Origin of the sequence: Roseobacter insulae, assembly GCF_019375555.1 — a bacterium.
In the GTDB taxonomy this organism is placed as follows: domain Bacteria; phylum Pseudomonadota; class Alphaproteobacteria; order Rhodobacterales; family Rhodobacteraceae; genus Roseobacter; species Roseobacter insulae.
The window spans coordinates 55966-110445 of the sequence record NZ_JAHXDN010000007.1; the positions used below are offsets into that span (position 1 = coordinate 55966).

62 protein-coding genes and 1 riboswitch (2 of these 63 cut by a window edge) are annotated in these 54480 nt (G+C 60.8%); of the genes, 29 read left to right on the forward strand and 33 right to left on the reverse strand.

The window, feature by feature from the left end; genetic code table 11:
* The 3 genes in view from bufB to KX928_RS21085 are tightly spaced (each overlapping or abutting the next) and all read left to right on the forward strand, a layout consistent with a single transcriptional unit that may run on beyond the window.
* Positions 1-166: the end of an MNIO family bufferin maturase gene (gene bufB, locus KX928_RS21075; protein WP_219506670.1), read on the forward strand. Its footprint begins 689 nt before the window's first position; the window shows 166 of its 855 coding nt (coding positions 690-855); its start codon lies beyond the left edge, outside the window; it ends in the stop codon at positions 164-166.
* Complete coding sequence (locus KX928_RS21080) at positions 163-918, forward strand: HvfC/BufC N-terminal domain-containing protein (protein ID WP_219506672.1); 756 nt, start codon at positions 163-165, stop codon at positions 916-918. Before bufB ends, KX928_RS21080 begins: the two co-directional genes overlap by 4 nt.
* Positions 919-1482: a DoxX family protein gene (locus KX928_RS21085; RefSeq protein ID WP_219506673.1), complete on the forward strand. Its 564-nt coding sequence runs from the start codon at positions 919-921 to the stop codon at positions 1480-1482.
* Here the strand turns inward: KX928_RS21085 and KX928_RS21090 are convergent.
* Positions 1468-1785 (reverse strand): arsenate reductase family protein, encoded by a 318-nt coding sequence (locus tag KX928_RS21090; protein ID WP_219506675.1) that lies wholly within the window; start codon positions 1783-1785, stop codon positions 1468-1470. The genes KX928_RS21085 and KX928_RS21090 overlap by 15 nt on opposite strands.
* Before the next feature lie 186 nt (positions 1786-1971).
* Here KX928_RS21090 and KX928_RS21095 point away from each other — a divergent pair, with 186 nt between their 5' ends.
* Together KX928_RS21095 and KX928_RS21100 are read left to right on the forward strand one after the other, a co-directional pair.
* The gene (locus KX928_RS21095; protein ID WP_195820234.1) at positions 1972-2178 is read left to right on the forward strand and encodes a cold-shock protein; all 207 of its coding nucleotides are present in this window, start codon (positions 1972-1974) and stop codon (positions 2176-2178) included.
* Between the two features lie 115 nt (positions 2179-2293).
* Positions 2294-2539: a hypothetical protein gene (locus KX928_RS21100; RefSeq protein WP_219506685.1), complete on the forward strand. Its 246-nt coding sequence runs from the start codon at positions 2294-2296 to the stop codon at positions 2537-2539.
* Here the strand turns inward: KX928_RS21100 and KX928_RS24155 are convergent.
* The 5 genes from KX928_RS24155 to thyX all read right to left on the reverse strand — a co-directional run bounded on the left by KX928_RS24155 (position 2536) and on the right by thyX (position 6849).
* The gene (locus tag KX928_RS24155; RefSeq protein ID WP_257884011.1) at positions 2536-2718 is read right to left on the reverse strand and encodes a hypothetical protein; all 183 of its coding nucleotides are present in this window, start codon (positions 2716-2718) and stop codon (positions 2536-2538) included. The two genes, KX928_RS21100 and KX928_RS24155, sit on opposite strands and share 4 nt — an antisense overlap.
* A gap of 167 nt (positions 2719-2885) precedes the next feature.
* A complete protein-coding gene (locus KX928_RS21110) occupies positions 2886-4070 on the reverse strand; it encodes a cytochrome P450 (RefSeq protein ID WP_219506689.1) in 1185 nt (394 codons plus the stop codon).
* Positions 4071-4314: 244 nt separating this feature from the next.
* A complete protein-coding gene (locus KX928_RS21115) occupies positions 4315-4641 on the reverse strand; it encodes a TraR/DksA family transcriptional regulator (RefSeq protein ID WP_219506691.1) in 327 nt (108 codons plus the stop codon).
* A gap of 369 nt (positions 4642-5010) precedes the next feature.
* Positions 5011-5925 carry a DUF4238 domain-containing protein gene (locus tag KX928_RS21120; protein ID WP_219506693.1) on the reverse strand — a complete coding sequence of 305 codons (915 nt, stop codon included), beginning with the start codon at positions 5923-5925 and terminating at the stop codon, positions 5011-5013.
* A gap of 9 nt (positions 5926-5934) precedes the next feature.
* Positions 5935-6849 (reverse strand): FAD-dependent thymidylate synthase, encoded by a 915-nt coding sequence (gene thyX, locus KX928_RS21125; protein ID WP_219506695.1) that lies wholly within the window; start codon positions 6847-6849, stop codon positions 5935-5937.
* Positions 6850-7035: 186 nt separating this feature from the next.
* Here thyX and KX928_RS21130 point away from each other — a divergent pair, with 186 nt between their 5' ends.
* Genes KX928_RS21130 through KX928_RS21140 form a run of 3 tightly spaced genes read left to right on the forward strand, consistent with a single transcriptional unit; the run spans position 7036 to position 8903 of the window.
* The gene (locus tag KX928_RS21130; RefSeq protein WP_219506697.1) at positions 7036-7464 is read left to right on the forward strand and encodes a VOC family protein; all 429 of its coding nucleotides are present in this window, start codon (positions 7036-7038) and stop codon (positions 7462-7464) included.
* 10 nt (positions 7465-7474) lie between these two features.
* Positions 7475-8185 (forward strand): DUF1194 domain-containing protein, encoded by a 711-nt coding sequence (locus KX928_RS21135; RefSeq protein ID WP_308342422.1) that lies wholly within the window; start codon positions 7475-7477, stop codon positions 8183-8185.
* Between the two features lie 4 nt (positions 8186-8189).
* The gene (locus KX928_RS21140) at positions 8190-8903 is read left to right on the forward strand and encodes a DUF1194 domain-containing protein (RefSeq protein WP_219506699.1); all 714 of its coding nucleotides are present in this window, start codon (positions 8190-8192) and stop codon (positions 8901-8903) included.
* Here KX928_RS21140 and KX928_RS21145 read toward each other — a convergent pair.
* The 3 genes from KX928_RS21145 to KX928_RS21155 form a co-directional block, all read right to left on the reverse strand.
* Entirely contained in the window at positions 8897-9409 is a 513-nt protein-coding gene (locus KX928_RS21145) for a MarR family winged helix-turn-helix transcriptional regulator (RefSeq protein WP_219506701.1), read from the reverse strand. The two genes, KX928_RS21140 and KX928_RS21145, sit on opposite strands and share 7 nt — an antisense overlap.
* Before the next feature lie 94 nt (positions 9410-9503).
* Positions 9504-9770: a succinate dehydrogenase assembly factor 2 gene (locus tag KX928_RS21150; RefSeq protein ID WP_219506703.1), complete on the reverse strand. Its 267-nt coding sequence runs from the start codon at positions 9768-9770 to the stop codon at positions 9504-9506.
* Positions 9754-10161: a helix-turn-helix domain-containing protein gene (locus KX928_RS21155; RefSeq protein ID WP_219506704.1), complete on the reverse strand. Its 408-nt coding sequence runs from the start codon at positions 10159-10161 to the stop codon at positions 9754-9756. Before KX928_RS21155 ends, KX928_RS21150 begins: the two co-directional genes overlap by 17 nt.
* Positions 10162-10249: 88 nt before the next feature.
* Between KX928_RS21155 and KX928_RS21160 the strand changes: the two genes are divergently transcribed.
* The 4 genes from KX928_RS21160 (at position 10250) to KX928_RS21175 (ending at position 16203) form a co-directional block, all read left to right on the forward strand.
* Positions 10250-11452, forward strand: coding sequence for a pyridoxal phosphate-dependent aminotransferase (locus KX928_RS21160; protein ID WP_219506705.1), 1203 nt, complete (start codon positions 10250-10252; stop codon positions 11450-11452).
* Between the two features lie 15 nt (positions 11453-11467).
* Complete coding sequence (locus tag KX928_RS21165; protein WP_219506706.1) at positions 11468-11875, forward strand: hypothetical protein; 408 nt, start codon at positions 11468-11470, stop codon at positions 11873-11875.
* A 307-nt stretch (positions 11876-12182) separates the two neighbouring features.
* Positions 12183-13337, forward strand: coding sequence for an ABC transporter substrate-binding protein (locus KX928_RS21170; RefSeq protein ID WP_219506707.1), 1155 nt, complete (start codon positions 12183-12185; stop codon positions 13335-13337).
* Between the two features lie 97 nt (positions 13338-13434).
* Entirely contained in the window at positions 13435-16203 is a 2769-nt protein-coding gene (locus KX928_RS21175; protein WP_219506708.1) for a methyl-accepting chemotaxis protein, read from the forward strand.
* A gap of 329 nt (positions 16204-16532) precedes the next feature.
* On the opposite strand, the gene ychF is transcribed toward KX928_RS21175, so the two are convergent.
* Together ychF and KX928_RS21185 are read right to left on the reverse strand one after the other, a co-directional pair.
* Complete coding sequence (gene ychF / locus KX928_RS21180; protein ID WP_219506710.1) at positions 16533-17630, reverse strand: redox-regulated ATPase YchF; 1098 nt, start codon at positions 17628-17630, stop codon at positions 16533-16535.
* Positions 17631-17676: 46 nt separating this feature from the next.
* Positions 17677-17880, reverse strand: a complete 204-nt coding sequence (locus KX928_RS21185; RefSeq protein WP_219506711.1) for a hypothetical protein — start codon at positions 17878-17880, stop codon at positions 17677-17679.
* Between the two features lie 161 nt (positions 17881-18041).
* On the opposite strand from KX928_RS21185, the gene trpA reads away from it, so the two are divergent.
* On the forward strand, positions 18042-18833 hold the full coding sequence (gene trpA / locus KX928_RS21190) for a tryptophan synthase subunit alpha (RefSeq protein WP_219506713.1): 792 nt from the start codon (positions 18042-18044) through the stop codon (positions 18831-18833).
* On the opposite strand, the gene KX928_RS21195 is transcribed toward trpA, so the two are convergent.
* Together KX928_RS21195 and KX928_RS21200 are read right to left on the reverse strand one after the other, a co-directional pair.
* The gene (locus KX928_RS21195) at positions 18821-19300 is read right to left on the reverse strand and encodes a MarR family winged helix-turn-helix transcriptional regulator (protein WP_219506714.1); all 480 of its coding nucleotides are present in this window, start codon (positions 19298-19300) and stop codon (positions 18821-18823) included. The two genes, trpA and KX928_RS21195, sit on opposite strands and share 13 nt — an antisense overlap.
* The gene (locus tag KX928_RS21200; RefSeq protein WP_219506715.1) at positions 19293-20438 is read right to left on the reverse strand and encodes an Acg family FMN-binding oxidoreductase; all 1146 of its coding nucleotides are present in this window, start codon (positions 20436-20438) and stop codon (positions 19293-19295) included. Before KX928_RS21200 ends, KX928_RS21195 begins: the two co-directional genes overlap by 8 nt.
* Before the next feature lie 140 nt (positions 20439-20578).
* Between KX928_RS21200 and KX928_RS21205 the strand changes: the two genes are divergently transcribed.
* The 8 genes from KX928_RS21205 to KX928_RS21240 all read left to right on the forward strand — a co-directional run bounded on the left by KX928_RS21205 (position 20579) and on the right by KX928_RS21240 (position 27349).
* Positions 20579-21745 carry an alpha-hydroxy acid oxidase gene (locus KX928_RS21205; RefSeq protein WP_219506716.1) on the forward strand — a complete coding sequence of 389 codons (1167 nt, stop codon included), beginning with the start codon at positions 20579-20581 and terminating at the stop codon, positions 21743-21745.
* 22 nt (positions 21746-21767) lie between these two features.
* Complete coding sequence (locus KX928_RS21210; protein WP_219506717.1) at positions 21768-22391, forward strand: hypothetical protein; 624 nt, start codon at positions 21768-21770, stop codon at positions 22389-22391.
* A gap of 198 nt (positions 22392-22589) precedes the next feature.
* Positions 22590-23252 (forward strand): 50S ribosomal protein L25/general stress protein Ctc, encoded by a 663-nt coding sequence (locus KX928_RS21215; RefSeq protein ID WP_219506718.1) that lies wholly within the window; start codon positions 22590-22592, stop codon positions 23250-23252.
* Positions 23253-23356: 104 nt separating this feature from the next.
* Positions 23357-24055: an aminoacyl-tRNA hydrolase gene (pth, locus tag KX928_RS21220; RefSeq protein WP_219506719.1), complete on the forward strand. Its 699-nt coding sequence runs from the start codon at positions 23357-23359 to the stop codon at positions 24053-24055.
* Entirely contained in the window at positions 24052-25095 is a 1044-nt protein-coding gene (locus KX928_RS21225; RefSeq protein WP_219506720.1) for a DUF2332 domain-containing protein, read from the forward strand. Before pth ends, KX928_RS21225 begins: the two co-directional genes overlap by 4 nt.
* Before the next feature lie 14 nt (positions 25096-25109).
* Positions 25110-26273 carry a serine hydrolase domain-containing protein gene (locus tag KX928_RS21230; RefSeq protein WP_219506722.1) on the forward strand — a complete coding sequence of 388 codons (1164 nt, stop codon included), beginning with the start codon at positions 25110-25112 and terminating at the stop codon, positions 26271-26273.
* Between the two features lie 10 nt (positions 26274-26283).
* Entirely contained in the window at positions 26284-26658 is a 375-nt protein-coding gene (locus KX928_RS21235) for a DUF2237 family protein (RefSeq protein ID WP_219506724.1), read from the forward strand.
* 76 nt (positions 26659-26734) lie between these two features.
* Positions 26735-27349 carry a LysE family translocator gene (locus KX928_RS21240; RefSeq protein ID WP_219506726.1) on the forward strand — a complete coding sequence of 205 codons (615 nt, stop codon included), beginning with the start codon at positions 26735-26737 and terminating at the stop codon, positions 27347-27349.
* A 33-nt stretch (positions 27350-27382) separates the two neighbouring features.
* Here the strand turns inward: KX928_RS21240 and trpB are convergent, their stop codons facing one another.
* Genes trpB through ihfB form a run of 5 tightly spaced genes read right to left on the reverse strand, consistent with a single transcriptional unit; the run spans position 27383 to position 30400 of the window.
* A complete protein-coding gene (gene trpB / locus KX928_RS21245; RefSeq protein ID WP_219506728.1) occupies positions 27383-28615 on the reverse strand; it encodes a tryptophan synthase subunit beta in 1233 nt (410 codons plus the stop codon).
* 14 nt (positions 28616-28629) lie between these two features.
* Entirely contained in the window at positions 28630-29079 is a 450-nt protein-coding gene (locus tag KX928_RS21250; protein ID WP_219506729.1) for a GNAT family N-acetyltransferase, read from the reverse strand.
* On the reverse strand, positions 29076-29720 hold the full coding sequence (locus KX928_RS21255) for a phosphoribosylanthranilate isomerase (protein WP_219506731.1): 645 nt from the start codon (positions 29718-29720) through the stop codon (positions 29076-29078). Before KX928_RS21255 ends, KX928_RS21250 begins: the two co-directional genes overlap by 4 nt.
* A 45-nt stretch (positions 29721-29765) precedes the next feature.
* The gene (locus tag KX928_RS21260; protein ID WP_219506736.1) at positions 29766-30116 is read right to left on the reverse strand and encodes a lipopolysaccharide assembly protein LapA domain-containing protein; all 351 of its coding nucleotides are present in this window, start codon (positions 30114-30116) and stop codon (positions 29766-29768) included.
* Positions 30116-30400: an integration host factor subunit beta gene (gene ihfB / locus KX928_RS21265; protein WP_219506738.1), complete on the reverse strand. Its 285-nt coding sequence runs from the start codon at positions 30398-30400 to the stop codon at positions 30116-30118. Before ihfB ends, KX928_RS21260 begins: the two co-directional genes overlap by 1 nt.
* A gap of 512 nt (positions 30401-30912) precedes the next feature.
* Between ihfB and KX928_RS21270 the strand changes: the two genes are divergently transcribed.
* Positions 30913-31212, forward strand: coding sequence for a hypothetical protein (locus KX928_RS21270; protein WP_219506740.1), 300 nt, complete (start codon positions 30913-30915; stop codon positions 31210-31212).
* Positions 31209-33065 carry a methyl-accepting chemotaxis protein gene (locus tag KX928_RS21275; RefSeq protein ID WP_219506742.1) on the forward strand — a complete coding sequence of 619 codons (1857 nt, stop codon included), beginning with the start codon at positions 31209-31211 and terminating at the stop codon, positions 33063-33065. The genes KX928_RS21270 and KX928_RS21275 overlap by 4 nt, the downstream gene beginning before the upstream one ends.
* Positions 33066-34280: 1215 nt before the next feature.
* Here the strand turns inward: KX928_RS21275 and rpsA are convergent.
* Both rpsA and KX928_RS21285 read right to left on the reverse strand, forming a co-directional pair.
* Positions 34281-35960 carry a 30S ribosomal protein S1 gene (gene rpsA, locus KX928_RS21280; RefSeq protein WP_219506744.1) on the reverse strand — a complete coding sequence of 560 codons (1680 nt, stop codon included), beginning with the start codon at positions 35958-35960 and terminating at the stop codon, positions 34281-34283.
* A 270-nt stretch (positions 35961-36230) separates the two neighbouring features.
* The gene (locus KX928_RS21285) at positions 36231-36956 is read right to left on the reverse strand and encodes a cupin domain-containing protein (RefSeq protein ID WP_219506746.1); all 726 of its coding nucleotides are present in this window, start codon (positions 36954-36956) and stop codon (positions 36231-36233) included.
* Positions 36957-37098: 142 nt separating this feature from the next.
* On the opposite strand from KX928_RS21285, the gene KX928_RS21290 reads away from it, so the two are divergent.
* Entirely contained in the window at positions 37099-37509 is a 411-nt protein-coding gene (locus KX928_RS21290; RefSeq protein WP_219506748.1) for a winged helix-turn-helix transcriptional regulator, read from the forward strand.
* Positions 37510-37534: 25 nt separating this feature from the next.
* On the opposite strand, the gene KX928_RS21295 is transcribed toward KX928_RS21290, so the two are convergent.
* The 4 genes from KX928_RS21295 to trmB form a co-directional block, all read right to left on the reverse strand.
* Positions 37535-38080, reverse strand: coding sequence for a polysaccharide deacetylase family protein (locus tag KX928_RS21295; protein WP_219506750.1), 546 nt, complete (start codon positions 38078-38080; stop codon positions 37535-37537).
* A 178-nt stretch (positions 38081-38258) separates the two neighbouring features.
* Positions 38259-38882: a (d)CMP kinase gene (locus tag KX928_RS21300; protein ID WP_219506751.1), complete on the reverse strand. Its 624-nt coding sequence runs from the start codon at positions 38880-38882 to the stop codon at positions 38259-38261.
* Between the two features lie 112 nt (positions 38883-38994).
* Positions 38995-40347: a 3-phosphoshikimate 1-carboxyvinyltransferase gene (aroA, locus tag KX928_RS21305; protein ID WP_219506752.1), complete on the reverse strand. Its 1353-nt coding sequence runs from the start codon at positions 40345-40347 to the stop codon at positions 38995-38997.
* 83 nt (positions 40348-40430) lie between these two features.
* On the reverse strand, positions 40431-41132 hold the full coding sequence (trmB, locus tag KX928_RS21310) for a tRNA (guanosine(46)-N7)-methyltransferase TrmB (RefSeq protein WP_219506753.1): 702 nt from the start codon (positions 41130-41132) through the stop codon (positions 40431-40433).
* Positions 41133-41265: 133 nt separating this feature from the next.
* Between trmB and KX928_RS21315 the strand changes: the two genes are divergently transcribed.
* On the forward strand, positions 41266-42174 hold the full coding sequence (locus KX928_RS21315) for a response regulator (protein WP_219506754.1): 909 nt from the start codon (positions 41266-41268) through the stop codon (positions 42172-42174).
* 77 nt (positions 42175-42251) lie between these two features.
* Here KX928_RS21315 and metK read toward each other — a convergent pair whose 3' ends face one another.
* The 8 genes from metK to miaB all read right to left on the reverse strand — a co-directional run bounded on the left by metK (position 42252) and on the right by miaB (position 50134).
* A complete protein-coding gene (gene metK / locus KX928_RS21320) occupies positions 42252-43436 on the reverse strand; it encodes a methionine adenosyltransferase (protein ID WP_219506755.1) in 1185 nt (394 codons plus the stop codon).
* 4 nt (positions 43437-43440) lie between these two features.
* A riboswitch (SAM-SAH riboswitch) is annotated at positions 43441-43492 on the reverse strand.
* Positions 43493-43529: 37 nt separating this feature from the next.
* Positions 43530-45077 (reverse strand): apolipoprotein N-acyltransferase, encoded by a 1548-nt coding sequence (gene lnt, locus KX928_RS21325; protein ID WP_219506756.1) that lies wholly within the window; start codon positions 45075-45077, stop codon positions 43530-43532.
* Positions 45077-45973, reverse strand: coding sequence for a hemolysin family protein (locus KX928_RS21330; RefSeq protein ID WP_219506758.1), 897 nt, complete (start codon positions 45971-45973; stop codon positions 45077-45079). The genes lnt and KX928_RS21330 overlap by 1 nt, the downstream gene beginning before the upstream one ends.
* Positions 45974-46010: 37 nt before the next feature.
* Complete coding sequence (ybeY, locus tag KX928_RS21335) at positions 46011-46508, reverse strand: rRNA maturation RNase YbeY (RefSeq protein ID WP_219506761.1); 498 nt, start codon at positions 46506-46508, stop codon at positions 46011-46013.
* Positions 46509-46546: 38 nt separating this feature from the next.
* Complete coding sequence (locus tag KX928_RS21340; protein WP_219506763.1) at positions 46547-47563, reverse strand: PhoH family protein; 1017 nt, start codon at positions 47561-47563, stop codon at positions 46547-46549.
* Positions 47564-47722: 159 nt separating this feature from the next.
* Entirely contained in the window at positions 47723-48010 is a 288-nt protein-coding gene (locus tag KX928_RS21345) for a hypothetical protein (protein ID WP_257884024.1), read from the reverse strand.
* A 34-nt stretch (positions 48011-48044) separates the two neighbouring features.
* Complete coding sequence (locus KX928_RS21350; protein ID WP_257884014.1) at positions 48045-48620, reverse strand: OmpA family protein; 576 nt, start codon at positions 48618-48620, stop codon at positions 48045-48047.
* A 188-nt stretch (positions 48621-48808) separates the two neighbouring features.
* Positions 48809-50134 carry a tRNA (N6-isopentenyl adenosine(37)-C2)-methylthiotransferase MiaB gene (gene miaB / locus KX928_RS21355; RefSeq protein WP_219506769.1) on the reverse strand — a complete coding sequence of 442 codons (1326 nt, stop codon included), beginning with the start codon at positions 50132-50134 and terminating at the stop codon, positions 48809-48811.
* Positions 50135-50246: 112 nt separating this feature from the next.
* On the opposite strand from miaB, the gene KX928_RS21360 reads away from it, so the two are divergent.
* A complete protein-coding gene (locus KX928_RS21360) occupies positions 50247-51116 on the forward strand; it encodes a hypothetical protein (RefSeq protein ID WP_219506777.1) in 870 nt (289 codons plus the stop codon).
* 269 nt (positions 51117-51385) lie between these two features.
* Here the strand turns inward: KX928_RS21360 and irrA are convergent, their stop codons facing one another.
* Positions 51386-51805 carry an iron response transcriptional regulator IrrA gene (irrA, locus tag KX928_RS21365; RefSeq protein WP_219506779.1) on the reverse strand — a complete coding sequence of 140 codons (420 nt, stop codon included), beginning with the start codon at positions 51803-51805 and terminating at the stop codon, positions 51386-51388.
* Between the two features lie 207 nt (positions 51806-52012).
* Between irrA and fabA the strand changes: the two genes are divergently transcribed.
* The 3 genes in view from fabA to KX928_RS21380 are tightly spaced (at most 37 nt apart) and all read left to right on the forward strand, a layout consistent with a single transcriptional unit that may run on beyond the window.
* On the forward strand, positions 52013-52522 hold the full coding sequence (gene fabA, locus KX928_RS21370) for a bifunctional 3-hydroxydecanoyl-ACP dehydratase/trans-2-decenoyl-ACP isomerase (RefSeq protein WP_219506781.1): 510 nt from the start codon (positions 52013-52015) through the stop codon (positions 52520-52522).
* Between the two features lie 37 nt (positions 52523-52559).
* Positions 52560-53789 carry a beta-ketoacyl-ACP synthase I gene (fabB, locus tag KX928_RS21375; protein WP_219506783.1) on the forward strand — a complete coding sequence of 410 codons (1230 nt, stop codon included), beginning with the start codon at positions 52560-52562 and terminating at the stop codon, positions 53787-53789.
* An 8-nt stretch (positions 53790-53797) separates the two neighbouring features.
* On the forward strand, positions 53798-54480 hold the 5' portion of the coding sequence (locus KX928_RS21380) for an enoyl-ACP reductase FabI (protein ID WP_219506785.1). The gene runs 109 nt beyond the window's last position; 683 of the gene's 792 nt are visible here — the first part of the coding sequence; it begins with the start codon at positions 53798-53800; the stop codon falls past the right edge of the window.

The following is a 54480-nucleotide window of genomic DNA, read 5'->3' on the forward strand; positions in this document are numbered from 1 at the left end:
CCATGGCAAACCGGTGGACGATCCGGTGTGGGCCTTGCTCGACAAGACATTGGCCAAAACCGGGCTCAGACCTGTCTTGGTCGAGTGGGACAATGACGTCCCCGACTGGACAACCTTGCGCAGCGAGGCTGATCGTGCGGCGCAGGCGCTCGCACTAGTGGCATGAACCCCGTGCAACGCAGATTTCGCGAGGCCCTGCTTGATGCGGAGCGCGCGGTACCGCCAGATCTTCAGGATGGCGCGGGCGCGCCTGCGGGCCGCCGCTTTTCAGTCTATCGCAACAATGTCGTTGTCTCCCTGACACAGGCCCTGCATGATGCGTTTCCCCTGACCCGCAAGCTGATCGGGGCGCAAAGCTTCGATGCGCTTGCCGCGCACTTCGTGCGCAAACATCCTCCGACGTCACCTTTGATGATGTATTACGGCGATGCCCTGCCCGAATTCCTCGGCAGCTTCGAGCCGCTGACGCATATCGGCTATCTGCCTGACTGCGCGCGCCTCGATATCGCGATGCGCCGCTCCTACCATGCGGCGGATACGCCAGCTGTCGACCCGTCCGCGTTTCAATGCGCACCGGAAACGCTTATTGCCCTGCGCCTCGCGTTGACACCTGCCGCCATCATTCTGCGGTCTGCGTGGCCGGTGTTTGACATCTGGCGCATGAACTCCGCGGAGGGCGGAGCAAAACCCCGCGTGATGGCGCAAGACGTTCTGATCGCTCGGCCGGACTTCGACCCGGCGCCCTACCTGCTCCCTCCCGGGGCGGCGGATTGGCTGGAAGCACTTGATGCGGGCCGCTCATTTCGCGACGCTCATGATCACGCCCTGCAAACCACTCCGAAATTCGATCTTGCACAGGCCCTGACCATCGCGTTGCAATCGGGTGCCCTGACAGACTCCAAAACAAAGGACAGATAAATGAGTTCATTCTTTTCTGCGGTATCAGATCGTTTATCTCGCGCGGACTGGCTGGTACCGACCCTCGCGCGCCTCGTTTTCGCGGGCACGTTGCTCACCTATTTTTGGGTGTCCGGTCTGACGAAACTGGGCGAGGGTTTCGCGGGCCTTTTCCAACCCTCTGTCGGGGCATATGCTCAGATTTTCCCCAAGGCGATGGAAGCCGTGACCTATGACACGTCGCAGCTGTCACAATGGCACTGGGCTGTTGCGGTGGCCGGGACCTGGGCCGAATTCATCCTGCCGGCCCTGATCGTCATCGGGCTGTTTACCCGGTTTGCCGCACTTGGCATGGTCGGCTTCATCGTGGTTCAATCGCTGACCGATCTCTACGGCCACGGCGGGTTGGAGCACAAGGAAACATTCGGCGCATGGTTCGACCGCTTTTCAGATAGCCTGATCATGGATCAACGCAGTTTCTGGGTGTTCGTGCTGCTGGTTCTGGTGATCAAGGGCGCGGGCCCGATCTCGCTGGACGCAGCGCTGCGCCGCAACACGCCCGCTGTCCAATCAAACCACGCCTAAGGCTTCCTGCACGGGCTTTGTCCATCCCAGATGCATGTCCCGGTCACTGACGATCAAGGGGCGTTTCATCAGGGTTGGATGCGCCTTCAGCAGCACGATGGGATCTTGCGCACGCGTCGCGTCGTCCAGACCGCGCCAGGTTGTCGACCGGGTGTTGACCAGCGCATCGCCAAATGCCCCAAGGGCTTTTTTCAGCACGTCCTCCGGCACCCCTTCGGATCGCACATCGACCAGCTTAGCCTCCGGCAGCGCCTTGAGGGCCTTGCGGCAGGTGTCGCAGTTCTTGAGTCCAAATAATTGCATATTTTGCCTGCTTTTATGCCAATAAACGCCGAATTGACCGAGATTTTCGCCGTTTAGCTTGATTTTTACATCGAATGATCAATCTCTTAAAGTGTGATTGGTCATTTTATTGCGTTTCCGATCGCAAGAACAAGCTGTCCCGGAATCGCTGGGGCGGTAAGTAGTACAAAAGGAGGCACGGGACTAATGCCAAATGGCACCGTGAAATGGTTCAATACCACCAAAGGCTATGGCTTCATCGCCCCGGAGGGCGGTGGCTCTGATGTGTTCGTTCACATTTCGGCGGTCGAAAGATCTGGCCTGACGGGTCTGGCTGATGATCAGAAAGTCAGCTTTGAGTTATCAGAAGGACGTGATGGCCGGCAGATGGCCAGCGATCTGAAGTTGCTCTGACATATCCCACTGACAATGAATGATTTGCGGGCGGTCTCTGATCGGCCGTATTGCGCTGTCAGTTAACGCTATTTTTCAGATGTTGCGGTAGGTTTCTTCGCTGAAGCGAGGACCCATGCCCGAATTTCTCACCGTGCTGGCGCTCTATTATGCGTGCGCCACGACAGCGACCACCCTGCCCATGAGCCATGCAGACGTCATGGCCTGCATGGATCACTACGAGGCTGTCAAAACGCACTTCGCGCCAGAGGGTGAACCTACGGGGCCGCAAAGATCCCGGACAGCCTATCTCAATTTCAAAGACTGGGAGCAGGCCAATCAGGACCTTGTCGACAGCCTGCGACCCCTCCGCCGTAACTAGGCTGGATCATCGGGGTCGAACTCGGTCCAATGCTCCCCCATGGCCACGATGCACGATGTCCCGGACGCGTAGCGCACAACCATGGTCCAGTCCCCCTGCGGATCGGTCCAGACTTCCATCACCTGCTCGCGGCCGCGCAGTCCGCTGGCCTGCATCTCGCTGCCATACTGTCGTTCCATCCGTGTCTGCATATCCGCAGAGGGGCTACACACCACCTCCCCAATCGGAGAAGCGGCCCACGCCGGGGATGCCAGACAGGCGCATGCGATTAAGAAACGGCGGCTCATCCTTTATTGTAACAGTTTCATGACGCCCTGTGGATAAAATTCGTCGCCCACAAGGAACTTTATGAGGTCAGCCGGGCGGTGAGCGCGGCGTATCCCCTGAAGCGGATACGCCCTCCCAGTTGCCGATCTGTGATGTCGTAGTTTGGATACCGGGCAAGAAAGCGTTGCAGCGCAATCCGCCCCTCCATACGGGCAAGCGTCAGGCCGACACAGACATGTGGACCGCCGGCAAATGCAAGATGTCGGTTTGGGTGGCGGGTGATATCAAACACTGTCGGATGGTCAAACACGTCCGGATCACGGTTCGCGGCCCCGATGCACAGATGCAGGTTTGTCCCCGCGGGGATACGGTACCCGCCCAGCACCGTGTCCCGGGCCGTTTCACGGTTGCCAAACTGGTTGGGAGAGCGAAAGCGCAGGACCTCCTCAACCGCGCTGTCGATGAGCGCAGCGTCTCCCCGCAAAAGCGCCTTCTGATCCGGGTGATCGTGCAGCAGCGCAAGCCCGTTTCCGATCAGGTTGGTCGTCGTCTCATGCCCCGCGTTCAGGATGAAGATACAGTTATGAATAAGCTCGGTTTCCGACAGGTTCCCCCGGTCGTCCCCCTGGATCAGACGGGTCAGGACATCGGTTTCAGGGTCACCGGGACACCGCCGACGTTGCGCAATAAGGCCCTGTAAGTATTGTCTGAATTCCGTTACGGCCTGATGCCCGCGGGCCAGTTGCGTATCGGTCAGCGTGGGTTCCAGCGCGCCCAGTATGGCCAGCGACCAGTCCCGCAGCGGGCCACGCTCCGCCATCGGGACATCAAGCAGGTTGCCGATGACCTGAATGGGAATGGTCGCGGCGAAATCCTCAATGAGGTCCGGTGCCCGCGACATCCCTGCCAACAGCTCATCCACGGTTGCCACCAGCCCCGGTTCCATCCGCTTCAGCGCCTTCGGTGTCAGTGCCGAGGTCATGATCCGCCGCACCCGCGTGTGCAGCGGCGGATCGTTGAAAACGAGGCTGGTGGTGTGATGCTCAAAAAGCGGAGACCCCGCCCCGAACTTCGGCGCAAAGGCCGCTTTCTTGTCTGATTTATAGAGGCTTACGTCCCGGTAGATCGCACTTAGGTCCGCATGACGCGCCAACAGATATGACCCGTCCGGCTGCGGGCAGACCGGCGCTTTGCGCACCAAGTCATCATAGTGGGGAAACGGGTTTTCAACAAAGTCGGCAGGTGGATTGGCAAGGTCAAACATGCGCGCAGTGTGCGGTTGGCTTTGTAACTGTCAAACCCTTTACGAAGCGTACGCGCAACGGGGCGGCGGCAGAATCCGTACCGGCCCATGACGGGCCGAAGAAGTCGGGAAAGACCGGCAGATCCGGCCGGTGATAGGCGTGCACAGCCTGTGCACCGCCCGTGCACCGGACGTGCACCGGACGTGCGGCAGAAGGCGGCCCAATCCCGCGCGCGGCGGACTTTGTTACTGAAACCTTGCGGCATCATCCGCCGCGCGTGCACTCAAGGCAGCGGGCGATGGCGGGGTCAGCGGCGAGCCGTGCCGGCGCGATCTCCTCCCCACAATCGGTGCAATAACCGTAGTCGCCCGCGTCCAGCCGTACGAGGGCCGCGGCAATCTTCTGCCGCTCCACCTGCCGTCGCCGCGCCTGCGCCTGCGCCATGGCCTGGTTCTGCAGGGCATCCATGCGCGACAGCCGCCCTACTGCCTGCTGATCGAGTGTGACGGTTTTCTGGCCATCGAGGCCAGCGGCATCTTCGGCATCAAGGGATTTCAGACGATCGTTCAGGGCGGTGCGCGGGTCGGTCATTGTGCGAGCTTAGCCTGATTGGGCGGCGGCTCAAGACCCGCGTCCCGCAACTGTGTGGCGTGACGATTGGTTCCGTTGATACGGTGGAGGGTGCGTTGCAGGGGCAACCGGAGCGCCGCAGGCGCAGATAAAGGAGAGTAGGCTGGGCGGCAGCCCGGCATTCCTTGGGATTACTTTTATTTGAAGAGGTCACGGTGGCGATGGGCGGAGCCCCGGCACAGGCGCTTTTGAAACCAGCGATGCGGTTTGTGCTACGCGGCGCCCGAACCGAGGGGCGGGATTGAGCAAAGCGCCCGCCCCGTGGGGGCGGTTCGGGCGCTGCCCACGCTTTGCGTGGGCATGTTTAACTTGCTACCATCTAGCTTTCTGCTAGTGGATCAAAGACCTCAGAAGCCTCTCCGAATGAGATGCAATCTGGGTCGAGTTGGCCACACCAAATAGATTCACTTTTCGGAGATGATCTCGTGGTTCAGGCGCGATAATTGGAATTTTTTTGTAAGGATCTTGCAGAAGGACCAGCGCCCGCTTTGGTGAAATTGGGATCCAAATCTCCATGTTTGGGTTAGACAAGCCACTCGGGCCTCCGTTTCCGATCCTGTAGGCTCCCATGCTGGGAAGAATGAAGGAGTGTTTTCCGTAGCTTTCGGCGAAGCGCAAATCCAAGAGCTTCAACGCTTGCATGACTTTTTTAGTTGGAGAGGCTTGCCCTTTTACCCGAATGGTCCTGCCCACTTTTCGGACATGTCCTTCATCATTTAACTCCGCTTCAACGGTTGCGATTTCCGCAGCTGATAGTTTGGCGGATTTGGCATCCGCAAGAGTCCCTTCCAGCAGTTCTTTCCCAATTTCGTAGTCGTCATACTTCTTCGCGAACTCGGGCGTTCTAACAAGAAGATGATAGGCAACTTTCTGTATGCTGCCCAAAGCATCACCGCTCACCAGAGGCATCTTCTTTTTATCAAGGGTAGAGTGGATTTCTTCCAGAAACTTACCTAGGAAATCATCGATTACAGCGTAGAACTCTCTCTCAATCCGGTCTGAAAGCTTGCCATCTTCAAAGACGGTATAGTAGTCGCGTTCCTTAAAAGTGGAGGATGTATTTCGTAACTCTGGAGCGCTGAAAACTCCATTCGGCTGGCGTTCAGAATACCAAATCTGACCCGCCTCATTCAGAAAGTACTTTTGAAGCGCCATGGGAAGAAAGTGATGTATTTTGGCTCGCTTCTGCCCCAATTGCTTACTCCATGGTGTCGGGCCACGCCCCCCGGCGTGGCCGTTTTTCACTTGAAACGCTTACGCGGGGTCGTTCAAAATGCCCTGAAACTCCCGCCATTCGCCTTTACTCATCCCGGAGGTCTCCTGCGTGACCTCCTCTCCGGCGAGCATCTTCTTGATGCACTCCAGCGCGCGGCCGGACATCGTCGCCCCGCCCAGGCGGTAGTCCTCGAAGGCGCCGTAGGCGGCGGGCACCCAGTCGGCGACCATGGCGCAGATGGCCTCGGCATAGACGCGGATTTCATATTGGGCGTGGGCATCGGCGCGCAGGCGCAGGAAGTGGAAAAGGTTGTGCAAATCCACCTTCCAGTACCATTGGGTGTAGACATTGGCGGGCAGGTTCATGCGGGCAAGCTCGCGCGCCAGACCGTCCTGACCGTCCTGGCTGATCATCGCCTCGTAATTGTCATAGCAGCGGCTGCTGTCGGCTTTCAGGATGTCGAGCACGCGGGCGGCCTCACCGCCTTCCAGCACGCCGCCGCGGCCCTGGTTGTTGACCACGGATTGCGCGTTGATGTGTTCGGGCGCGGGGATGTAGAATTCGCGGTCCAGAATGGAGTAGCGGGCGGAGTATTCGTTGACGTTGGCGGTGCGGTGCCTGATCCACTGGCGGGCGACGAAGACGGGCAGTTTCACGTGCAGCTTGATCTCGCACATCTCGAAGGGGGTGGAGTGCCAGTGGCGCATGAGGTAGCGGATCAGCCCTTCATCGTTCTGCACGGATTTGGTACCGCGGCCGTAAGAGACGCGGGCGGCCTGACAGATGGCGGCATCATCGCCCATATAGTCGATGACGCGGACAAAGCCGTGGTCGAGCACGGGCGCTGCCTTGTAGAGGTGCTGTTCCATGCCGGGGGCGACGCTGCGCAGGGTCGGCGTCGGGGTGCTGCGTTGTTCGTCGATTTCGGCCTGTTGTTCAGCGCTCAGCGGCATGGGCGTGGTCCTTTTCGGGTGTGAGTCGGCTTAGACTATATCTGGCAGCGCGTGTTGGCGGAACAGCTATATACTGTATTGCGGAAATGTTCCGACGCCGCATCACAAGTGTCTGATCGTGCTGGCATCTGGGGCGGAGCATGTTAGATTTAGCGGTAACGAAACACGGAAAACTGGAGGGTCGAGATGAGCCTGAAATACCTGCACACGATGGTCCGGGTGAAAGACCTTGATGCGTCGATCGCGTTTTACAAGCTGCTGGGCCTGGAAGAGACCCGGCGGATGGACAGCGAGGGGGGCCGGTTCACACTGGTGTTCCTCGCACCGCCCGGGCAGGAGGAATGCCCGGTGGAGCTGACCTACAATTGGGACGGGGACGACGGGTTGCCGAGCGACAGCCGCCATTTCGGACATCTGGCCTACCGGGTCGGGAACATCTACGAGGTCTGCCAACACCTGATGGACAACGGCGTGACCATCAACCGCCCGCCGCGCGACGGGCATATGGCCTTCGTCCGCTCGCCAGACAATATCTCCATCGAGCTGCTGCAGGAGGGCGACAACCTGGCACCGGCAGAACCCTGGGCCAGCATGGCAAACACGGGCCACTGGTGATCCTGCATTGGTGATCCGCGCAGGCATCCTCGGGCTCACGCTGTGTGCGGGCGCCGCAGAGGCGGCGGACTGTCGGCTCGCCCTGTTGCTGGCGCTGGATGTGTCAAGCTCGGTCGATGCGGCGGAGGACAGGTTGCAACGGGGCGGCCTGGTGGCTGCCCTGACGGCGCCCGAGGTCCGCGCGGCGTTTTTTGCCGTCGAGCAGCCGGTGGCGCTGGCAGTATTCGAATGGTCGGGCCGGTACAATCAGGAGGTGCTGCTGGACTGGACCCTGATCGACGGACCCGAGGCCTTGCTTCTGGCCGCAGAAACCCTTGCCGCCAGCCGCCGCAGCCACAATGATTTCCCGACGGCCATGGGCTACGCGCTGGGGTATGGCGCGGGGATGCTGAAAAACGGCCCGCCCTGCCTGTACAAAACCCTCGACATGGCAGGGGACGGCCAGAACAACGAAGGGTTTGGACCGCTCGCCGCATATGCCGAATTTCCGTTTGCCGGCGTCACCGTCAACGGGTTGGTCATCAACGGTGCGGATTACGAGGCGGAAACCGGCCTGATCGCCTTTTACAAAAGCCAGGTGCTGCATGGCCCCGGCGCTTTTATCGAAATCGCGCAGGGGTTCGAGGATTACGAGCGGGCGATGCGGCGCAAACTGGAGCGGGAGCTGACGCCGCCGGTGATCGGGCTGGGCCAGGAGACTTCCCGGCCCCCGAAAGGGTGATGTGATGCGGGCCGCGTTGATCAGCATGACCGTCTGGAGTGTTCTCGCTCAGCCCGCGGATGCCGCCTGCCGGCAGGCGCTGGCGCTGGCGCTGGATGTCTCCGGCTCGGTCGATCTGCGCGAATACCGTCTGCAACTCGATGGGCTTGTCACGGCGCTCAATCACCCCGATGTGGTGAACGCCCTGCTGGCCACGCCCACCGCGCCCGTGACCCTGATGGTCTATGAATGGAGCGGGCCTGCCGACCAGATGATCCTGATCCCGTGGACCGCGGTGACCGGCCCGCAGGTTCTGGACGATATCAGCGCCACGCTTGCGGGGACGCAGCGGCGCAATGCCACGCCCGGCACGGCGCTGGGTGTCGCCATGAGCCTCGGGGCGCGCTATCTCGATCAGCAGCAAGGCTGCTGGAAACGGACACTCGACATATCGGGGGACGGGCAATCGAACCTCGGCCCACGGCCCCGCGATGTAAAGGAAAGCATTGCCAGGAAGGGGATCACGATCAACGGCCTTGTCATCGGGTCGGATGCCCCCGACATCGGGGACCGCAGGCAATCTGAAATCGGGGAGTTGTCGTCCTATTTTCGGGCCGAAGTCATTACCGGGCCCGATGCCTTCGTGCAAACGGCCATCGGTTTCGAGGCCTATGCAGAGGCCATGACCGCCAAGCTGAAAAGAGAGCTCGACGGTCTGGCGATCAGTGTGCTTCAGTAGATGTAGCGGATCTGGTCGGACCAGTACCGCTCCATCCGTTTGAGAGATCGGGTGATGTCATCGATCCCGTCCGGACCCAGTACACCCTTGTCTTCCAGACCGTCCGCGTGACGCGAGAACAACTCCGACACGACCGCGCGGATTTTCTGCCCCTTGTCGGTCAGCTTCACCCGCACCGAGCGGCGGTCAATCTCGCAGCGCTGGTGGTGCATGTAGCCCATATCCACCAGTTTCTTGAGATTGTAGCTGACATTGCTGCCCTGATAGTAGCCGCGGCTTTTCAACTCGCCCGCGGTGACCTCGTTGTCGCCGATGTTGAAGAGCAAGAGCGCCTGCACGGCATTGATCTCCAGGACCCCGACCCGCTCGAACTCGTCCTTGATCACGTCGAGAAGCAACCGGTGCAAACGTTCCACCAGCGACAGCGCTTCGAGGTAGTTCGTCATGAATGCCTGCGTCCGGCTGGCCTGCGGCAGGTTTGTGGGGATTTGATCTTGTATGCTCATCTACGCGCTCCGACTCATTCTAATTTGGTCAGAATTTGCGCGGGAAAAGCCAATAATTCGTTAAAAGTACCGAAACAATGCGCACGGTGCCCGGTCAGGCATGCGCTTCGGGCAACTGCGCGATGATCCGGCCCATCAGGTCGACGTAGACGTCGGGCACCTCTGTTTGACCGCTCACCCACTGGTAGAGATCGTGATCATTCTCGCTCAGCATGGCGTCGTAGAGGTCCAGCCCGGCGTCATCCATCGCGTCGAGATTGGCCTCGGCGAAACGTTGCAGGATCAGGTCCATTTCCTTGATCCCGCGCCGCATCGACCGCATTTTCAATCGCTTGATGCGATGGTCACGCGGCTCGTTCATGGTTTTCGTCTTTCAGGGCGGTGCGCAACTTCTTCTCCAGCCGGCCGAGTTGTTCGACCCGGGCGATCATGTCGGTGCGCAGGTCGCGCAGCTCGTTCAGGATGTCGGTTGCCGAGGCAGGCAGGCTGGCCTCTTCCATCGGCGCATCGAGGCCTTCGCCCTGCCCGTTGATCAGCCACATCATCGACACGTTCAACAACCCGGCCATGATCGACAGACGGTTGGCGCGCGGCTCGCTCAGATCGTCTTCCCACGCCCTGAGGGTGGCCACGCGCACGCCGAGGCGCCGCGCCAGTTCGGGCTGGGTCATATCCGCCATTTCGCGCGCGGCGGCAACGCGGTCGCCGAAAGTTGCTGTCTCCGGGCCGTACCAGTTATTGATGTCGTGCATGCGGTGATCTCCTTTGCGATGATCGCGCTTGAATGGTGGCGAACTGCCCCCTATGAGTCGGCCTTAGTCCTATCAAACAGAGGCCAGAATGGAATTCCTGTCTACGACACTTGCCCGCGTCAAACCGTCCCCCACCATCGCCGTGACGACAAAGGCGGCCGAACTGAAGGCCGCGGGACGCGACGTGATTGGTCTCGGCGCCGGTGAGCCGGATTTCGACACCCCGCAGAACATCAAGGATGCCGCGGTTGCAGCCATTGCCTCCGGTAAGACTAAATACACTGCCGTGGACGGAATTCCAGAGCTGAAACAGGCTATTTGCGATAAGTTCGAACGGGACAACGGGCTGCGTTACACCCCGTCGCAGGTCAGTGTGGGCACAGGTGGTAAACAAATCCTTTACAACGCCCTGATGGCGACACTGAACGAGGGCGACGAAGTGGTGATCCCCGCGCCTTACTGGGTGAGCTATCCCGACATGGTGCTGCTGGCCGGTGGTACGCCGGTTGTGGCCGAAGCGTCTTTGCAGACCGGGTTCAAGCTGACAGCCGACCAGCTGGAAGCGGCGATTACCGACAAAACCAAGTGGCTGATCTTCAATTCGCCGTCGAATCCGACCGGCGCGGGCTACACCCGGGATGAGCTGAAACAGCTGACCGACGTGCTGATGCGGCACCCCCATGTGTGGGTCATGACCGACGATATGTATGAGCATCTGGTTTATGATGATTTCACATTCTGCACGCCCGCGCAGGTGGAGCCCGGGCTCTATGACCGGACGCTGACGGTGAACGGCGTCAGCAAGGCCTATGCGATGACCGGCTGGCGCATCGGCTACGCGGCGGGACCGGAAGAGCTGATCAAGGCAATGCGCAAGGTACAGTCGCAAAGCACATCCAACCCCTGCAGTGTCAGCCAGTGGGCCGCTGTCGAGGCGCTCAATGGCACGCAGGACTTCATCGCGCCCAACAACGAGATGTTCAGCCGCCGCCGCGATCTGGTGGTGGAGATGCTGAACGCGGCAGAGGGCGTTCGCTGCCCGGTGCCCGACGGGGCCTTCTACGTCTACCCGTCGATCGCGGGCTGCATCGGCAAGACATCGACAGGCGGCACGCTGATCGAGGATGATGAAGCCTTTGCCACGGCCCTGCTGGAGGAAACCGGCGTGGCCGTGGTTTTCGGGGCGGCCTTCGGGCTTTCGCCGAACTTCCGGGTCAGCTACGCTACCTCGGATGAGGCCCTGAAAGAGGCCTGTACCCGTATCCAGACATTCTGTGCGGGGTTGACCTGAGCGAGGGGCGTTGGGATGGCGGCAGACCTGCCCGAGTATTACTTCCGGGTGCGCGAGAACGGCGCGGCGGTGTTCCGTGTGGACACCGAGAACCGGCAGCGGCGCATCGAAATGGACCAGATCGCGGTGCTGAACATCCGCAACGGCGACATCAAACCCCAGGGCGACCGGCAGCTGTCAGAGGAGGATCTGGAGGTGATCCGCCGCTGGATGGCGCAGCGCAGGGACCTGCTGGCCGCGCGCGACATGGATGACATCCACCGCGCGATCGACCACATGAACCTGACGACGCAATGGGCACAATCCCGCGCGACGGACACCCAGCTGGAAGACGTGACGGACGACCTGTTGCTGGCCATGCATGATCTGCGGTCAGTGCTTGTGCGCAAGAAAGCAGACCGTCTGACCCAGGGCGACAACTGACTGCCGTTTCACGCCCCGCCGGCGGACGCTTCGACCGAAGCCTGTAAATTTTTTCCGATCCCCTTGCCGCGCACGCGATGTCGGAAATCTGCCGCAGGGTTGCGGGATGATTTCAAAAAAACAATTTATTTTCAATCGGATAACTCAAAATCTGCACAGAGGCGCCTGCGCCGAAATCCCGACTTTAGGTTAAATTTGACAGGTTTCAACGTCGTGTTCAGGCAAGCGACCCTGCCCGCGTTAAGCGGTTGTTGAGTTCTCGGCGTCTTATTGTCGCAGAGTGTCAACAGACTTCAGGAATCCCGATATGTTTCAACTTACCCGCATTGCAGCCCTTGCCGCGATGACCCTGACGGCTGCGCCGCTGGCCGCCGAGCAGGGCGTGACCAGCGACAGCATTCAACTGGCGCAGGTCGCCGCGCTGGAGGGTCCGGCCTCCGCCCTGGGGACCGGCATGCGCCAGGGTCTCATGGCTGCCTTTGAAGAGGCCAATCGCGCGGGCGGCATCAACGGCCGCATGATCAGCCTGACCAGCATGGACGATGGCTATGAGCCTGACCGGTCGGTGACGGAGGTGCGCGCCGCGATTGATGGCGACAACTACCTCGCGCTGGTCGGTCCGGTAGGTACGCCGACAACCAAGGCCACACAACCCATTGCAACCGAGGCGGGCATGCCGATGATCGCCCCGTTCACGGGCGCCGGTTTCCTGCGCGATCCGGCGCTGAAGAATGTGGTCAACCTGCGTGCAACCTATGACGCGGAAACCCAGGCGTGGATCGACTATCTGGTGGACGATCTGGGGCTGACCGAAATCGCCATTCTCTACCAGGATGACGGTTTTGGCCGCGTTGGCCTGTCCGGCGTCGAGAAAGCGCTGGAGGCGCGCGGCATGTCGCTGGTGGCCCAGGGCAGCTATACCCGCAACACGGTGGCGGTGAAATCCGCGCTATTGGACATCCGCAAGGCCAAGCCGCAGGCCATTGTCATGGTGGGTGCCTATAAACCGCTGGCGGAGTTCGTGAAGCTGTCGCGCAAGATGAAGATGGATCCGACCTTTGTCACGATTTCCTTTGTCGGCTCCAAGGCGCTGGCGGCGGAACTGGGGGCGGATGGCGATGGTGTCATCGTCAGCCAGGTGGTGCCGCAGCCCTGGGATAGCAGCCTGCCAATCGTTGCGGAATATCAGGCGGCGCTGACGGCTCTGGAGCCGGGTGCCGAGCCGGGCTTTGTGTCTCTGGAGGGCTATATTGCCGGCCGGCTGACCATCGAAGGGCTGCGCAAGGCAGGTCCGAACCTCACGCGCAAGACCTTCATGGCGGCGATGAACACCCTTGGCACAGTGGATATGGGTGGCATGACGCTGAGCTTCGGGCCGGGCGACAACCAGGGCTCTGACGATGTGTTCCTGACGCGCATCACCGCCGATGGATCCTTCGAGGCCATGCGCCCCGGCAGCTGACAGGACACCTCAATCCCGGCCCGGTGGCCGGGATTGAATTTCCGCGATGGCGACACCGCGGAGCTCACGGCACAGAATGAATAGGAAGGGCACCGGCATGGGCTCAGTTGTTTCAAATCTCTTTGGGTCAGTCCTGATGCGGCTCGCTGTGATTTTCGGCGCATTGGCGGCGATGACGGCAGCAGCGATTGTGATTGGCTGGGTCGTTTTCCAGTCCATCGCGACGGATATGAGTGTTTTGTCGGACCAGCGCCTTCCCGAACTTCGCAACAGTGCCCGGGTGGTCGCGACCTCGGAACGTATCCGCAGCGTTCTGAGCAGTATCCTGGTGGCTGACGATGCCGCAGCGCTCGACGCGCTCAGCGGAAAAACACGGATGACCATCGCCGATATGACGCAGTCGACGGAGGCGCTGGGCGAGGCGCGCGCGCAAGACCTGACGCCGCTCATTTCCAAGGTCGAGGCGGCGCTGGCAGCCCTCAACACCGCCCGGCTGGACGCGTTCCGAAGTGCCGACCAGGTGGCAAATGAGGTGGAGAACGCGCAACGGCTGGCCACCCAGGCCAGCGCGCTGCTGGACCAGGCTTCGGATGACGCTTACTTCGATCTCGTGCTTGGCGGGGACGGCACAATCGACAGCATCGATGAAACACTGACGCAGCTGATCGAAACCGACTTTGCCCTCTACCAGGCGACGCTGGAACTGCGCGCCGAAGTCAACCTGATCTCCGGTCTTGCGCTGAGTGTCTGGCAGACACGCGATCCCGCAATGCTGTCTATTCTGGGTGATCTGGCAAGTGCGGCGCAGGACCGCCTCGATGCCCTGCTGCCCATCGTGTCCGGCGCAGAGGCAACGGCAGATCTGGCCGCGCTTGTTACCGCCGCGCAACCCGGGTACCAGCAGATTTTTGCGCTGGAGGGCAGCCGTCTGCGTCCGGAAGAAATACTTTCCGTGCGGCAGGAGATCGATGCCGCCCTGTCGTCCGCGCTGGACGACATATACTTCCAGCTCGTCATCAACAGTGACGACGCGAAGGTGGCGAACGAAGAGTCCATTCGCGGGCTGATGGATGACCAGGTCTTGCGCATCCGCAGGCAGGCAGCGCTGGATTCCGCCACCAAGACCTTCTTTGCATCGGCCATGCAGACCGCCCTCGCCCGGGATCAGGGAGAGCTGTCAATGCTGCAGGATGACCTTCTCGTCAAGGCCGCGAAGCTGCGCGATGCGCTGGCCGGCGCCACCGAGGAGGTGACCGCGAAGCTGTCAGAAATTCTGACAATCGCTGATCCGGAAACCGGCATCGCGGCCACGCGGGCCGCGGCATTCATTGCCAATGACGCGGCCGCGGCCGCAGCCCGCAGCGCCACGGTCGCCGTTCAGGAAATCAGCGCCGAAATCGGCGCTTTTGCCGCACGGGCGCAGGATGAGATCGATGGCACGGCGGACAGTCTGAACGCCGAAGTCGCGCTGGCGCGGATGCGCATGCAACAGGTCGGATGGGCCAGCGTCGCGCTGGTCCTGCTGGCCCCTTTGCTGATCTGGGGCACCGTGACCCGCCCGTTGAACCGGGTGACGGCGGTGACCGAGAGGCTGGCGCAGGGCGATCTGTCGGAGATTACCGGTATCGGTGGCCAAAAGGGCGAGATCGGCCGGATGGCCCGCGCCCTGACGGTCTTTCGCGACGGCGCGCTGGAGCGTATACAGCTGCAGGAAGATGACAAGGCGCGTCAGGCAGAAATGCTGGAGAAAGAGCGCGCCGCCGAGCAGGAAAAACGCGCCGAAGAGATACGCCAGCGCGAAGCGGAAGAGGAGCGGGCACGGGCCGAACGGGCGCGCGAAGCCGAGGAACAGGCGCGCAACGAGGAACTGCGCGCAGCCGCGGATGCGGAACGCAAGGCACGCGCCGACGAGCAGGCCGCGGTTGTCGATGCGCTGGCGCAAAGCCTGCGGCGCCTGTCCACCGGCGATCTCAGCCACCGCATTGAAACCGAATTCCCCGGGACCTACGAGGCGCTCCGTCAGGACTATAACGCCGCACTGGAGACTCTGGCAGACCTGATCCGGCGGATCGGCGAAAGCTCCGGCATGATCGATGCGAGCAGTTCGGAAATAGCGGCCTCTTCGCTCGATCTGTCGCGCCGCACGGAAAACGCCGCCGCGACATTGGAGGAAACCGCCGCAGCGCTCAGCGAACTGACCAGCAGCGTCACGTCGGCGGCACGTGGCGCAACAGAGGCCTCCGCAACGGTCGACACCGTCAAGAAGGATACTGAAACCAGCCGCGAGGTCATGCACCAGGCGGTCGCGGCGATGGGCGAGATTGAGGATTCCTCGACAAAAATTGCCAAGATCGTCGAGGTCATCGACTCCATTGCGTTCCAGACCAACCTGCTGGCCCTGAACGCTGGCGTCGAAGCCGCGCGGGCCGGAGATGCCGGACGTGGCTTCGCCGTGGTCGCCTCCGAAGTGCGCATACTGGCGCACCGCTGTTCAGAGGCCGCCACGCAGATCAACACGTTGATTTCCGAATCCACCGACCATGTTGAAAAGGGCGTGTCGCTGATCGACCGCACCAGTGAAGCCTTGGAAACGATCCTGCAGGGCGTCACCAATGTCTCGCAAAACGTGTCGGAAATTGCCGTGTCCGCCAGCGAGCAATCAGGCGGCATTGCCGAGATCAACACCGCCGTGGAGCAACTGGATCGCTCGACACAACAAAACGCCGCGATGTTTGAGGAAACGACCGCGGCAAGCCAGTCACTGACCAACGAGGCCAGCACGCTCGCCAAGCTGGTGGCCGGTTTTGTCGTGACCCGGCCGGCTGACCGGGCAGACGACGGCTCCGACATCGAGCAACGCGCGTGAGAGCCTGCGGGGCTTTGAACTGCTGCGCGGCCAAAGTGGACGCACCGACCCAGGGTGGCCGATTTCGCAGCTGGTGCGCCCGTGGATCGCGGAGAATACCATGGGGTGACCGGGCCGCGCATCACCGCGCCGGTTGGCAAAGACCCGGTGGACCTCTGCGCGCTCACAGGTGACAGACACTGATGGTTCGCAAGGGGAGCGCGGCGGCCATCCCGCGCCGGGGTTGTATCATGGCACCTGGTGTGCCGGGGGCAGAACGCGGCGCGCCCGCGCATCCGCGATAGGGCAGTCCTGAGCGCTGCGTGACAGCACCATAACCGACGCGTGACTTATGTGTTGAAGAGGAAGTGCAGGACGTCACCGTCCCTGACGGTATAGGATTTCCCCTCGGCGCGCATCTTGCCAGCTTCTTTCGCGGCGTTCTCACCGCCGAGGGTCACAAAGTCATCGTATGAAATGGTTTCCGCGCGGATGAACCCCTTTTCGAAATCCCCGTGGATCACACCCGCGGCCCTGGGCGCGGTGGTGCCTTCGCGAATGGTCCAGGCGCGGGCTTCCTTGGGCCCGACGGTGAAGTAGGTTTCGAGGTGAAGCAATGCGTAGCCTGCCTTGATGAGACGATCGAGGCCCGGTTCCGACAAGCCCATTTCCTCCAGAAACATTGCCGCTTCCCCGGGGTCAAGCTGGCTGATTTCCTCTTCGATCTGGGCCGAGATGATCACATGGGCATTCCCCTGCTCTGCCGCCATCTCGGCAACCTTCTGCGCATGGGCATTGCCGGATGCGGCCTCCGTCTCGCCGACATTGCAGACGTAGAGCACCGGCTTTGTCGTCAAAAGCTGCAACAGCTTCCACGCACGCGCATCTTCGGCGTCAACCTCGACGACACGTGCGGGTTTGCCCTGTTCCAATGCGTCCAGCGCGGCGCGCATCAGCCGTTCCTGCTGCACCGCTTCCTTGTCGCCGCCGCGCACCTTGCGCACGATATTCTGCAGTCGTTTCTCGATACTTTCGATATCCGCCAGCATCAGCTCCGTTTCAATCGTCTCGGCGTCGGCGACCGGATCGACGCGGCCCTCGACATGGGTCACGTCGCCATCCTCAAAACATCGCAACACATGTGCAATCGCGTCCACCTCGCGGATGTTGGCGAGAAACTGGTTGCCAAGCCCTTCCCCTTTCGAGGCACCTTTCACAAGGCCCGCGATGTCCACGAAGGTCATGCGTGTCGGGATGATCTGCTTGGAGCCGGCAATCGCTGCCAGCTTGTCGAGCCGGTCATCGGGCACCGCGACCTCGCCCACGTTCGGTTCGATCGTGCAGAATGGGAAATTCGCCGCCTGTGCCGCCGCTGTCCGGGTCAGCGCGTTGAAAAGGGTGGATTTGCCCACGTTCGGCAGACCCACGATACCCATTTTGAAACCCATGTCAGCGTCCTTGTTTTGCTGGCGCTGTCCTAGGGGGTCTTGTGCATCAAGACAAGTCCTTGCGGATCCGCCGGTCCTCGCGCGCATGAAAGATCAGGAACCACGCAAGCAGGATGAACATCGGGTGGGTCAATCCGCCCGAGAAGATCAGCGCGGGGATCCAGATCAGAAAGACCAGGATCGCAATGACGGGCCGCCCGGTGAGAAGGATCGACAGCGGCGGCAGCAGAATGGCGAGCAGATAATTCATACCGGTAAGGTAAGGATTTTGACGCGCCGCAAAAGGGGGAATTCCAATTTCTTTGACACCGGGCCAACCGGCGGCATGCCCGAGGCTGCGGTGGTTTTGATGCATTGATTTCCGTGCAAGTTTTGGGCATTGCGGGGCAAGACTCAGAAAGGCCCATCCAGATGACCCGTATCGACGCAAAATTCGCAGAGCTTTCCAAGGCCGGACAGAAGGCCTTTGTCTCTTATATCATGGCTGGCGACCCGGATTTTGACACCTCGCTGGAGATCGTGCGCGGCCTGCCCGGCGCCGGTGTCGACGTGATCGAACTGGGCCTGCCCTTTACCGACCCGATGGCCGATGGCCCAACCATCCAGCTGGCCGGGCAACGGGCGCTCGAAGCCGGGATGACCCTGCAACGGACGCTGGATCTGGCCCGCGCCTTCCGCGAGACGGACGACACGACCCCTATCGTTCTGATGGGCTATTACAATCCGATCTACAGCCGCGGAGTGGATGCGTTTCTGAGGGACGCCAAGGCGGCCGGGATCGACGGGCTGATTGTCGTTGACCTGCCACCCGAGGAGGACAGCGAGCTGTGCCTGCCAGCGCAGGCCGCGGGGCTGAACTTCATCCGGCTGGCAACACCGACCACCGATGACAAGCGCCTGCCGCGGGTTTTGCAGAACACTTCCGGCTTTGTCTATTACGTCTCGATCACCGGGATCACGGGCGCCGCCGAAGCGCAGGCGGACGACGTGGCCCCCGAGGTCGCCCGGATCCAATCGGCCGGCGGTCTGCCGGTCATCGTCGGCTTTGGTGTCAACACACCGGAGAAATCGCGCGCCATAGCCCAGGTGGCGGACGGCGTTGTCGTAGGCTCCGCCATTGTCAGCAAGATCGCGGCAGGCGACAGCGTTGCCGACACCCTCGCTTTCGTGAAATCACTGGCGGACGGGGCTCACTCCGCCTGAAGCACGGTCTTGTCGTGCGGCCCGTTGCGATCCTCGTCCAGGAAAGCGCGCAGGTCTTTCAACACCGGCAGGATGTCCTGCAGGCGATCGACTTTGAACCCTGCGGCCAGCCTTTCGAAATCCGGGTACAGATCGGCAATGGCCTTTGCCCGCAAGGCGCGGCCCGCGCTTGTCAGCCACACCAGTTTCGACCGCCCGTCCCTGGGATTCGGACGCACGGCCACAAGGCCGTTGGTTTCAAGGCATTTGATCGTATGCGTCATCGTGGTTTTTGGCACCTGGAAGGCGCGCGCAATGTCGATAAGCGCCCGCCCGTCGCCCAGCCGGATCAGGTGATTGAGCACCGCGAAATGCGGCGCGATCAGCCCGTGTGGCAAGCGGGCTTCCAGCAAGGTGCGGCTGAGTTGCTCAATGATCCCGATCTCATTGAAGACTTCGAAGTAGATCGCGTTTTTGGTATCAGGCATTCATCAACTTTGCTTCTAGCGGCCACCGGGGACTGACAGGCACCTCGGGCCCATACCCCAAGCGGCACCACATTTGCACAGTTCCGCCGTCAGGGGCCAGTGTCTCGTGCAGTGTCGCATAAATCCGGGCCATTTCGGGGAACTCCTGCAACCCCTGCGACAGCGGTTGCAACCCGACACCCTCGGCGGTGGCAGCAAGGTTGATGCGGACCCAGTCCTGACCGGTGCGGATCTGGTCTTGGCGGGTATTGGTGGCCGTCACCTGCCACAGATGCGCCATGCCGGACATCACGTTGGCGACCACCAGATCCTCGGCGGATTTGTAACTGAAGTCCTCCGGGTCCATCGCCTTTTCACGGCTGAACAATCCTGTCAGGCGCAGCATTTCGAACATCGGGCCGGAAAAATCGATGCCATCGGGGTTGGCGTTGACCTCCCTGTGCCCGATGCGAAAGAGATCGACGCTTTCCTTCAGCGTGCGTTTGGTGCGGAACTCGATCAGGAACGCCTCTGCGGAGAGGTCCCGCAGTGCGGCGACCTGCGCGGCGTCATCGGTCACCCCGACATCTGTCCCGTGACGGGCGGCCCTGCGGATGCGCGCCAGGACATCCTGGGGCACCGGTCGGCTGGTATCGTAGATTTCCTTAAGTGTCCGGCGGTGCGGAACCTGCGCAAACAGCGGATCGGGCGGCGCGGTGGTTGGCGTAAAGGTGCACAGGGCGACGGGCCGTGCATCCAGCGCCTCAGGGTCGGAACCGTCCGGAAAGAGGTCGACATCCACGGCCAGCCCGTCTTCCAGCGCGGCAAGGCGCATCACCTCCAGAAAACACCCAAGGCCGATGGTAATCTGACGGTTAAACGGATCGGTGTGCGGCAACAGTCTGTCGGTATCGACATAGAGCACGGCGCGATCCGATTGCGACAAATCCACCTTCCAGGGCTGCCGGTTATGCGGGTTCGGCGCCAGAATGGCATAGCTCAGCGCCCGCATTCTCGGGTCGTCATATGACCCGGCCCGGGCCCATGGCGCCAGCGCGGCATCTGGCTTCCGCGTCACTTCGTACGCTGTTCCGCCGCCAGCGGCCAGTACGACACCGCCGCCGATAAGAGCCATCGATTTACGTCGTGATAGTGTCATTGCATACTCCTTTGGTACGATTTCGTACTATATAATTAGTGCAAGTTCGTACTATTTATCCGACAGGTCAAGATATTTTCGGCGATTGATCTTTTCGCGGCAGATTGGTAATTAAAATTGACCAAAATGAGGGGTTCACAATGCCACCCATCACGACAATTCAGGATTTGAAGCGTCTGCACGAGCGCCGGGTGCCCCGGATGTTCTACGATTACGCCGAATCGGGCAGCTGGACGGAGCAGACGTTCCGCGAGAACACGACGGATTTCGAAAAAATCCGCCTGCGCCAGCGCGTGGCGGTCGACATGACGGGGCGCAGCACAGCCAGCCAGATGATCGGTGAGGACGTGGCCATGCCCGTCGCACTGGCCCCTGTCGGCATCACTGGCATGCAGCACGCGGACGGCGAGATGAAGGCGGCACGCGCGGCGGAGAAATTCGGGGTTCCCTTCACGCTGAGCACCATGTCGATCAACTCGATCGAAGAGGTCGCGGGGTTCACCACCAAACCGTTCTGGTTTCAGCTTTATGTCATGCGCGACACCGATTACATCAGCCGCCTGATACAGCGCGCCAAGGATGCCAAATGCTCTGCCCTCGTCATTACGCTGGATCTGCAAATCCTCGGACAGCGCCACAAGGATATCAAGAACGGCCTGTCAGCACCGCCAAAACCGACGCTGAAAACGCTGGCCAATCTGGCGACCAAATGGGCGTGGGGCATCGAAATGCTCAGCGCCAAACGGCGCGACTTCGGTAATATCATCGGACATGTCGAGGGCATTTCCGATCCGAAATCGCTCAGCACATGGGCGGCGGAATCTTTTGATCCCAGTCTCGACTGGAACAAGGTTGCCAGACTGAAGGAACAATGGGGCGGCAAGGTCATTCTCAAGGGCATTCTTGACGCGGAAGACGCGAAGATGGCGCTGAAGGTCGGCGCGGATGCGATCATCGTCTCGAACCACGGCGGCCGGCAGCTGGATGGTGCCCTGTCTTCGATCCGCGCACTGCCATCCATTCTGGACGCGGTGGGGGATCAGGTCGAAGTCCATCTGGACAGCGGCATCCGCTCCGGTCAGGACGTTCTGAAGGCCCTCGCGATGGGGGCCCGGGGCACCTACATCGGGCGCGCGTTCATCCACGGGCTGGGCGCCATGGGCCAGAAGGGTGTGACCACGGCGCTCGAAGTGATCCATAAGGAACTGGACACAACCATGGCGCTGTGCGGCGAGACCCGTGTCGGCGATCTGGGGCGACACAATCTTTTGGTGCCCGAAGACTTCGAAGGGCGTTGGCAGGCGTAAATCGGCACGCTAGGCTGCCGGGGTGCTGATCTTTCTGGACAAACAACTGGTCTATCTGGCCACCCCGAAAACAGGGACAACCGCCGTTGAAACGGCATTGCGACCGCGTGCGGAAATCCTGTTTGCGAAAGGGCGCAAGCATATCAACGCCCAGCGGTACAGAAAGAAGATCGCCCCGTTTATTGAGGATACTTTCAACTGTCGCCCGCAGACCGTCGCGTCGATGCGCGAGCCTGTTGAGCAGATCCGCAGCTGGTATCGCTATCGCGCCCGACCGCAACAGGACGGCAACCCCAAATCGACGAAGGGCATGTCGTTTGATGACTTCGTGATGGAAGTCGCCTCTGGCGCGCCGCGCGAATTTGCCCGGATCGGCAGCCAATATGCGTTTTTGAGTGATTCCAACGGCAATCTGCTTGTCGATCATCTGTTTGCCTACGAACGTCAGCCGCGGTTCCGCAACTTCCTGTCCAACCGTCTGGAGGTGCCGGTCGAGTTGCCGCAAAAGAACGTCTCCCCCACGGTGGACGCCCCGTTGTCGGACGAGGTCTATCGCTACTTGCGCGACGTGCGCGCCGCCGAATTTGAGCTTTACGACCAACTGCTTGCCGCGGATGGCTACCTGAAATCAGACCTGTTGGGCTAGCCGTCGGGCGCATCTTTTGCCCGGCGTGCGCGCTTGTTTGAAAAGTGCCGCGATTGCCGCGGTCAGGCACCTGCGCAGCGGCGCTCTTTGCAGCGGCAAAAAGGTCTTTCCCTGCGGGCAAATCCGGTCTATACGCGCGGCTTCACGCGGGTCTACAGCCTTGGAGGAGGCCCGCCCTTAACATATTGGAGATTAAAGATGGCTGGAGCAATTCCGGATCTTGAAGCTCAGGAACGGACGGGGACAGGCAAGGGCGCCGCTCGTCAGGCACGCCGCAATGGCATGGTTCCTGGGATTGTTTTCGGGGGCGACGTCGACCCGCTGCCGATCAACATTCCGTTCAACGTGCTGATCAAGAAACTGCGCGCGGGCCGGTTCAAGTCGACCCTGTTCAACATGAAGGTGGAAGGCCACGACGACGTGCGTGTGATCTGCCGCGACGTGCAGCGTCACGTGGTCAAGGACCTGCCGACCCACATCGATTTCATGCGCCTGCGCCGCACCACCAAGATCAACCTCTTCATCGCGGTTGAAGTGGAAGGCGAAGACGTGGCGCCCGGCCTGAAGAAAGGCGGTGTGCTGACGCTGGTGCGTCCCGAGGTGGAGCTGATTGTGACCGCGGGCGATATTCCCGATCACATTACCATCGACGTGTCCGAGATGGAGATCGGCGACAACCTGACGATCTCTTCGGTGACCCTGCCTGAGGGCGCAACACCAACGATCGACCGTGACTTTGTGATCGCCCAGCTTTCGGCACCTGCCGGCCTTGCCTCGTCGGAAGACGAAGACGGCGAAGATGCCGTGGACGGCGAAGAAGCGTCAGAAGCGGATGCAGAGGCGGAAGCCACTGAAGAATAAACCCTTTCCATCGCTGGAAGGTAGTATACGGGGCCCGCTGCGGCCCCGTATTTCGTTTCAGAACAGGCTTTGCTATGCTGCAGCGCATCATAAGGAGCACAGCCATGAAACTGATTGTCGGTCTGGGCAATCCCGGCGCGAAATACGCCCACCACAGGCATAATATCGGGTTCATGGCGGTGGACCGGATCGCGCAGGATCATGGGTTTGGTCCGTGGAAAGGCAAGCATCAGGGCAGCATTGCGGAAGGCCGCTTTGGTTCTGATCGGGTCGTCTTGCTGAAACCCGAGACATATATGAACAACTCCGGGCAATCGGTGCAGGCGGCCATGCGCTTTTACAAGCTGGAGCCATCGGATGTGGTGGTGCTGCATGACGAGATTGACCTCGCGCCCGGCAAGGTAAAGCACAAGCTGGGCGGCGGTCATGCCGGGCACAATGGGCTGCGGTCCCTGCATGCGCATATCGGGCCGGATTATGCCCGGGTGCGCATCGGCGTCGGCCATCCCGGCCGCAAGGAGCTGGTGCCGTCTTACGTGCTGCACGACTTTGCCAAGGCGGATGACGCATGGCTGAACGACGTGATGCGGGGCATCAGCGACGGGGCCGCATGGCTGGCTGCCGGTGATCCGGCGAAGTTCATGAACGCCGTGGCGCTGCGGATCGCACCACCCCGGTCCGGCACCGGAAACAAGCCTGCCAAGCCTGCGGCGGCACATCCACGTCAGGATCCCGCGCCCGTGCCGGACCCGCAGCCCGACACCCGGTCTCCCCTGCAGAAACTGATGGAACGCTTTCGGTGAGTTTGCGGGGCGCGTTTCGCCAGCAGGCTGCCAGTTGTACCAAGCTCGGGTCGCCCTTCATGGGGCAACTGCTGCGCCTTCTCGCGGATAACTGGCAGGAAGACAGTGCATTGGGACAGCGGTTGGCCCGGTTCACCGGCGACATCGGGCCCGTGGGCGCCTCTCTACCGCTGCGTATGGCAGGTGGCCTGCACGCCTTGGTGCTGAGCGGGCGCGCGCCCGATCTGGCCACCCTTTATCCGCCTGCAACGGTGCCCGATGATACGCTCTGGGCCGGTGTGGCCGCCGCCCTGAAAGCCCATGAGCCCTTTCTGCTTGAGTGGGTTGAAAGCCCGCCCCAGACCAATGAAGTCCGGCGGTCGGCAGCGCTGATCGCCGGGGCTGCGGTGGTCGCCACGCGGTTCGATCTGCCCTTTGTGCTGTCTGAACTGGGGGCCAGCGCCGGCCTGAACCTGATGTGGGATCACTACGGCCTGTCCTTGCCGGGCCTGACGATCGCACCATCGCACCCCGCGCTGACGCTCACGCCCGAGTGGCAGGGCCCCCTGCCCCCCAGGGCCCGCCCCACCATTGCCGCCCGTGCCGGTGTTGACCTCAACCCGATGGCCCCTGGCGAGGACACCGATATGCTCCGCCTCAGCGCGTATCTCTGGCCGGACCAGCCGCACCGGCTGGCACTGACCCGCTCCGCGGCGGCCGTCATGGACGCGCCGCTGACCCGGGGCGACGCCATCGACTGGCTGGAAACACGGCTGGGCGCGATACCGCAGGGCCATGTCCACCTGATCCAGCACACCGTGGCGTGGCAGTATTTCCCGAAAGACGCCCAGATGCGCGGGCAGGCGCTGATCGAAGCGGCCGGGGCAAAAGCAACGCCGGATCGCCCGCTGGCCTGGCTGGCGATGGAAAACGACGGCGACACGACCGGCGCCGTCGGTGCGGCCTTGACACTGCGATTGTGGCCGGGGGATGAAACCCTGACGCTGGGGCGCGCCGATTTTCATGGCCGTTGGGTCCACTGGCGTGGTGAGCAGCAGTAAGGGAAGACGTGAACATGCGGGCAGTCAGGAAATGGATCTGGCGACTTCTGGCGGCGTTCGTAGTGGCGCTAATCGTCGTGGGCGTCTGGAAGCGCGAAGAAATCAGCCGCCTGATCGCGGTCAACCGGCTGTTTGAACCTGAGCGTATCGTTGAGAATTTCAGCAACATGGATCAGGCGTTCCTGAATGTGCAGATCGGTGACGGCGCATCCCCCGTCGTGCCCCTGCCGCAGGGTCCACGGGCGATCCTGCCCGCGTCGGTCGCAGACTTCATCGAGGCGCGCAGCGTCACCTCCCTTGTGGTCCTGAAGGACGGGGCGCTGGTTCACGAAAGCTATCATCTGGGCACCGGACCGGATGACCGGCGGATCAGCTGGTCGATGGCCAAAAGCTACCTGTCCGCCCTGACCGGGATCGTTCTGGCCGAGGGAGATATCGGCTCCCTTGATGACCGGGTGATCGACTATGTGCCGCAACTGCGCGGCGGTGCGTACCAGCGCGCCACCATCCGGCATGTTCTGACCATGACGACGGGCGTGGTCTTCGACGAAGACTATTTCGACAAGCATTCCGACGTCAATCGCATGGGGCGCGTGCTGGCGCTGGGGGGCGAGATGGATGCATTTACCGCGGAGTTGCAGGAAACCTTTGCCCCGCCCGGGGACATATGGCGGTATGTGTCGGTCGACACGCATGTGCTGGGCATGGTGGTGCGCGGCGCTACCGGGCGCAGCATCACTGCACTGATGCAGGAAAAAATCATCGGCCCGATGGGATTGGAGCAGGCGCCCTATTACCTCACCGATGGGGCGGGGGTCGCTTTTGTTCTCAGCGGTTTCAATGGCACGTCACGCGACTACGCGCGCTTTGGCCAGATGTTCCTGCAGCAAGGCGACTGGAATGGTCAGCAGATCGTGCCGCAGGACTGGGTTATCGCCTCCACAACGCCAAGCGCGCCGACCGGGGCGGCTGAATACGGCTTTGGTTACCAGTGGTGGATGCCCCGCGACGCAAGGCCGCGCGAATACATGGCGCGTGGCATTTACGGCCAATACCTCTACATCAATGAACCACAGGGGGTGGTGATTGTCGTGACCGCCGCCGACCGGCAGTTTCGCGACGATGCCGTGCAACAGGCCAACATTGCCGTGCTGCGCGAGATTGCCGACAGTCTTTAGGGAGATGGCAATGGAAATGGACAAGAGCATCAACGTTCTGGGCGAGGATCTGGCCGTCTGCGGAACCGACCCGAAAACCGGCTTTTTCCGGGACGGGCACTGCAACACCTGCGCCGCCGATCAGGGCAGCCACACCGTCTGCGCGGTCATGACGGACGAGTTTCTGGCCTATTCGAAATACGTGGGCAACGATCTCAGCACACCGCGCCCAGAGTTTGGTTTCGCGGGGTTGAAAGCCGGTGACCCGTGGTGCCTGTGTGCGTCGCGCTTTCTGCAAGCGCATGACGAAGGGTGTGCGCCCAGGGTCAATCTCGCCGCAACGCACAAGCGCGCCCTCGAAATCGTGCCCTTGGGCGTATTGAGCGAACACGCCTTGCCCGCTTAATGCCGGACAGAACGTTCTGGGATACCCGTCGCTGACAGAGATTGGATGCGGGCGCATCCGCTGGTATAGCTGCACCATGGATTTGACCTCTGCACTTCTTCTTGCCGGGGCGACCGCTGCGCTGGTCGCGATTCCCGGGCCCAATGTCGCCCTCTTCGTGGCCAACACGCTGGCCTATGGCGCGCGGTACGGATGCGCCACGGTTTTGGGCACGACCCTTGGTGTTGCGCTGCAACTGGCGGTGGTGGTGCTGGGCCTGAGCGCGGTGATCCAGGTGGCCGCAAATGCCATGTTCTGGCTCAAGTGGGCGGGCGTCGCCTATCTGATCTACCTGGGGCTCCGGGCCTGGCGCCAGGGTGCAGAAGAATTCGATCAGGCAAGGGCGCCGGGTGGCTCGATGCGGAGCCTCTTCTGGCAGGGGTTGTTCCTTGCCATGGCTAATCCAAAGACATTGATCTTTATTGCTGCCTTCCTGCCGCAGTTTACCGGAACCGCGCCGACCACCGACCGCCTCGTCCTTGTCGCGGTGATCTATATCTTTGTGGTTTTCGCGGGTGATCTGCTTTGGGTCGCGACGGCCCGCATCGCCAGCCCGCTTGTCGCGCGCCTTGGTCGGTTGCGCCACCGCCTGACCGGGGTGTTGTTCCTGGGGTCAGGTATCGGGCTTGCCATGGCGCGTGTCGACCGCTGACAACCCGTCGACACGCGATGCGCAAAGCCCGCGTCAGGCGAACTCACCCATCTCGAAACCTAGCGCCTTGGCCACGGTGAAGATATCCTTGTCGCCCCGTCCGCACATGTTCATGCAGATGAGGTGATCGGCAGGCAGATCGGGCGCGATCTTCATCACATGGGCCAGCGCATGGCTTGGCTCCAATGCCGGGATGATCCCCTCCAGCTCGCAGGACAGCTGGAAAGCCTCCAGCGCCTCGGCGTCGGTGATCGAGACATATTGCGCCCGCCCGATATCGTGCAGCCACGCATGTTCCGGCCCGATCCCGGGATAATCGAGGCCCGCAGAGATCGAGAAACCTTCGAGGATTTGCCCGTCGTCATCCTGCAACAGGTAGGTGCGGTTGCCGTGTAGAACGCCGGGGCGCCCGCCGGTGAGCGACGCGCAATGCTCCATCTTGGCGTTGACGCCCTTGCCGCCCGCTTCGACGCCGATGATGTTCACCTCCTTGTCGTCCAGAAACGGAAAGAACAGGCCCATGGCGTTCGATCCGCCGCCGATTGCGGCAATCACCGTGTCGGGGAAACGGCCCTCGGCAGCGGTCATCTGTTCGCGGACCTCCTTGCCGATGATGGCCTGAAAATCACGCACCATCGCGGGGTACGGATGCGGCCCTGCAACGGTTCCGATGCAATAGAAGGTGTCGCGCACGTTGGTCACCCAGTCGCGCAGCGCGTCGTTCATCGCGTCCTTGAGCGTGCCGCGCCCGGAGGTCACAGGCACCACTTCGGCGCCCAGCAGGCGCATGCGGAAGACGTTTGGGGCCTGGCGCTCCACGTCATGCGCACCCATGTAGACCACGCATTTCAGACCGAACTTGGCACAGACCGTGGCCGTGGCCACACCGTGCTGGCCTGCCCCCGTCTCCGCGATAATCCGCGTTTTACCCATGCGGCGGGCGAGGATGATCTGGCCCAGTACGTTGTTGATCTTATGCGCGCCGGTGTGGTTCAGCTCGTCGCGCTTCATGTATATCTTGGCGCCGCCGAGGTGGTCAGTCAGGCGTTCGGCAAAATAGAGCGGCGAAGGGCGGCCCACGTAGTGGGTCCAGAGATCGTTCATCTCCGCCCAGAATGTCTCGTCGGTTTTGGCCGTCTCGTATTGCTCTTCCAGCTCCAGGATCAGCGGCATCAGCGTTTCGGAGACAAAGCGCCCGCCGAAATCGCCAAACCGCCCGTTTTCATCCGGGCCGGTCATGAAAGAGTTGAATAGATCGTTCGCCATCCCGCGCACTCCTGTTACGTGAGGTTGCGTTTATACCCGATGTGCGAGGGCGTAAAGCCAAGGTCGCCGTAGAAACGGGCGCTATCGGTGCGACTTTTGTTCATGGTCAGCTGAACGAGGCTACAGCCCGCCGCGCGCGCCCGGACCACGGCGTCCTCGATCATCAGGTGACCGACGCCCTGCCCCCGCAGCGTGCTGGAAACACGAACGCTTTCGATCTGGGCGCGGCGGGCGGCCCGCAGGCTGAGGCCGGAAATGAAGGTCAGCTGATAGGTCGCCACCACCCTTCCGTCCACCTCACCGACGATCAGATGGTTACTGCCCTCCTGCGCCATTGCGTCAAAGGCCGCAAGATAGGTTTCGGGATCGCTGCCCTCGCGCGCAGCACCCAGCATATCGTCCTGCAGCAACGCGACGACAGCAGCGACATCGCTGCGGTCGGCGAGGCGGAAGACGACGCTCATGCGTGAACCGCCTGCATAAAGGCACGGATCAGGTCGGGATCCTTGACCCCGGGCGCGGATTCCACTGCCGAGGCCAGATCCACCTGATTGGCACCGGTCATGGCAATTGCCTGCGCCACATTCTGCGCTGTCAGGCCACCGGCCAGCATCCACGGGATCGGCCACCGCCGCCCGGCAATCAGGCGCCAGTCGAACGGTAGCCCGTTGCCACCGGGCAGCACGCTGTTTTTGGGTGGTTTGGCATCAACCAGTATTTGATCCGCCACTGTCAGATAGGGCTCCATCGTGACAAGATCGCTGGCATCCGCGACGCCCACGGCCTTCATCACCGGCAACCCATAGCGCGCCTTGACTGCGACAACACGGGCGGGCGTTTCCCTGCCGTGAAGCTGCAGCATATCCAGGGGCACCTTGGCCACCAGATCGTCCAGAAACGCATCATCCGCGTCAACGGTCAGCGCCACCTTTGCAAGGCCTGGTGGTGCCTCAAGTGCCAACCCGCGCGCGTCATCCAAAGACACCGAACGTGGAGATCTGGCAAAAAAGTTGAACCCGCAATAGGCGGCGCCGGAAGCGGCCGTTACCGCGACATCCTCTGCGGTTCGCAGACCGCAAATCTTGACTGAGACAGTTTTGGACATGGCGGCGTTTGATCATGCAATCGGCACAGGATCAAGAGAGGGCGTTCAGCTGGCTTCGTCCAGCAGCGCGAGAACCTCATCCTTGCCTTCGTGCTTTTCGCCCTTCAGCTTGGCGACTTCACGTTCAAGCCGACGCATCTCGCGCGCCTGCCGCGCGGCCTCGGCGCGCTGGTTATGCTCGCGGACCCATTCCCAGACAAACCCGACCAGCAGGCCGGCAATGATACTCCCGAAGATGACGAGGAACAGGGGCAGCTCGATGCCGGGGTTGACCTGAAACCAGCCCGCCACTTCCGACGGGATCAGTTGCAAGGACACCATTTGCCGATTGGCCACAGCCACGGATATCAATGCCACTGCGAAGGTGGCGATACAGGCGTAGCGGATATAGCGCATCAGGATTTTCCGTTCAGACGATCACGCAGGAGCTTGCCGGTCTTGAAAAACGGCACGTGCTTTTCCTCCACATGAACCGTCTCGCCGGTCCGCGGGTTACGCCCGACGCGCGCGTCTCGTTTCTTGACAGAAAATGCGCCGAAACCCCGCAGTTCCACCCGATCGCCACGCGCCATCGCACCTGTCACTTCCTCAAAGATCGTGTTGACGATACGTTCAACGTCTCTTTGGTACAGATGTGGATTTTCGTCGGCGATCTTTTGGATCAGCTCTGACCGGATCATTGAGACACCCCCTGTTGGTTGTCGGGCAATTTTGGCATGCCCATTGCGTAAACTATAGAAAGAATCCCAGCTTACGAAAAGTCGGCGCTTGCCCGCCAATCGGTTTTTTTGCCGCCGAACACCCTGTATTTTCGTGATTTTTCCTAAGATGTGAAATTTGCCGCCGCCAGCGCCGGGGAAGTTGCAAATGCCGCACCGCAGCGTTCCATCGTGATTCGGCCTCGCGATAACGTTCCGTGCCGCGGCGCGGGTGCGCTGTGACGCGGGGCAGAGGCGCTCCGCCACAGAGGTTGTTAAGGCAGGCACGCGGGCGGTTGGAAATGTGATCCGGCAGGCTGCATTTTCCGCTTTGGCATCAGGGACTTGGCGCCCTTGCTTGCAGCGGGCGATTTTCGGACGCGCCGGTGGCCGTAAATTCGCGCGCGGTTGCTGGCCGGTCTCTCCCGGACAGCGGGACTAACCAGTCATTAGGAAAATCGCTTTACACAGCGTCGGAACATTCAAGGAACCCTATGTCTGTGTTCGCCCATGTCTCGTCACTGATCGTGGCCGCCGTCGCCGGGCCTGTGCTGGCCCTGCTGTCTTCCCCGCCAACACCGGGAGACGTGGCGCTGGTCATTGCGCCACCCTGGGCGGAGCGGGAGCAGATCGTGACCCGTGCCGGCGGGCGCGTCGTCGGACCGGCAACCGCGATCTTCGGAACCCTCGCCATCTCAGCCGACCCTGACTTCAAATCCGCGCTGCTATCCGAAGGCGCATGGGTGATCGTCGATGGAAGATCAGTCGCCTACCTTTGTGGAGTAACCTCATGAAACACACCGCCGAAACGGAGACCACAGGTCTGGATGCGGTTCGAAACCGGTCCGCGATGCATCTGGCAATCGGATGCTGCGCCATGGTGCCCCTGTCGGTGCTTGCTGCGTGGCTTGCAGGCAATTCCCTGATTGTCGCGGGCGGTTCGGCCAGCCTGTTTGCGATACTTTGCGTGGTCGGCGCAAAACTCAGATCGCTTCAAGGCCGCGTTCTCGTGGCTCTCGGCCTCGTGGGTCAGGCCATTTGCATCACCGCGGCGCTATCCGGCCATGCCTGGCAACTCGACAGCCACATGCTGTTTTTCGCCATCCTCGCGGCATGCATGGTGCTTTCGGAGCCTGTCGTCATCATTTCCGCAGCCGCGATGATCGCCGTCCACCACCTCAGCCTGTCCATCGCCATGCCTGCGTTGGTCTACCCGTCGTCCAGCCTCTTTGACAATCTGCAACGAACGGCAATTCATGGGGTCATCGTGGTGGTCGAGGCCGCGATTCTGTGGTCTGCGATCCGGAACCGTAACATCGCACATGAAAAAAGTGTTGCCGACACCCTGAAAATCTCCGCCGCCGCGCAGGAAGCGAAACTGGCTGTGGAGCGTATCGAAGCGGAACAGAGTAAAACAGAAACGGCGCTGCTCGCCGCCAAGGAGGCGCAGCAGCAAGCGCTGGAGGCAACCCGGTCGGCCGAAGCCGAAACGGAAAAGGCGATTGAAGCGGACAAGAAGGCGAGAGAGTTGGAAGAGCAGGAAAGACGCAACCGCTCCGCCACCGAAGCGGAACAGAACAAGGTTGTATCGGCGCTGCGCGAGGCGCTGGCGAAACTTTCCCAAGGCGATTTGTCTGAAAAAATCGACGACCCGTTTCCCCAGAACTACGAAGAGCTGCGGAGCGCCTTCAACACGGCAGTGTCGGAGTTGCAGGACGCGATGTCACTGGTGGGTGACAATGCGGATACCATTGGAATGGATGTTTCCTCGATTGAGCAGGCGGCGGATAATCTTGCCAAACGGACCGAAGCGCAAGCCGCCACTGTCGAGGAGACGTCGGCCGCGATATCGCAGATCGCCGGCAACTCCAAAAGCGCGGCCGAGAGTGCGCGGGAGGCGACGCAGGCTGTCGATGCGGCCCAGGCCAAAACGAATGAGTCCGAAACGATCGTGACCAAGGCGGTATCGGCCATGTCCGAAATAGAGAACTCGTCGGGGCAAATCGCCAAGATAGTCCAGTTGATTGAAGATATCGCATTCCAGACCAACCTGCTGGCACTGAATGCAGGGGTCGAGGCCGCTCGGGCCGGCGATGCCGGCCGTGGATTTTCTGTCGTCGCATCCGAAGTGCGCGAACTGGCCCGCCGGTCGTCGGAGGCCGCCAAGGAAATCGGCGAGTTGATTGACGCAAGCGGCAAGCAGGTTTCCTGCGGCGTTGGGCTTGTGCGCGAGACAGGGGCGGCGCTGCAAAGCATCTCCGTGGCGGTCGAAGACATCTCGACGCATGTCTCGGTTATCGCAAGCTCTGCCGAAGAACAGTCCGTCAGCATTTCGGAGACCAATGACGCTATTCGGCAGCTCGATACCGTCACGCAACAGAACGCTGCGATGTTTGAAGAAACAAACGCGGTCACTCAATCGCTTGCGCAGCAGGCCAAGCAGCTGAAATCGGCCATTGCAAGGTTCAAGATGAACGCCCGGTCCGCTGATACACCCATCGCCTTTGAAAACCGGAAGCCTGCGCCGCACTCCCCTTCCCGAAACCTGTCCGACAGGCCCTCTGCCTACAGTGTCGACGGGAATGCCGCGCTGGACATCTCAACCGACGCACCGGCGGATCCAGCTGAGGGTTGGGAAGAGTTCTGATAGGTGTTCCGGATACGAGGCGACGCGAATACGAGGCGACGCGAAACGGGCGCCCGGATGGAAGCGCTCGATACTGAACGTAAAGCATCAGCAAGGCTGGTATCGGGTAGTTCTCTTGGCCGCTCACCCAAAGCTCCGACGTGAATGGGTCGGCGCGGCCTGTTGAATCCATTCAGGGCTCCGGGCGTCCCGGGCCCAAAATTTTGATGGGTTGAGGGCGCAGGTTGGCTGGATGTGAAGCTTGTTTCGGCAGGGGTAACCTCACTTCACATCGTGAGAGCCAGATCATCACCGCATCAGTCCTGTCGCAGTCCGGTCGCAGTTTACACAAACGCCAACCTGACAACGTTGCGAAAGTCGGGCGTGATTGCAGAGTCGAAACATGTACGCATGATGAAAGATAACAAGCCAAGCTGACCATCGTGCTTCCGCAGTGCGATCAACTATCTGGCGGTACGGGTGTATCGCTTCATGGCGCCCTTTCAGGTACCGCATGCCGAGACATTCCGCTATCCGGACGGACTGGCGCGAACAGATTTAGATGAGGCTTCTATGCCCCTGCAATAGCGCTGGGACTCTGCGGGCTCTTACGAGCGGTCGCCAGATTTCGGACATTAAGGCTGATATCCCACGCCTAGACCTTGGCATATCGTCGGATCGATGCAGTATTCAACGCCCGGCAGATCAACAGAAGCACTGACTTCACAATTGATGCGCCGCAAGGCACCAGCGTTTGTGATCGGCGGTATGCCAGGGCACCACGTACCGCCGGATTTAGGAGAGTTGCACCGGCCAGTTGCAGGACCCGCCGGGGCTGAAAAAGCAGCCTCGCGATACCGAAGCCCCGCGCAACCACCCGTCTGGAAAACCTTTTGTCAGGGGCCCGGCTCGCACCACACCCTATGCGCCCCAGGCGCGGTATCTTGAAGGGACGGGGCGGCAGAGTTCCGGGCGGCAAACATCAGTCGCCGCAAATTCGGGTCACGGCGGGCCGGAACCGTAAAAGCAAGGCTGCAGCGCACCGACACACCGACAGAGACATCAAGACAGTGATCTGCAAACCGTCTGAAAAGGCGGGCGGCGGGTTCCACAAGGGCCGTGTCCAGCTCCGCTGAAACGGGTTGAAAGAAACCGTGCTCGGCGCGATCCACCAAAAGAAAAAGCCCCCCAGATTGCTCTGCGGGGCTTTTCCGAATTGTGTCAGGTCAACGAGTTTTATTCGTCGCCCTTGAGTGCGGCACCAAGAATGTCGCCCAGCGATGCGCCGGAGTCCGAGGAGCCATACTGCTCAACGGCTTCCTTCTCTTCAGCAATCTCGCGCGCCTTGATCGAGACGCCAAGACGACGGCTCTTGTTGTCTACGTTCGTGATGCGCACATCCACCTTGTCACCGACCGAGAAACGCTCGGGGCGTTGCTCTGCACGGTCACGGGAGAGATCGGAGCGGCGGATGAAGGACTTCATGCCTTCGTATTCCACCTCGATGCCGCCGTCTTCGATGGCTGTGACGGTCACGGTCACGATAGAGCCGCGTTTCACGCCGCCGACCGCTTCTGCGAACTTGTCCCCACCGACGGCCTTGATCGAGAGGCTGATGCGCTCTTTCTCAACATCCACCTCGGAAACAACGGCCTGAACCATGTCGCCCTTGCGGTAGTTCTGGATCGCATCCTCGCCCCGCTCGTCCCAGCTGAGATCGGAGAGGTGCACCATGCCGTCGATGTCGCCGTCGAGGCCAACGAACAGACCGAATTCGGTGATGTTCTTGACTTCGCCTTCGACTTCCGTGCCCTCGGGGTGTGTTTCCGCGAACACTTCCCATGGGTTGCGCATCGTCTGCTTGAGGCCCAGAGATACGCGGCGCTTGGCACCATCGATTTCCAGAACCATGACTTCGACTTCTTGCGACGTCGACACGATTTTACCGGGGTGGACGTTCTTTTTGGTCCAGGACATCTCGGAGACGTGCACGAGCCCTTCGACACCGGCTTCGAGCTCAACAAAGGCACCGTAATCGGTGATGTTTGTCACGCGGCCCGTGTGGACAGATTCCAACGGGTATTTCGCGGCCACCAGATCCCACGGATCTTCCTGCAGCTGTTTCATGCCAAGGCTGATGCGGTGTGTTTCCTTGTTGATCTTGATGACTTGCACCTTGATCGTTTCACCGATTGTCAGGATCTCGGAAGGATGGTTCACGCGGCGCCACGCCATGTCGGTCACGTGCAGCAGGCCGTCTACACCGCCAAGATCAACGAAGGCACCGTATTCGGTGATGTTCTTGACCACGCCGTCCACGGTCTGACCCTCTGTGAGGTTACCGATGACTTCGGCACGCTGTTCGGCGCGGGATTCTTCGAGGATCGCACGGCGCGAAACCACGATATTGCCGCGGCGACGGTCCATTTTCAGAATCTGGAACGGCTGCTTGAGACCCATCAACGGTCCGGCATCACGCACCGGGCGCACGTCAACCTGAGAGCCGGGCAGGAAGGCCACGGCACCGCCGAGGTCAACCGTAAAGCCGCCTTTGACACGCCCGAAGATGGCGCCTTCGACGCGCTCTTCATCGGCGTAAGCTTTTTCCAGACGATCCCATGCTTCTTCGCGGCGCGCCATTTCGCGGGAAATGACCGCTTCGCCACGAGAGCTTTCAACCTGGCGGAGGAAGACTTCAACCTCGTCGCCGACTTCGATCTTGGGAGCTTCCCCCGGATCTGCGAATTCCTTGAGTTCAACGCGGCCTTCCATTTTGTAGCCGACGTCGATGATGGCCTGGCCCGCTTCGATTGCGATGACCTTGCCTTTGACGACAGACCCTTCTTCGGGTGTGTCCATTTCGAAGCTTTCTTCCAAAAGGGCTTCGAAGTCTTCCATAGTTGCGTTTTGCGCCATGTAGCGTGTTTTCCTTTGTACGATGTTTCCGGCCGCGCGGTTGTCTCCGCCGGTCTTTGAGATTGATCTGCCGATATGCAGGATGCTTTGCACCGAACAAATGAAGGGTCGGCTTGCACCGACCCTGCTCATTTGCTCTGCCGCAAAGGCTGTTCCCGCCTTGTCAACGCTCGCGCGTATAGAGCTGTTTTGATCCGGGATCAACCCATTCAAGCGTTTGCCGCGCGGGATTGATCGCGCGAAAGCACACCGCTTGCCGCGACAATAGGCTTACCGCGCGGAAAAGATGATCAGTTTGGAGCGGGTCGTCGCGGAGGGGTTTGCAAGCACAACTTCCTTGGTGACGTCGCCCAAAGCGATGCTGTCACCGGCCGAATAGGCCGCCGGCATCGCTCCGTCGGTTCTGACCTCCACGACTCCTTCCGCAACATAGGCCACGAGCAACGCGCCTGCGTCCGGAATGACAAGGTCATCGGCGGCAATGGTGATCTCGGCAACGTGCACGGACGAAACGGTTTTCACGAACCCTGCCGCCGTCTCGAACGCCCGTCTGTCGATGTGTTCCGCTGGAGATTGTTCAAAGTCGATAAAGGGTTCGCCCGCCTGCTGAAAGTTGAAGTCGACGAAAATGGCTTCATGGGTGGCGGAGGCGTTGTCGAAACGCAGGATACGATGGTCAGTTGGTTCGTAAAACGCCTCTCCCTCGGACAGGATCACCGGTTGGCCGCCTTCCACCTGATAAAGGATATGGCCTTTCGCGACATACCCGACGGCCGGGGCGTGGTGACGGTGGACAGGCGCCACCTGCCCGGGCGCAAAATGGAAGTCTCCGCCCTCGATCTTGACAACCTCGCGGGGGTCGAATTGTGCGGTCAAAAGCGTGACGGTTTCGGTGCGGATGTTTTGCATTGCGTCCAGGCTCGTCGCCGTTCCGATGGCGGCGGTGCCAACGGCAAGCGAGAGCATGACGATTTTGGCTATGTCGGCGGATCTCATGTCGTGTCCTTTCAAGACGAGGTTTCGAAAACGGGTCGCATTGCCCTTCAAATCCAGGGGCGTAATTTGCTTGCATTTTGCAAGTTATTTTCAGATAGCTTTCCGAATTGCAATTTGCAAGTTAATTTTTTAAGATCGGACTATGGATACTGAGCCCAAAAAACGCGTGTCCGGCTGCCCGGTTGCTTATGGATTGGACAGCTTCGGCGATCGGTGGAGCCTGCTGATCATCCGGGACCTCATGGTCCACGGCAAGAAGACGTACAGCGAATTTCTCGGTTCGGACGAAGGCATTGCAACAAATATTCTGATCAACCGGCTGAAAACTCTGGAAGCTGACGGGATCCTGTCCAAATCACGGGATCCGGACAACCGCCGCAGCTTTACCTATGCGTTGACGCCCAAGGGGAAAGACCTCGCGCCCATCGTTATCGAAATCATCCGGTGGAGCGGAAAACATGATGACCGGCCGAGCGCATTGAAACCTGCCGTGCGCGCGGTGGAAGAGGATCCCGACGGGTTTGAAAAGAGGCTGCGCGGGGCCTGCGACTGATCATGGGCCGCCGGGGTGCTCCGCTCTACAGCTCCTGCCCTTTGCGCAGTTCGTCCAGCAATTCCTGATAGATGCCATTGCTGTCGCCACCACCAAAGACCTCCGCGCCGCCTGAGTAGGTCTGGCCATAGGTACGCGCGACATTGACGGTTTGTGCCAGCGCCGACAGGAACTGATCCTGTTCCAGGGGTGACAGCGGGTGGATGAAAACACCCCAGAGCCGCCCCTGCGCCACGGCGTAGCGGGCATCAAGGGCGGTGTCGAAATTGGCTTGCATCAGGCGCATCAGTTCCGCGGCCTCCAATCCTTCGGCAGACCGGATGGGCACCATCGCCCGCATCCGGTTGGCGCGCGGATCGGCAACGACAATCACCGGGATATCCTGCACCGTGAATTCGATGGCCGCCCCGCGCAGTTGCGCCTCCGCGTCGATGGTCAGGATGATGTTTGCCAGGCGCTGGAGGGTCATCGGCGGTTCCGGCGGTGGTGCGGCCTCGGGCGTTTCGTCCTGCTGAGCGATCGCCACGCTGCCAATGATCACCATTGCGATGGCCAATAAAATCCGTGCCATAGGTTTGCCTCTCGGGTCTGTGTCCCGTCAGGCTAGCCGCGTCGGCCTTCAAAGGCCAACCACCCTTTGGTGAACACCCTGCAACATCTGTGGGTCGGTGTGGCGGACGCCTCCCCGGCTGGCATCGTTCGGGTGCGGTCGCTGAGTTGATGGCATTCCCGGCGCGTGGCGCGGCGGCCTATTGCGCGCGCCGGTGTTCAATCGCGCGGATGGCCGTAGCGATTGCGGCCTCGATGCTCATGTCGGATGTATCGATTTCCACCGCATCCGCTGCCGGTTTCAACGGCGCTGCTGCGCGTTGACGGTCGCGGGCGTCCCGCTCCATGACATCGGCAAGCACCTGTTCCCGGCTGATGGCTGCACCGGACGCCGCCAGTTCGGCGAAACGACGGTCCGCGCGCACTTCGGCGCTTGCGGTGACGAACAGTTTGGCATCCGCGTTAGGGCATATCACCGTGCCAATGTCGCGCCCGTCCAGAACAGCGCCGCCTGATCTGCGCGCGAAACTGCGCTGGAAATCCAGCAAGGCCGCGCGCACCTCCGGGATTACCGCGACTTTGCTGGCGGCCTGCGCCACTTCGGGACCGCGCAGATCGTTTGCCTGCAGGTCGTCGCTTGTCAGCGTGCGCGCTGCCTCTGCCGGGTCCATGCCCAGCAGCGATTTGGCGCCGACGGCGCGGTACAACAGGCCGGTGTCGAGATGCGCAAAGCCGAAATGGGCCGCAACCGCCTTGGAGATTGTGCCCTTTCCTGCAGCCGCAGGACCGTCAATGGCAATTGTGAACGGGTCTTTTGATGTCATGCCGCGCATCTCACTTCCTGCATCCGCCCGTCCATTATCCGGAATTGACCCGGTCGGAACAAGAAGATCGTGGCCAATGGCCATGCCGCCTGCTCCACGCTTGCAGATCCCTTTAGGCTTCAGACCGCTCCAGTGCCGCGCCAAGCCCGGTCATGAGCGGCTCGAAAATCGGGAAGGATGTTGCGATGGGCCCGCCGTCATCGATGCTGACCGCTGATTGCGCCGCCATTCCAAGTACGAGGAAGGACATCGCAATCCGGTGATCGAGGTGGCTGGCGCAGGTCGCGCCCCCCGGCACCTTGCCGTGACCCCGCCCCGTGACTGTCCACCAGTCCGGACCCTCGTCGACGGTAATGCCATTTGCGCGCAAACCAACCGCCATGGCGTCGATGCGGTCGCTTTCCTTGACGCGCAATTCCTTGACACCGCGCATCACCGTTTGACCCTCGGCGAATGCGGCGACAACGGACAGGACCGGGTATTCGTCGATCATGCTCGCGGCGCGCGCCGAGGGGACCTCTATCCCCTTCAGGTTCGGTGAAAAGCGCGCCCGGAGATCGGCAACCGGTTCGCCCCCCTCCGTACGCTCGTTTTCATATGTCAGATCAGCGCCCATGTCGCGCAGCGTGGTGAAAAGCCCCGCGCGCGTCGGATTGAGGCCGATCCCCGGCACCAGAACGTCCGACCCCGGAACAATCAAGGCAGCACAGACGGGAAAGGCTGCCGAAGACGGATCCCGCGGCACATCGATTTTCTGGGGTTTGAGCTCGGGTTGACCGGTCAATGTGATCACCCGGCCGGCATCCGTTTCCTCTACGGTCAGGCTTGCGCCAAAGCCCGCCAGCATGCGTTCGGTGTGATCCCTTGTGGCCTCCGCCTCGATCACGACCGTCTGTCCCGGAGCATTAAGACCCGCAAGCAAGACCGCCGATTTCACCTGCGCGGAAGGCATCGGCACCTTGTATTCCACGGGCACGGGGTTCTTGGCACCGACAAGCGTCATCGGCAAACGCCCCCCGTCGCGCCCGTAAGACCTCGTCCCGAAGAGCGCGAGCGGATCGGTCACGCGGGCCATCGGTCTGCCGTTGAGAGAGGCATCCCCCGAAAACGTCGCGGTGATCGGCGAGGTCGCCATGGCCCCCATGATAAGCCGTACACCGGTGCCGGAGTTGCCGCAGTCAATCACCTGTTCTGGTTCGGCAAATCCACCGACGCCCACGCCATGCACGCTCCAGTTGCCCCCGCCATGATCCGTGACCTCGGCCCCGAATGCCCGCATCGCCGCGGCCGTATCCAGAACATCCTGACCTTCCAGCAGACCGGAAATCTCTGTCTTTCCAACACTCAAGGCGCCCAGGATCAGAGAGCGGTGCGAAATGGATTTGTCACCGGGCACGGCAGCCTGTCCAGATAAGGGGCCGCAGGGGCGGGAGGTCATGGGGATCGGAGCGCCGTGGCTGGACATAGAATATCTCGAAGTAGCTGTGATGATGGCAGAGGCTTAGCCGCTGCTTGGGTCAGGGTCCAGTCCCTAACCCGTTATCGCTATCAAGTCCTGCGAAACGTCAGATAATGCGGCGTACGCCCCTCGCGCAATGCCTTTTGTTCATAGCGCGTGGATATCCAGTCATCCCATGGCGCGCGCCAGTCCTGAGGCCCTTCGGCAAGCCATTCGAAACCATGGCGCGGCACTTCTTCCAGGGTTTGGCGCACGTAATCCTCGATATCGGTCGCCACCCGGAAAAGGGCGCCTTTTTTCATCACCCTTGCTAGCGGTGCCAGATGTTCCGGGGTGACAAAGCGACGGCGATGATGGCGGGTTTTGGGCCAGGGGTCGGGATAGAGCAGAAATGCGCGCGCGATTGAGTGGTCGGGCAAAACATCAAACAGGTCGCGCACGTCGCCGGGATGCACGGCGATGTTATCCGCGCCCGCCCGTCTGATTTTCCCCAGGAGCATGGCGACGCCGTTGATATAGGGCTCTGCCCCGATCAGGCCCACCTGCGGGTTTTGTCGCGCCTGATGCACCATGTGCTCGCCACCGCCAAAGCCGATTTCCAGCCAGACGGGCTTGCCGTCAAACACCGCTCCAAGGTCCAGTGGTCTGCGCTCGGGGTTCTCCTCCCAGGTCACCGGACCGGGCGAGAGGGCGGACAGATCCTCCTGCAGGTATCCCTTTTGCGATTGCTTGAGGGATTTGCCTTTCAGGCGGCCATAAAAGTTGCGACGCGGGCGGGAGTGTTCAGACATGGGCGGCCCTTAGCCCGGTCGCAGCGCCCATGCAATGGCTGCAAGGCAATTGTCGCCACGGCTTTACCGGGAATTAAGACGAAAGAACTAGAGGTGTGCAGTGCCGCAGAGGCCCAAAAGGGGAGGCTTAAGCTTGAGCCAGATTGGAAAAATTCACGCAAAGATCCGTCCGGACGCGACGGTGCTTCCAGATTTTGCCAGTATTCTGGTGGTTGATGACCAGCGATTTGACCGTGCGCGTCTCATTCGCCTGATCGGTGGGCTGGAATTCGACACTCATGTGGCCGAAGCCGATAGCCTCGAAACCATGGGGTCGATGCTGCAAAAAGACAAATTCGACCTGATCTTGCTGGATTACAATCTGCCCGATGGCACGGGTCTGCAAGGGCTGGAAGCCGTACGGCTTGATCCCAAGAACCGTCAGGCCGCAACGATCATGATCACCGGCGACGATCAGAACGAAATTGCGATCGAGGCGCTGAAACGCGGCTGCAGCGATTACATCACCAAGGATGACCTGTCGCCTGCCGCCTTCCGCCGGGCCTCCATCAACGCGCTGCAAAAATCGCATCTGTCCATCGGCATCGAAAACCAGGACTCCAAGCGCCAGAAAATGGAGGCCGTGCTCGAGCGCTTCTCCACCGAATGCGCCAGTGAAATCAAACCGGTCGTCAGCCGCATGATGCGTCAGATGCGCGATCTGCGTGAAGCGCCCTCGCTGAGCAAAGAGCAGGCGACTGAGCGAATCTGCAGGATCGAGAAATCCTGCATGCGCCTGTGGGAGTTTCTCGACGACCTGGAAAGATATAAAGGTACGGATCTGTCGCATCAGGCGTTTTCGGAACAATCCGCCGCCGCCGCCTTGGGCGTGGGTGAAAGCCACGTGTCCCAACAGGTGCCCCCTGTCGCCCCACCGCCGTCAGATGCACCGGTAGCAAAACCCAGACGCCTCACACTGTCCAAGAACAGCAGCGGCAAAGCGCTTGCCGCAAAACGCAAATCCGCACGGCCGAGCGTTTTCGGAAAACCGCGACAGGAGTGAACGGCACGTGTCACGAAGCCGCCTTGCCGTGGCGCCCCCGTGGTGCACCGAGTGTCTTTGGACGTGGCGGACGCCGGCTACTTGATGGCTGCCTTCAGCGCATCGACCAGATCGGTTTTTTCCCAGCTGAAACCACCGTCCCCATCCGGTTCGCGCCCGAAGTGCCCGTAGGCGGCGGTGCGCGCGTAGATCGGCCGGTTGAGTTGCAGGTGCTCACGAATACCCCGTGGCGTCAGATCCATGATCTGTCCAACGGCCTGCTCAATCTCGCCGTCGTTCACGTCACCCGTGCCGAAAGTGTCACAATAGATCGACAGAGGCTTGCTGACACCGATGGCATAGCTCAGCTGGATGGTGCATTTATCGGCCATGCCCGACGCCACGACGTTCTTCGCAAGATACCGCGCCGCATAGGCCGCGGAACGGTCAACCTTGGTCGGATCCTTGCCCGAAAAAGCACCGCCGCCATGAGGCGCCGCCCCACCGTAAGTATCGACGATGATCTTGCGCCCGGTCAGCCCCGCGTCTCCATCCGGCCCACCGATCACGAATGTGCCTGTCGGGTTCACCCACCATTCAGTTGCCTCGGTAATCCAGCCTTCGGGCAATACCTCCCGAATGTAGGGCTCCACGATGGCGCGAATATCCTCGGATGACTGGCTTTCATCCGAATGCTGCGTGGACAGAACGATCGAGCTCACGCCCACCGGCCTGCCCTCCTCGTAGCGCACCGAAAGCTGGCTTTTCGCATCCGGGCGCAGGGTCGGCTCCGTCCCGTCCTTGCGCACTTCGGCCAGACGTCGCAACACCGCGTGCGCATAGTGGATGGGCGCGGGCATCAGCTCCGGCGTTTCCGTTGTTGCGAAACCGAACATGATGCCCTGATCTCCGGCACCTTCATCCTTGTTACCGCTGGCATCGACGCCCTGCGCGATATGGGCGGATTGTTCATGCAGCAGGTTGGTTATTTCACAGGTTGCATGGTGAAACTTGTCCTGCTCGTACCCGATATCCTTGATACAGGCGCGGGCGATATCCTCGATGCGTCCCATATAGTCTTTGAGGGCGTCGCGATCCGACAGCCCGACTTCACCGCCGATCACCACACGGTTGGTCGTTGCAAAGGTTTCCGCCGCGACGCGTGCTTCCGGCTCGGCGGCCAGAAACGCATCCAGAACGGCATCCGAAATTCGATCGCACACCTTGTCGGGATGTCCTTCGGAAACCGATTCAGACGTGAAGACGAAATTTTTACGGGACATGGGTCGCTCCAATAGAAAAAAATGCGCGCCACGTCAGGAAGCCGTTGTAGCGCGTCCGGTCGTCCTTACGTGCCCTGTCGGGTATCGTCAATCTCAATTTAAACGGGAGCTTGACCGTCCGCTGTGCAGTTTCGCCCCGAGCAGTCCCACGATCAGGAAAATCACCAGGGGGGTGTCGCCGATGCGGCTGTAAAGCGTTGCGGGCAAGGGCGCTGGCAAGGGCGCATCGGCATATCCGGCAACCCCCATCGGTAAGCTGGCAATCACCCGGCCGCGCGGATCGATCATCGCTGAGATGCCGGTATTTGCCGCGCGCATCAAGGGCAGGCCTTGCTCGATCGCGCGCATGCGCGCCTGCGCCAGATGCTGTTGCGGGCCGACACTGTGTCCAAACCAGGCATCGTTGGTGACCTGCACCAGAAAATCCGGGCGTTGGTCACTGCCATTCACGTCATGGGCAAAAACCGCCTCATAACAGATCAGGGGTAAGCCGAGCCCAAGTGCCCCAAAATCCAGCACTCTTGGACCCGCACCGCTGGCAAAGCCGATGCCCGACGTGTCCGCCAAGCCACTCAGCCCGAGCCTCTCCGCAAGGTGCCCGAAGGGAATGTATTCACCAAATGGCACAAGGTGGTGCTTGTCATAGACCTGCCTGGCCTGTCCGGCGCCGTCCAAAACGGCGAGACTGTTGTAAACCGCCCTGTCGGAACGGCGCAGCAACCCCAGTGCAACGGGCCGGCCGGCCGCTGCTTGTGAAATCTGCTCAAGGGCAGGGCCCGCTGTTTCCAGCGTCCAGGGTATTGCGGTTTCGGACCAGACGATCAGATCAGGTTCCGGCTGACCCACGGGCGGTGGTGCCGCGGTAAAAGCCAACTGAGCATCGAAAAACCTCTGTGTGTTCTCAGGCCGCCACTTCAGGTGCTGCGCGGCATTTGGCTGCACCAGCCGAACCCAATGTGCGGTGACAGGTGATACCGGCGCCGACGGTGGCAGGTAGAACAGGGCGATGGCGCTGCACAGCAACGCCCCCTGCCCCAACCGCATGATGATGCGCCCCCGGTAGACCGCCGGAAACGACAGTGCCCAGGCCGAGGACATCAGCCAGAGGTTGACCCCATGTGGCCCGACCCAGGCAAGGCTTTGCCCCGCTGCGCCATTGACCAGGGCCTGTGCCGGGCTGGCCCATGGAAATCCGGTAAACAGATAGGCGCGCAGCACCTCCGCAGCGGTCCATGTCAGAACCAGGGGCCATGTGCGTCTGGACAGCAGGCGCGCCAACCCGAACGCCCCCCCCCAGAAGAGGGCCAGTCCGATGCTCATGAAAACAAGGGCGAAGGGTGCCATCCACGCATGACGGTCCGGGTCCACCTGAAAGGGCTGCACTATCCAGATCAGCGCGATACTGAAATAGCCAACCCCAAAAGCCCAGCCGATCATGGCGGCATCACCCGGTCGTTTTTGTCGTCGCATCAGCAGGAAGGCGAGCGATATGACCAGCAACATCACCAGCGGCTGGTCATAAGGCGCCTGCCCCAGCGGGGCGAGCGCACCCAGAAACGCGGCAATGGCGACACGTCCCAGGCGCGGAAGTCCTGAATACCACGCCCAAGGCTTATCTGACCGGGGCGCCGCCTTACCCATTACGAAGCGGGTGCGGAGGTGCGCACACGCAGGCGCTTGATACGCCGGGGATCGGCATCAATGACCTCGAATTCAGGCCCATCGGGATGCACGACGACTTCGCCGCGTGCCGGCACACGACCCGAGAGCATGACAACGAGCCCTCCGAGCGTGTCGATCTCCTCCTCATCCACTTCGTCATGGTCGGTCAGCGATTGCCCGATCTCCGCCTCGAAGTCATCCAGCGGGGTTTTGGCAAGCGCCAGATAACACCCCGGTTTTTCTTCGGTCCAGTAAAGGCCTTCATCGACGTCGTGTTCATCCTCGATCTCGCCGATGACCTGCTCGATCAGGTCTTCGATGGTCACCAATCCATCCACCCCGCCATATTCGTCGATCACCAGGGCCATATGGCGGCGCTCAGCCTGCATCTTGGTCAGCAATACGCCGATTGTCATCGACGGCGGCACGAAGAGAAGCGGCCGCAGCATGGCGCGCATGTCAAACTCGTGAGCATCCCCGTTGAAACCATGGATCAGCGCGAGGTCTTTCAGGTGCAAAAGGCCAATGGGCGTGTCCAGCGTGCCATCATAGACAGGCAGCCGGGTGAGGCCGCTTTCCTTGAAGATCGACACTACTTCTTCGAGCGAGGAGGTTGCTGGAATAGCGGTAATATCCGCCTTCGGGATGGAAACATCTTCCACCCGCATACGGCGCAGGTTGATCATGCCGTGGGTTTGCGGGCGTTCCGGCGTCACGGGAGATGCCGGCAAGTCGGCATCGCCCTCGGCGGGACTAAGCGCCTCGATCACGCGGCTGAAAAAGCCGCCTTGCCTTGAAGGCTCCGGTTCGGGGGGGGTGTCAGTGTCGACATGCGCGCGCTGCGCTGCGTCAGACTGTCCGTCGTTGTCGCCCATTGGGTCCTGTTCTAGAATGGCTCGGCTCAGCGGCCGATCAGTTCCTATATGGGTCATCCAACCCCATTTTGCCAAGTATTTCGGTTTCCATTGCCTGCATGAGCGTGGCATCAGGGTCACGGATGTGATCATAGCCTAAAAGATGTAACAGCCCGTGAACGATCAGATGCGTGGCGTGATCGTCGAGCGGCTTACCCAGTTCGGCAGCCTCGCGCGCGCATGTTTCAAAGGCGATCGCGATGTCCCCCAGTTCAAGTGATCCATCGAAGTTGGGGGTGGGTGCGGCGGGCATTTCCCCGGCCGTATCTGCAGCCAGATCAACCGCGGGCCAGCTCAACACATTGGTCGCACCCTCCTTGCCGCGGAATTCCGCGTTCAGTTCGGCGATACGTGCGTCATCGCAGGCCAGCAGGGACAGCTCTGCCCGCTCGACCGGCAGCGCCAGATGTTCGAGTGTCGTGGCAATCGCACGCATCGCCAGAGCGTCGAGCGCGATTTCCTGCCATTCCGGAATGTCGATCAGGACGTCCAACATGGCTCAACCGGTAATCCGGGCGCGACTGTTCACCACCGTCACGCTGACGGCGTTTCGGCTTCATAGGCTTCGATGATCGCCGCCACCAGCGGATGACGCACCACATCCTTGGAGGTGAAGTAATTGAAGCTGATCTTCGGGATCGACTTGAGCAAACGTTCCGCGTCGGCCAACCCCGATGTCGTTCCGCGCGGCAAATCAATTTGCGTTCTGTCGCCGGTGATCACCATGCGCGATCCTTCGCCCAATCGCGTCAGGAACATCTTCATCTGCATGGACGTCGCGTTTTGCGCTTCATCCAGAACGACAAAGGCGTTTGACAGGGTACGCCCCCGCATGAAGGCCAAAGGTGCAATCTCGATCTGTTTTTCTTCGATGAGCCGGGCCAGTTGCTTGCCGGGCAGGAAATCGCCCAGCGCATCGTAAAGTGGCTGCATGTAGGGATCGACCTTGTCCTTCATATCGCCGGGCAGAAAACCAAGGCGTTCACCGGCCTCCACCGCCGGGCGTGACAGAATGATCTTGTCGACCTGCCCTGCCAGAAACATCGACACACCGACGGCGACGGCCAGATATGTCTTGCCTGTGCCTGCAGGCCCGATGCCAAAGGCCAGTTCGTTGTCGAACAGGGACTGAACGTATGCTTTTTGCGCGTCGGTGCGGGGCTCGACCCGTTTCTTGCGGGTCTGGATTTCAACGCGGCTGCCGATGGGCATTTCCATCTGGTCGCCATCCTGCACGCCGGTGGCTTCCTCAAAGGGTCCCATGCGCAGTTCCCGATCGACGTCGCCCGCCTCGACGGCACGGCCGCTTTCGAGCCGCGCGTAAAGTGCATGCAGCACGCGCATCGCGTCTGTTTGCGCATCAGCGTCCCCCTGGACCGCCAGTTGATTGCCACGCCGCACGATCTGAACCCCCAGCGCCTTTTCGATCTGCGCGAGGTTGGCGTCGTAGGCACCGCACAAATCAATCAGCAATCTGTTGTCAGGAAATTCAACTGTGCCTCCGGGGACGGCGGTCAGTGTATCTGTCGGGCTTTGGTCGCTGGGGGCCAATCGCTGCTCCTCAAGCATGGGGTTGGATGTGACGGTGCCAATTACACGCGGGCAACGCAAGCGCAACTATGCCAAATTCACAAGTTTGAAACATAACAGGCAGGAAAAGGGGCGTGTTGCCTTTGGCCACACTCCCCTCTCGCGCAAGATTCAGAGACTTCAGAAAATATCGCCAATTATCGTTGTGGCGCCACCTTTGAAATCACCCGTTGTCTGGGTTGGCGCGGCAACGCCGGAGCACACGGGTTTGCCTGTGTCCCGATCCAGACGTGCGGACAGGTAGCCTTCGAGACCATCGTCAATGATCCAATGGTCACACCCGTTGGGATCGACCCAGATACCGGCCTGCAGATCCAGGAGATCCTTGGAATCGATGCCCCTGTCAGAGGCCTTGTTCGCACCAAGTTCGGCGCATCCGGCAACGGCGAATGCACTCAGGGCAAGCATTAAGACGGTGTTACGTGTCATCGGCGCGCCCTCCTCAGCGAATGCAGGTGATTTCAACGCGGCGGTTCTGTGCCCGGCCGGCTGCGGTATCATTGGTCGCTGCGGGCTGGCGCTCGCCGTAGCCGCGGATGTCGGACACAACCGCGCCCTGCGCTTTCGCAATGCCAGCCACCGTGTTCGCCCGGTCCAGCGACAACCGCATATTGAAGGCATCAGATGCCCGGCTGTCGGTGTGTCCGGTGATCACGAATGCGCTGGCCTGAGCACTTGTAAAGAACTCTTCGAGGCTGGCGCGCCCCTGTGCACTGACCCGTGCACTGCCGCTGGCAAAGAACTGATCGGACTTCATGATGGCGCATACATCGCGCTCGCGACACACCGGAATGCCGTCCGGTGTGACATGCGGGGTCATGAACCCCTCCGCACCGTCGTCCAGCACCCAGTGTTCGCACCCGTCAGGGTCTACCCAGATGCTTGGAATATACTGACCTTTGTCGAGGCCGCTTTGTGATGGAGTTTGCGCGACGCTGATGCTGCCATGCGCGGCGATCACGCCGCTGATACACAAACTGGCGAGACCGCGTCTCACGTTGGAAAAGTCAAAACCCAAAGCATGTTCCTCGCTTTCATACTCGAACCACTCCCGGCACATCTGTCCAACGTGCGGAAAACCAAAATATCAGCGAGTTATCTAAAATCCAAAGAATTTTCGTGCAAGCTGCGCACCTTATTGTCTCCACGCGGGCATCACTGAAGGCCGTGCCGGCAGATTTCCGCCATATTGTGCAAAGTTAACCCTTATTTTCGCCGCAATGCCGCGAGGGAGTTTCGCTTCGCCTCCGTGATTCTCACCGGCACGATGTCACCGACGCGGGCGTCGGAATTGTCGATATGCACCGCATGCAGGTATTCTGATTTCCCGACCATCTGCCCCGGATTGCGACCGCTCTTTTCCACGAGGACATGCAAATTCCGTCCCACCATGTCGCGTTGAATTTCCTGCTGCTGGCGGGTGATCAGCGCTTGTATCCGCTGCAGGCGGTCATCCGCCACGTCCGGGTCCACCTGGGCGCGCTCCGCGGCGGGTGTGCCGGGGCGGGTCGAGTATTTGAACGAATAGGCATACCCGTATTTCACCGCTTCGATCAGGTCGAGCGTCGCCTGAAAGTCTTCTTCTGTCTCTTCCGGGAAACCGACGATGAAATCACCCGACATCAGGATATCCGGACGCGCGGCACGAATACGGTCGATCACCTGCAGATAGCTTTCTGCCGTATGGCTGCGGTTCATCCGTTTGAGGATGCGGTCAGACCCGGACTGAACCGGCAAATGCAGATAGGGCATGAGCTTGTCGCATGCGCCATGCGCTTCGATCAGATCATCTGTCATGTCGTTGGGGTGCGATGTGGTGAAGCGAATGCGCGCCAGCCCGTCAATGTCGTTCAGTGCCCAAATGAGCTCTGCAAGGCTCTTGTCTGACCCATCGGCGCCCATGCCATGGTAAGCATTCACGTTTTGGCCCAAGAGCGTGATTTCGCGCACACCCCGATCCACGAGGTCACGAGCCTCCTCAAGAATACGGGCGACCGGTCGGCTGGATTCTGCCCCACGTGTATAAGGAACAACACAGAAAGCGCAGAATTTGTCGCAGCCTTCCTGAACGGTCAGAAAGGCGGAGGGTGCCCGCGCCGCCTTGGGGCGGCTTTCGAGGGCGGCAAATTTGTCTTCCTCGGGGAAGTCGGTATTCAGAGATTTCTCGCCGGACCGGACGCGCGCCTCCATATCCGGCAGCCGATGATAGGATTGCGGCCCCACCACAAGATCCACCGCCGGCTGGCGGCGCATGATCTCTTCGCCTTCGGCTTGGGCCACGCATCCCGCCACGCCGATCTTCAGATCCGGCTTCTCGGCCTTGAGCGCCTTCAGTCGGCCAAGTTCGGAATACACTTTCTCGGCGGCCTTTTCGCGGATGTGGCAGGTGTTAAGCAGGATCATATCCGCATCTGCGGCGTTTTCCGTCGCTACGTAGCCCTGCTCGCCAAGGGATTCCGCCATTCGTTCGCTGTCATAAACGTTCATCTGACAGCCGTAGGTCTTGATGAATAGCTTCTTGGGCGCAGTCATGGGGCGGATCCGGATCAAAAGGGGTTGGCGCGGTGCCTATCAGCCCCTGCAATGGCTTGCAATGCACGTCGATTTAACTGATTCTGCGTCATGTCCCCCCGTGGAGCCATCGATGCAGTATAAAAACCTCAAAGACTTCCAGAAACGCGGGGCCGATGCCCTGAAACAAGGGCCAATCGCGCTTGTTTTCGTCGAGGATGATGTTGAGGTTGCAACAACGCTGCGGCACCATCAGCAAACAGGTTTCGCCTGCGTCATCGCCCTGATGCCCGCTGTATTCGATCTGCCCGGCGATCTGGTCGGCCAAGTCCACCGCATCGATTATGACGCCACGGCGGAGGGCGCGGTCGAACAGGCCGTCAGCCAGCTGGCCGCGATGGCCCCCAACACGTGGATGTTCTACTGCTACAACGCCGAGTACCTGTTTTTCCCGTTTTGCGAAACACGCAGCATCGGCGAAATGCTGGCGTTCCATACCGAAGAACGGCGCGATGCGATGCTGACCTATGTGGTGGACCTTTATTCCGACGATCTGGGGCAACACCCGGACGCGGTATCGCTGGACCGCGCGCATCTGGACCGCTCCGGATACTATGCGCTGGCCCGCAAGGACGCGACACGCAATTACGACCCCAAGGAGCGACAGCTTGATTTCTTTGGCGGGTTGCGGTGGCGTTTCGAAGAACACATCCCCTACGCCCGGCGCAAGATTGACCGCATAGCGCTTTTCCGGGCGAAACCGGGCCTGGTCTTGCGCGACGACCACACGTTTTCAGACGAGGAATACAACACCTATGCCTGTCCCTGGCATCACAACATCACGGCGGCGATTTGTTCTTTCCGCACCGCCAAGGCGCTCAAAAGCAACCCCGGGAGCACCCATGATATCCATACGTTCAAGTGGCACAATTCCGCGCCCTTCGAATGGCATTCCCGGCAACTGTTGGACCTGGGGCTGATGGAACCGGGACAGTGGTTCTGAGCGCCACGCTGACGCCGAAACACTGACGGTCCCTGTCACCTCAGACTTAACAATCCGGCACCCGGCTGTCGAATGCCGCGCAGCGCCTATGCCTGCACCTTATGCGCAATGAAGGTGCGTCATGCCCGCAACTCTTGCGGATCATACGCGGCTGAGGGGAGGCGTTCGCAGCAGAAGCCCGCCAATACATGTGGGCGTGTCTCGTCATTTACTGAGGGGATCAGGCGTCACGCACGACACTTGTCAGCCGGCATCGCCCCGGCCTTGATTCAGGATTTCCGCCGCAGGCGAATGACCACATCGACGGAGGCAATCTCCGCCCCGTCCGGCGCATCTGGCAATTGCGCGATGACCAGATCTTCCGAGGGCGCATCGGTAAGCTTCGCGTCCTCTTCCCAGTAAAAATGCGGATGATCATGGGTGTTCGTGTCAAAGTAGCTTTTTGAGCCGTCCACCGTGACCTCCTGTACAAGGCCAACATCGCAAAAGGCGCGCAGGGTGTTGTAGACGGTCGCCAAGGACACGGCTTCACCCTGGCTTTTGGCAGCTTCAAAAAGGCTTTCAGCGGTCACGTGACGATGCTGCCCGTCGCCGATCAGCAGCGCGGCCAGTGTCACCCTCTGACGCGTGGGTCGCAGCCCCGCCTTCGCGAGCCATGAAGTCCCTACGTTATGTTGCGCACTTGTCATCGCACCCTCTTGTGACCTTACCGTAGGTATATAAGGGGTATCATGCGGTGTTTTCAATTGGATTCCAGTGATTTCGCGGCATGACCATCCGCAGTTTTGCCCCTGATGACAGAATACCGGACACGGCGTGACGCTCTTGCAGAGCTTGCGAAGCGGGTGCTAGAGGGGTTTAACCAACAAGACTTGCCGAGCAGGAGACGCGCCAGTATGGCCCAATACCCCACAAGCTTTGACAAAGATGACCTGCTGAAATGCGCCCGCGGGGAGTTGTTCGGGCCCGGCAACGCCCAGTTGCCCGAACCGCCGATGCTGATGATGGACCGGATTACCGACATCTCGGGGGACGGTGGCGAACATGGCAAAGGCCATGTGGTCGCTGAATTCGATGTCCAGCCTGACTTGTGGTTCTTCGAATGCCACTTTCCCGGCAACCCGATCATGCCCGGCTGTCTGGGCCTCGACGGGCTGTGGCAGTTGACGGGTTTTAACCTCGGCTGGCGCGGCTGGCAGGGGCGCGGTTATGCGCTTGGGGTCGGCGAGGTCAAGTTGACAGGCATGGTGCGTCCGGATCGCAAAATGTTGACCTATTACGTTGATTTTACAAAAGCCATCCAGACCCGGCGCTTGACAATGGGTGTTGCCAATGGCCGTGTGGAGGCAGATGGAGAAACCATCTATCAGGTCACAGATATGAAGGTTGCGCTGTCAGAAAACTGACACCACATAACGGTCTGGAAGAATGAAGGAGAGCGCCATGCGCCGCGTCGTCGTGACAGGATTGGGCATCGTCTCATCCATCGGAAACAACGCCGAAGAGGTGCTGGCCTCGCTCAAGGCCGGCAAGAGTGGCATCGTCGCCAGCCCCGAGATGGTCGAACACGGGTTCCGCAGTCAGGTTGCCGGCACGCTCAAGATCGACGTGTCTGAACATATCGACAAACGGACGCTGCGGTTCATGGGACCCGGCGCCGCCTACGCCTATATCGCCATGGGTCAGGCAATTGTGGATTCAGGCTTGGGAGACGATGTGGTGTCGCATCCGCGCACGGGTCTGGTGGCAGGCTCCGGTGGCCCGTCCACAAGCGCCATGCTGACCGCCCACACCGTGGTCAGGGAAACGGGGGCCACCAAACGGATCGGCCCCTTTGCCGTGCCCAAGTGCATGTCATCGACCGTCAGCGCGAACCTCAGCACAGCCTATAAGATCAAGGGCATCAACTATTCGATCACCTCCGCCTGTTCGACCTCGCTGCATTGCATAGGCAACGCCGCAGAACAGATCATGCTGGGCAAGCAGGACGTGATGTTCGCGGGCGGCGGCGAGGAGCTGGACTGGACGCTTTCCTGCCTTTTCGACGCGATGGGTGCCATGAGCAGCAAGTTCAACGACGCGCCCGAGACCGCGAGCCGTGCTTTCGATGCCAACCGCGATGGGTTTGTCATCTCCGGCGGGGGCGGGATCTTGGTGCTGGAAGATCTTGATCACGCGCTGGCCCGCGGCGCAAAAATCTACGCGGAGATCACCGGCTATGCTGCCACATCGGATGGTCACGACATGGTGGCCCCGTCCGGCGAAGGCGGCGGGCGCGCGATGCAGATCGCCCTTCAGACACTGCCGGAAGGGCGAAAAGTAAGCTATATCAATGCGCATGGCACCTCGACCCCGGCGGGTGACCAGCCCGAGATCGAGGCGGTGCGCCGTGCTTTCGAAGGCCTGCAACAACCGCCGGTCAGCTCCACCAAGTCGATGACCGGGCACAGTCAGGGGGCCGCGGGCGCGCAGGAGGCGATCTACTGCCTGCTGATGCTCAAAGAGGACTTCATTGCGCCCTCCATCAACGTCGATGCGCTCGACCCGGCCTTCAAACCTGCAGAGATCGCGACGGAGCTGGTCGAAAATGCCGGGCTTGATTCCGTTATGACCAATTCCTTCGGGTTTGGTGGCACCAACGGCTCAATGATCATGTCGAACTATCGCGGGTGAGGTAATTTATGTCGGGTCTGCTGAACGGAAAACGAGGCCTCGTCATGGGCGTGGCCAACGAACGCTCCATCGCGTGGGGCATCGCCAGGGCAATGTCCGAAGCCGGTGCCGAGTTGGCCTTCACCTATCAGGGCGAAGCGTTCGGATCCCGCCTCGCGCCTCTGGCAGCCTCGGTCGGGTCCGATTTCATGGTTGATGTGGATGTCACCGACGATGCCTCGCTCGACACTGCATTCGAGCAGCTGAGCGCCCGGTGGCCAACCATTGATTTCGTGGTGCACGCCATTGCCTTCTCTGACAAGAACGAGCTGACAGGCAGATTTCTCGACACCAGCCGCGCCAATTTCAAGCAAACCATGGACATCAGCGCATATTCATTCATCGAGGTGGCACGGCGTGCGCACCCGCTGATGGTCGAACAAGGCGGCACGCTGATGACACTGACCTACCAGGGCAGTAACAGCGTAGTGCCGAATTACAATGTCATGGGGATCGCCAAGGCCGCACTGGAAAGCGCGACGCGCTATCTTGCCAACGATCTGGGGCCTGACGGGATCCGGGTCAATGCCATTTCCCCCGGCCCGATGAAAACCCTTGCCGGCGCGGCCATCGGCGGTGCGCGCAAAACCTATAAGTTCACCGATCAGAACGCGCCCCTGCGTTCGAATGCGACGCTGGAAGCTGTCGGTGG

Bases quoted from the DNA above. Each gene is read 5' to 3' on its own strand.
- KX928_RS21115 (WP_219506691.1), bottom strand. From the start codon at position 4,641: ATGACCGACCCGCGCACCGCCCTGAACGATCGTCTGAAATCCCTTGAT.
- aroA (WP_219506752.1), bottom strand. From the start codon at position 40,347: ATGTCCAGCCACGGCGCTCCGATCCCCATGACCTCCCGCCCCTGCGGC.
- KX928_RS21170 (WP_219506707.1), top strand. From the start codon at position 12,183: ATGTTTCAACTTACCCGCATTGCAGCCCTTGCCGCGATGACCCTGACG.
- KX928_RS21240 (WP_219506726.1), top strand. From the start codon at position 26,735: ATGGATTTGACCTCTGCACTTCTTCTTGCCGGGGCGACCGCTGCGCTG.
- KX928_RS21300 (WP_219506751.1), bottom strand. From the start codon at position 38,882: ATGACATCAAAAGACCCGTTCACAATTGCCATTGACGGTCCTGCGGCT.
- trmB (WP_219506753.1), bottom strand. From the start codon at position 41,132: ATGTCTGAACACTCCCGCCCGCGTCGCAACTTTTATGGCCGCCTGAAA.
- KX928_RS24155 (WP_257884011.1), bottom strand. From the start codon at position 2,718: ATGGAACGACAGTATGGCAGCGAGATGCAGGCCAGCGGACTGCGCGGC.
- KX928_RS21235 (WP_219506724.1), top strand. From the start codon at position 26,284: ATGGAAATGGACAAGAGCATCAACGTTCTGGGCGAGGATCTGGCCGTC.
- KX928_RS21270 (WP_219506740.1), top strand. From the start codon at position 30,913: ATGTCTGTGTTCGCCCATGTCTCGTCACTGATCGTGGCCGCCGTCGCC.
- thyX (WP_219506695.1), bottom strand. From the start codon at position 6,849: ATGCCGCTGAGCGCTGAACAACAGGCCGAAATCGACGAACAACGCAGC.
- fabB (WP_219506783.1), top strand. From the start codon at position 52,560: ATGCGCCGCGTCGTCGTGACAGGATTGGGCATCGTCTCATCCATCGGA.
- miaB (WP_219506769.1), bottom strand. From the start codon at position 50,134: ATGACTGCGCCCAAGAAGCTATTCATCAAGACCTACGGCTGTCAGATG.
- KX928_RS21215 (WP_219506718.1), top strand. From the start codon at position 22,590: ATGGCTGGAGCAATTCCGGATCTTGAAGCTCAGGAACGGACGGGGACA.
- pth (WP_219506719.1), top strand. From the start codon at position 23,357: ATGAAACTGATTGTCGGTCTGGGCAATCCCGGCGCGAAATACGCCCAC.
- KX928_RS21150 (WP_219506703.1), bottom strand. From the start codon at position 9,770: ATGAACGAGCCGCGTGACCATCGCATCAAGCGATTGAAAATGCGGTCG.
- KX928_RS21345 (WP_257884024.1), bottom strand. From the start codon at position 48,010: ATGCTTGCCCTGAGTGCATTCGCCGTTGCCGGATGCGCCGAACTTGGT.
- KX928_RS21145 (WP_219506701.1), bottom strand. From the start codon at position 9,409: ATGAGCATACAAGATCAAATCCCCACAAACCTGCCGCAGGCCAGCCGG.
- irrA (WP_219506779.1), bottom strand. From the start codon at position 51,805: ATGACAAGTGCGCAACATAACGTAGGGACTTCATGGCTCGCGAAGGCG.
- KX928_RS21195 (WP_219506714.1), bottom strand. From the start codon at position 19,300: ATGCCTGATACCAAAAACGCGATCTACTTCGAAGTCTTCAATGAGATC.
- KX928_RS21080 (WP_219506672.1), top strand. From the start codon at position 163: ATGAACCCCGTGCAACGCAGATTTCGCGAGGCCCTGCTTGATGCGGAG.
- KX928_RS21275 (WP_219506742.1), top strand. From the start codon at position 31,209: ATGAAACACACCGCCGAAACGGAGACCACAGGTCTGGATGCGGTTCGA.
- KX928_RS21255 (WP_219506731.1), bottom strand. From the start codon at position 29,720: ATGTCCAAAACTGTCTCAGTCAAGATTTGCGGTCTGCGAACCGCAGAG.
- KX928_RS21185 (WP_219506711.1), bottom strand. From the start codon at position 17,880: ATGAATTATCTGCTCGCCATTCTGCTGCCGCCGCTGTCGATCCTTCTC.
- KX928_RS21250 (WP_219506729.1), bottom strand. From the start codon at position 29,079: ATGAGCGTCGTCTTCCGCCTCGCCGACCGCAGCGATGTCGCTGCTGTC.
- KX928_RS21200 (WP_219506715.1), bottom strand. From the start codon at position 20,438: ATGACACTATCACGACGTAAATCGATGGCTCTTATCGGCGGCGGTGTC.
- KX928_RS21290 (WP_219506748.1), top strand. From the start codon at position 37,099: ATGGATACTGAGCCCAAAAAACGCGTGTCCGGCTGCCCGGTTGCTTAT.
- KX928_RS21165 (WP_219506706.1), top strand. From the start codon at position 11,468: ATGGCGGCAGACCTGCCCGAGTATTACTTCCGGGTGCGCGAGAACGGC.
- KX928_RS21260 (WP_219506736.1), bottom strand. From the start codon at position 30,116: ATGCGCTATATCCGCTACGCCTGTATCGCCACCTTCGCAGTGGCATTG.
- KX928_RS21205 (WP_219506716.1), top strand. From the start codon at position 20,579: ATGCCACCCATCACGACAATTCAGGATTTGAAGCGTCTGCACGAGCGC.
- KX928_RS21095 (WP_195820234.1), top strand. From the start codon at position 1,972: ATGCCAAATGGCACCGTGAAATGGTTCAATACCACCAAAGGCTATGGC.
- KX928_RS21140 (WP_219506699.1), top strand. From the start codon at position 8,190: ATGCGGGCCGCGTTGATCAGCATGACCGTCTGGAGTGTTCTCGCTCAG.
- lnt (WP_219506756.1), bottom strand. From the start codon at position 45,077: ATGGGTAAGGCGGCGCCCCGGTCAGATAAGCCTTGGGCGTGGTATTCA.
- ychF (WP_219506710.1), bottom strand. From the start codon at position 17,630: ATGGGTTTCAAAATGGGTATCGTGGGTCTGCCGAACGTGGGCAAATCC.
- metK (WP_219506755.1), bottom strand. From the start codon at position 43,436: ATGTCCCGTAAAAATTTCGTCTTCACGTCTGAATCGGTTTCCGAAGGA.
- KX928_RS21230 (WP_219506722.1), top strand. From the start codon at position 25,110: ATGCGGGCAGTCAGGAAATGGATCTGGCGACTTCTGGCGGCGTTCGTA.
- KX928_RS21090 (WP_219506675.1), bottom strand. From the start codon at position 1,785: ATGCAATTATTTGGACTCAAGAACTGCGACACCTGCCGCAAGGCCCTC.
- KX928_RS21330 (WP_219506758.1), bottom strand. From the start codon at position 45,973: ATGGGCGACAACGACGGACAGTCTGACGCAGCGCAGCGCGCGCATGTC.
- KX928_RS21285 (WP_219506746.1), bottom strand. From the start codon at position 36,956: ATGAGATCCGCCGACATAGCCAAAATCGTCATGCTCTCGCTTGCCGTT.
- KX928_RS21295 (WP_219506750.1), bottom strand. From the start codon at position 38,080: ATGGCACGGATTTTATTGGCCATCGCAATGGTGATCATTGGCAGCGTG.
- KX928_RS21160 (WP_219506705.1), top strand. From the start codon at position 10,250: ATGGAATTCCTGTCTACGACACTTGCCCGCGTCAAACCGTCCCCCACC.
- KX928_RS21155 (WP_219506704.1), bottom strand. From the start codon at position 10,161: ATGCACGACATCAATAACTGGTACGGCCCGGAGACAGCAACTTTCGGC.
- KX928_RS21360 (WP_219506777.1), top strand. From the start codon at position 50,247: ATGCAGTATAAAAACCTCAAAGACTTCCAGAAACGCGGGGCCGATGCC.
- KX928_RS21085 (WP_219506673.1), top strand. From the start codon at position 919: ATGAGTTCATTCTTTTCTGCGGTATCAGATCGTTTATCTCGCGCGGAC.
- ihfB (WP_219506738.1), bottom strand. From the start codon at position 30,400: ATGATCCGGTCAGAGCTGATCCAAAAGATCGCCGACGAAAATCCACAT.
- trpB (WP_219506728.1), bottom strand. From the start codon at position 28,615: ATGGCGAACGATCTATTCAACTCTTTCATGACCGGCCCGGATGAAAAC.
- fabA (WP_219506781.1), top strand. From the start codon at position 52,013: ATGGCCCAATACCCCACAAGCTTTGACAAAGATGACCTGCTGAAATGC.
- KX928_RS21110 (WP_219506689.1), bottom strand. From the start codon at position 4,070: ATGTTTGACCTTGCCAATCCACCTGCCGACTTTGTTGAAAACCCGTTT.
- ybeY (WP_219506761.1), bottom strand. From the start codon at position 46,508: ATGTTGGACGTCCTGATCGACATTCCGGAATGGCAGGAAATCGCGCTC.
- trpA (WP_219506713.1), top strand. From the start codon at position 18,042: ATGACCCGTATCGACGCAAAATTCGCAGAGCTTTCCAAGGCCGGACAG.
- KX928_RS21100 (WP_219506685.1), top strand. From the start codon at position 2,294: ATGCCCGAATTTCTCACCGTGCTGGCGCTCTATTATGCGTGCGCCACG.
- KX928_RS21130 (WP_219506697.1), top strand. From the start codon at position 7,036: ATGAGCCTGAAATACCTGCACACGATGGTCCGGGTGAAAGACCTTGAT.
- rpsA (WP_219506744.1), bottom strand. From the start codon at position 35,960: ATGGCGCAAAACGCAACTATGGAAGACTTCGAAGCCCTTTTGGAAGAA.
- KX928_RS21175 (WP_219506708.1), top strand. From the start codon at position 13,435: ATGGGCTCAGTTGTTTCAAATCTCTTTGGGTCAGTCCTGATGCGGCTC.